Origin of the sequence: Pseudomonas sp. EggHat1 (genome assembly GCF_014892995.1) — a bacterium.
Lineage (GTDB): Bacteria > Pseudomonadota > Gammaproteobacteria > Pseudomonadales > Pseudomonadaceae > Aquipseudomonas > Aquipseudomonas chaetocerotis.
Genome location: NZ_JACKQK010000001.1, coordinates 854,494 through 911,217, shown reverse-complemented (window position 1 = coordinate 911,217; position 56,724 = coordinate 854,494). Strand labels below are relative to the sequence as shown.

The 56,724-nt window shown below is 64.4% G+C and carries 50 protein-coding genes (1 of these 50 only partly in view); 25 read left to right on the top strand and 25 right to left on the bottom strand.

What is annotated here, in order from left to right:
• On the top strand, positions 1–208 hold the 3' end of the coding sequence (locus INS93_RS04110) for an ABC transporter permease subunit (protein ID WP_192980401.1). Its footprint begins 680 nt before the window's first position; only the last 208 of its 888 coding nucleotides appear in the window; the start codon falls outside the window, past its left edge; its stop codon occupies positions 206–208.
• 173 nt (positions 209–381) lie between these two features.
• On the opposite strand, the gene INS93_RS04105 is transcribed toward INS93_RS04110, so the two are convergent.
• The gene (locus tag INS93_RS04105; protein WP_192980400.1) at positions 382–1,746 is read right to left on the bottom strand and encodes an inorganic triphosphatase; all 1,365 of its coding nucleotides are present in this window, start codon (positions 1,744–1,746) and stop codon (positions 382–384) included.
• A 112-nt stretch (positions 1,747–1,858) separates the two neighbouring features.
• Between INS93_RS04105 and INS93_RS04100 the strand changes: the two genes are divergently transcribed.
• The 4 genes from INS93_RS04100 to argA all read left to right on the top strand — a co-directional run bounded on the left by INS93_RS04100 (position 1,859) and on the right by argA (position 6,549).
• Positions 1,859–2,536 carry a TIGR00153 family protein gene (locus INS93_RS04100; RefSeq protein WP_192980399.1) on the top strand — a complete coding sequence of 226 codons (678 nt, stop codon included), beginning with the start codon at positions 1,859–1,861 and terminating at the stop codon, positions 2,534–2,536.
• A 39-nt stretch (positions 2,537–2,575) separates the two neighbouring features.
• Positions 2,576–3,847 (top strand): inorganic phosphate transporter, encoded by a 1,272-nt coding sequence (locus INS93_RS04095; protein WP_160018946.1) that lies wholly within the window; start codon positions 2,576–2,578, stop codon positions 3,845–3,847.
• A gap of 68 nt (positions 3,848–3,915) precedes the next feature.
• Positions 3,916–5,082: an acetylornithine deacetylase gene (gene argE / locus INS93_RS04090; RefSeq protein ID WP_192980398.1), complete on the top strand. Its 1,167-nt coding sequence runs from the start codon at positions 3,916–3,918 to the stop codon at positions 5,080–5,082.
• Between the two features lie 168 nt (positions 5,083–5,250).
• Complete coding sequence (gene argA / locus INS93_RS04085) at positions 5,251–6,549, top strand: amino-acid N-acetyltransferase (RefSeq protein WP_192980397.1); 1,299 nt, start codon at positions 5,251–5,253, stop codon at positions 6,547–6,549.
• A 177-nt stretch (positions 6,550–6,726) separates the two neighbouring features.
• Here the strand turns inward: argA and rmf are convergent, their stop codons facing one another.
• From rmf to INS93_RS04065, 4 genes are all read right to left on the bottom strand, one after another.
• A complete protein-coding gene (rmf, locus tag INS93_RS04080; RefSeq protein WP_090335979.1) occupies positions 6,727–6,918 on the bottom strand; it encodes a ribosome modulation factor in 192 nt (63 codons plus the stop codon).
• Positions 6,919–7,163: 245 nt separating this feature from the next.
• Positions 7,164–8,744, bottom strand: a complete 1,581-nt coding sequence (gshA, locus tag INS93_RS04075) for a glutamate--cysteine ligase (protein WP_192980396.1) — start codon at positions 8,742–8,744, stop codon at positions 7,164–7,166.
• A 160-nt stretch (positions 8,745–8,904) separates the two neighbouring features.
• Entirely contained in the window at positions 8,905–9,291 is a 387-nt protein-coding gene (locus INS93_RS04070; protein ID WP_192980395.1) for a PaaI family thioesterase, read from the bottom strand.
• On the bottom strand, positions 9,288–11,615 hold the full coding sequence (locus INS93_RS04065) for a Tex family protein (RefSeq protein ID WP_192980394.1): 2,328 nt from the start codon (positions 11,613–11,615) through the stop codon (positions 9,288–9,290). Before INS93_RS04065 ends, INS93_RS04070 begins: the two co-directional genes overlap by 4 nt.
• A gap of 201 nt (positions 11,616–11,816) precedes the next feature.
• On the opposite strand from INS93_RS04065, the gene ompR reads away from it, so the two are divergent.
• The 3 genes from ompR (at position 11,817) to INS93_RS04050 (ending at position 17,814) form a co-directional block, all read left to right on the top strand.
• Positions 11,817–12,554, top strand: coding sequence for a two-component system response regulator OmpR (ompR, locus tag INS93_RS04060; protein WP_106733612.1), 738 nt, complete (start codon positions 11,817–11,819; stop codon positions 12,552–12,554).
• 76 nt (positions 12,555–12,630) lie between these two features.
• A complete protein-coding gene (locus tag INS93_RS04055) occupies positions 12,631–13,947 on the top strand; it encodes an ATP-binding protein (RefSeq protein ID WP_192980393.1) in 1,317 nt (438 codons plus the stop codon).
• Positions 13,948–14,049: 102 nt separating this feature from the next.
• Entirely contained in the window at positions 14,050–17,814 is a 3,765-nt protein-coding gene (locus INS93_RS04050) for an EAL domain-containing protein (protein WP_192980392.1), read from the top strand.
• A 6-nt stretch (positions 17,815–17,820) separates the two neighbouring features.
• On the opposite strand, the gene INS93_RS04045 is transcribed toward INS93_RS04050, so the two are convergent.
• From INS93_RS04045 to INS93_RS04035, 3 genes are read right to left on the bottom strand one after another with little or no spacing between them, the layout of a single operon-like run.
• Positions 17,821–18,717, bottom strand: a complete 897-nt coding sequence (locus INS93_RS04045) for a S66 peptidase family protein (protein WP_192980391.1) — start codon at positions 18,715–18,717, stop codon at positions 17,821–17,823.
• The gene (gene rimK, locus INS93_RS04040) at positions 18,714–19,619 is read right to left on the bottom strand and encodes a 30S ribosomal protein S6--L-glutamate ligase (RefSeq protein WP_192980390.1); all 906 of its coding nucleotides are present in this window, start codon (positions 19,617–19,619) and stop codon (positions 18,714–18,716) included. Before rimK ends, INS93_RS04045 begins: the two co-directional genes overlap by 4 nt.
• A complete protein-coding gene (locus tag INS93_RS04035; protein ID WP_162237611.1) occupies positions 19,616–20,053 on the bottom strand; it encodes an ATP-dependent zinc protease in 438 nt (145 codons plus the stop codon). Before INS93_RS04035 ends, rimK begins: the two co-directional genes overlap by 4 nt.
• 146 nt (positions 20,054–20,199) lie before the next feature.
• Between INS93_RS04035 and INS93_RS04030 the strand changes: the two genes are divergently transcribed.
• Positions 20,200–20,631: an RNA-binding S4 domain-containing protein gene (locus INS93_RS04030; RefSeq protein WP_192980389.1), complete on the top strand. Its 432-nt coding sequence runs from the start codon at positions 20,200–20,202 to the stop codon at positions 20,629–20,631.
• Between the two features lie 150 nt (positions 20,632–20,781).
• Here INS93_RS04030 and INS93_RS04025 read toward each other — a convergent pair whose 3' ends face one another.
• Positions 20,782–21,576 carry a phosphatase PAP2 family protein gene (locus INS93_RS04025; RefSeq protein ID WP_192980388.1) on the bottom strand — a complete coding sequence of 265 codons (795 nt, stop codon included), beginning with the start codon at positions 21,574–21,576 and terminating at the stop codon, positions 20,782–20,784.
• Between the two features lie 216 nt (positions 21,577–21,792).
• Between INS93_RS04025 and hslO the strand changes: the two genes are divergently transcribed.
• The 3 genes from hslO (at position 21,793) to INS93_RS04010 (ending at position 26,635) form a co-directional block, all read left to right on the top strand.
• Positions 21,793–22,680: an Hsp33 family molecular chaperone HslO gene (gene hslO / locus INS93_RS04020; protein ID WP_192980387.1), complete on the top strand. Its 888-nt coding sequence runs from the start codon at positions 21,793–21,795 to the stop codon at positions 22,678–22,680.
• 157 nt (positions 22,681–22,837) lie between these two features.
• Positions 22,838–24,379, top strand: coding sequence for a phosphoenolpyruvate carboxykinase (locus INS93_RS04015; protein ID WP_192980386.1), 1,542 nt, complete (start codon positions 22,838–22,840; stop codon positions 24,377–24,379).
• Positions 24,380–24,712: 333 nt separating this feature from the next.
• Positions 24,713–26,635 carry a RecQ family ATP-dependent DNA helicase gene (locus tag INS93_RS04010; RefSeq protein WP_192980385.1) on the top strand — a complete coding sequence of 641 codons (1,923 nt, stop codon included), beginning with the start codon at positions 24,713–24,715 and terminating at the stop codon, positions 26,633–26,635.
• A 93-nt stretch (positions 26,636–26,728) separates the two neighbouring features.
• Here the strand turns inward: INS93_RS04010 and INS93_RS04005 are convergent, their stop codons facing one another.
• Genes INS93_RS04005 through INS93_RS03990 form a run of 4 tightly spaced genes read right to left on the bottom strand, consistent with a single transcriptional unit; the run spans position 26,729 to position 30,161 of the window.
• Complete coding sequence (locus tag INS93_RS04005) at positions 26,729–27,325, bottom strand: ABC-type transport auxiliary lipoprotein family protein (protein WP_192980384.1); 597 nt, start codon at positions 27,323–27,325, stop codon at positions 26,729–26,731.
• Positions 27,322–28,239 carry an MlaD family protein gene (locus INS93_RS04000; protein ID WP_192980383.1) on the bottom strand — a complete coding sequence of 306 codons (918 nt, stop codon included), beginning with the start codon at positions 28,237–28,239 and terminating at the stop codon, positions 27,322–27,324. Before INS93_RS04000 ends, INS93_RS04005 begins: the two co-directional genes overlap by 4 nt.
• The gene (locus INS93_RS03995) at positions 28,240–29,025 is read right to left on the bottom strand and encodes an ABC transporter ATP-binding protein (protein WP_160018963.1); all 786 of its coding nucleotides are present in this window, start codon (positions 29,023–29,025) and stop codon (positions 28,240–28,242) included.
• Positions 29,022–30,161: an MlaE family ABC transporter permease gene (locus INS93_RS03990; protein WP_192980382.1), complete on the bottom strand. Its 1,140-nt coding sequence runs from the start codon at positions 30,159–30,161 to the stop codon at positions 29,022–29,024. Before INS93_RS03990 ends, INS93_RS03995 begins: the two co-directional genes overlap by 4 nt.
• A gap of 157 nt (positions 30,162–30,318) precedes the next feature.
• Between INS93_RS03990 and INS93_RS03985 the strand changes: the two genes are divergently transcribed.
• From INS93_RS03985 to INS93_RS03970, 4 genes are all read left to right on the top strand, one after another.
• Positions 30,319–31,806 (top strand): flavin-containing monooxygenase, encoded by a 1,488-nt coding sequence (locus INS93_RS03985; RefSeq protein WP_192980381.1) that lies wholly within the window; start codon positions 30,319–30,321, stop codon positions 31,804–31,806.
• 145 nt (positions 31,807–31,951) lie between these two features.
• On the top strand, positions 31,952–32,119 hold the full coding sequence (locus INS93_RS03980) for a hypothetical protein (RefSeq protein ID WP_017678407.1): 168 nt from the start codon (positions 31,952–31,954) through the stop codon (positions 32,117–32,119).
• 236 nt (positions 32,120–32,355) lie between these two features.
• Positions 32,356–33,276, top strand: a complete 921-nt coding sequence (locus INS93_RS03975; RefSeq protein ID WP_192980380.1) for an aldo/keto reductase — start codon at positions 32,356–32,358, stop codon at positions 33,274–33,276.
• A 1-nt stretch (position 33,277) separates the two neighbouring features.
• Positions 33,278–34,561, top strand: a complete 1,284-nt coding sequence (locus tag INS93_RS03970; protein WP_192980379.1) for an NTP/NDP exchange transporter — start codon at positions 33,278–33,280, stop codon at positions 34,559–34,561.
• 83 nt (positions 34,562–34,644) lie between these two features.
• Here INS93_RS03970 and INS93_RS03965 read toward each other — a convergent pair whose 3' ends face one another.
• A complete protein-coding gene (locus INS93_RS03965) occupies positions 34,645–35,547 on the bottom strand; it encodes a LysR family transcriptional regulator (RefSeq protein WP_192980378.1) in 903 nt (300 codons plus the stop codon).
• Between the two features lie 98 nt (positions 35,548–35,645).
• Here INS93_RS03965 and INS93_RS03960 point away from each other — a divergent pair, with 98 nt between their 5' ends.
• The 6 genes from INS93_RS03960 (at position 35,646) to INS93_RS03935 (ending at position 42,490) form a co-directional block, all read left to right on the top strand.
• Positions 35,646–36,887: a 3-hydroxyacyl-CoA dehydrogenase gene (locus tag INS93_RS03960; RefSeq protein ID WP_192980377.1), complete on the top strand. Its 1,242-nt coding sequence runs from the start codon at positions 35,646–35,648 to the stop codon at positions 36,885–36,887.
• On the top strand, positions 36,884–38,674 hold the full coding sequence (locus INS93_RS03955; protein WP_192980376.1) for an acyl-CoA dehydrogenase C-terminal domain-containing protein: 1,791 nt from the start codon (positions 36,884–36,886) through the stop codon (positions 38,672–38,674). Before INS93_RS03960 ends, INS93_RS03955 begins: the two co-directional genes overlap by 4 nt.
• Before the next feature lie 156 nt (positions 38,675–38,830).
• On the top strand, positions 38,831–39,994 hold the full coding sequence (locus tag INS93_RS03950) for an iron-containing alcohol dehydrogenase (protein ID WP_192980375.1): 1,164 nt from the start codon (positions 38,831–38,833) through the stop codon (positions 39,992–39,994).
• An 85-nt stretch (positions 39,995–40,079) separates the two neighbouring features.
• On the top strand, positions 40,080–40,514 hold the full coding sequence (locus INS93_RS03945) for an acyl-CoA thioesterase (protein WP_192980374.1): 435 nt from the start codon (positions 40,080–40,082) through the stop codon (positions 40,512–40,514).
• Positions 40,515–40,631: 117 nt separating this feature from the next.
• Positions 40,632–41,696 carry a DUF2157 domain-containing protein gene (locus INS93_RS03940; RefSeq protein ID WP_192980373.1) on the top strand — a complete coding sequence of 355 codons (1,065 nt, stop codon included), beginning with the start codon at positions 40,632–40,634 and terminating at the stop codon, positions 41,694–41,696.
• The gene (locus tag INS93_RS03935; RefSeq protein WP_192980372.1) at positions 41,693–42,490 is read left to right on the top strand and encodes a DUF4824 family protein; all 798 of its coding nucleotides are present in this window, start codon (positions 41,693–41,695) and stop codon (positions 42,488–42,490) included. Before INS93_RS03940 ends, INS93_RS03935 begins: the two co-directional genes overlap by 4 nt.
• A gap of 229 nt (positions 42,491–42,719) precedes the next feature.
• On the opposite strand, the gene INS93_RS03930 is transcribed toward INS93_RS03935, so the two are convergent.
• The 4 genes from INS93_RS03930 to INS93_RS03915 form a co-directional block, all read right to left on the bottom strand.
• A complete protein-coding gene (locus tag INS93_RS03930; RefSeq protein WP_160018975.1) occupies positions 42,720–43,166 on the bottom strand; it encodes a glycine zipper domain-containing protein in 447 nt (148 codons plus the stop codon).
• An 86-nt stretch (positions 43,167–43,252) separates the two neighbouring features.
• Positions 43,253–45,592: an FdhF/YdeP family oxidoreductase gene (locus tag INS93_RS03925; protein WP_192980371.1), complete on the bottom strand. Its 2,340-nt coding sequence runs from the start codon at positions 45,590–45,592 to the stop codon at positions 43,253–43,255.
• A complete protein-coding gene (fdhD, locus tag INS93_RS03920) occupies positions 45,589–46,404 on the bottom strand; it encodes a formate dehydrogenase accessory sulfurtransferase FdhD (RefSeq protein ID WP_192980370.1) in 816 nt (271 codons plus the stop codon). Before fdhD ends, INS93_RS03925 begins: the two co-directional genes overlap by 4 nt.
• 97 nt (positions 46,405–46,501) lie before the next feature.
• The gene (locus INS93_RS03915; protein ID WP_045733798.1) at positions 46,502–47,389 is read right to left on the bottom strand and encodes a LysR family transcriptional regulator; all 888 of its coding nucleotides are present in this window, start codon (positions 47,387–47,389) and stop codon (positions 46,502–46,504) included.
• Positions 47,390–47,508: 119 nt separating this feature from the next.
• Between INS93_RS03915 and lysM the strand changes: the two genes are divergently transcribed.
• A complete protein-coding gene (gene lysM / locus INS93_RS03910) occupies positions 47,509–47,943 on the top strand; it encodes a peptidoglycan-binding protein LysM (protein ID WP_192980369.1) in 435 nt (144 codons plus the stop codon).
• A 76-nt stretch (positions 47,944–48,019) separates the two neighbouring features.
• Here lysM and yrfG read toward each other — a convergent pair whose 3' ends face one another.
• Entirely contained in the window at positions 48,020–48,682 is a 663-nt protein-coding gene (yrfG, locus tag INS93_RS03905) for a GMP/IMP nucleotidase (protein ID WP_192980368.1), read from the bottom strand.
• 326 nt (positions 48,683–49,008) lie between these two features.
• Between yrfG and nudE the strand changes: the two genes are divergently transcribed.
• Both nudE and cysQ read left to right on the top strand, forming a co-directional pair.
• Positions 49,009–49,575 carry an ADP compounds hydrolase NudE gene (nudE, locus tag INS93_RS03900; protein ID WP_160018981.1) on the top strand — a complete coding sequence of 189 codons (567 nt, stop codon included), beginning with the start codon at positions 49,009–49,011 and terminating at the stop codon, positions 49,573–49,575.
• Positions 49,572–50,396, top strand: a complete 825-nt coding sequence (gene cysQ / locus INS93_RS03895; RefSeq protein WP_192980367.1) for a 3'(2'),5'-bisphosphate nucleotidase CysQ — start codon at positions 49,572–49,574, stop codon at positions 50,394–50,396. Before nudE ends, cysQ begins: the two co-directional genes overlap by 4 nt.
• A 58-nt stretch (positions 50,397–50,454) precedes the next feature.
• Here cysQ and INS93_RS03890 read toward each other — a convergent pair whose 3' ends face one another.
• From INS93_RS03890 to INS93_RS03865, 6 genes are all read right to left on the bottom strand, one after another.
• Positions 50,455–52,362, bottom strand: coding sequence for a beta-ketoacyl synthase (locus INS93_RS03890; RefSeq protein WP_192980366.1), 1,908 nt, complete (start codon positions 52,360–52,362; stop codon positions 50,455–50,457).
• Positions 52,363–52,727: 365 nt separating this feature from the next.
• Positions 52,728–53,999 (bottom strand): dihydroorotase, encoded by a 1,272-nt coding sequence (locus INS93_RS03885; protein WP_192980365.1) that lies wholly within the window; start codon positions 53,997–53,999, stop codon positions 52,728–52,730.
• The gene (locus INS93_RS03880) at positions 53,999–55,006 is read right to left on the bottom strand and encodes an aspartate carbamoyltransferase catalytic subunit (protein ID WP_192980364.1); all 1,008 of its coding nucleotides are present in this window, start codon (positions 55,004–55,006) and stop codon (positions 53,999–54,001) included. Before INS93_RS03880 ends, INS93_RS03885 begins: the two co-directional genes overlap by 1 nt.
• 11 nt (positions 55,007–55,017) lie before the next feature.
• A complete protein-coding gene (pyrR, locus tag INS93_RS03875; protein WP_192980363.1) occupies positions 55,018–55,521 on the bottom strand; it encodes a bifunctional pyr operon transcriptional regulator/uracil phosphoribosyltransferase PyrR in 504 nt (167 codons plus the stop codon).
• A gap of 30 nt (positions 55,522–55,551) precedes the next feature.
• Entirely contained in the window at positions 55,552–55,989 is a 438-nt protein-coding gene (ruvX, locus tag INS93_RS03870; protein ID WP_192980428.1) for a Holliday junction resolvase RuvX, read from the bottom strand.
• Positions 55,986–56,555, bottom strand: coding sequence for a YqgE/AlgH family protein (locus INS93_RS03865; protein WP_192980362.1), 570 nt, complete (start codon positions 56,553–56,555; stop codon positions 55,986–55,988). Before INS93_RS03865 ends, ruvX begins: the two co-directional genes overlap by 4 nt.
• Positions 56,556–56,724: the final 169 nt, after the last annotated feature.

The window sequence follows — 56,724 nt, the reverse complement described above, 5'->3', positions numbered from 1 at the left end:
CGCCGTGCGTCTGGGGGTTAAGCCGGAGATCAATGCGGTGGCCAGCCTGATCCTGCTGGCGGTGTCGTTCGCCACTTTCCTGGCCTGGTTCTTCGCCCATCGTGCCGAAGAAAAGCGCAAGAAGGCCATGCAACAAGCCATGGACGAGACCGCCAATCCGTCCTGGCAGCAGGTCGTCGACAGTCGTCGCAACCCCAGCAGCAACTGAGCTGCACGCTGAAATGAAAAACGGGCCCTTCGGGGCCCGTTTTTCATGGTGTGTGGGAGGGGCTGTAGCCGCGACGTCCAAGCTCGCCGCTGAAGCGCCTCTCACAGTGTGTAGGCGATTATTTCACCAACACCTTCCAGCGGTAGGGTGCACTGTGCGCACCGAGTCTTGCACTATTTGACCAACGCCTTCCAGGCCTTGAGGCTGCTCACTATCTGCGTCTGAGTCGCACGCAACTGGCGCTGCTCTTCGTCAAGATCTTGTTGAGCCAGGCCGTACAGCTTGTTCAGCTCGCCATACAGACGGTCGACCTCGGGGACTTCCAGTACGCCTCGCGCCAGGCGCAGCCAGACCAGCAGGCGCTCCAGGCGCGGCATCTGCTCGGCCAGATCTTCCGGCTGCTGCTGGTAGCGGCGCAGTTGCAGGGCATTACCTTCTTCGTTCAGCAGGGTCGGTAACCAGTTGCCCAGGGCTGCATTGCCCTGGCGATTACCGCGATTGTTGCGCTCCGCCGTCCAGCTGCGTAGCAGCAGCCAGTGCGACAGCTTCAGCGACACCAGGCCCCAGCGGCAACCATCCAGTTCGGCAGCGAACAGCGCCGGCGCATTGCGCCGCATGCTGTCGTCGCCTTGGCCGGCTGCCAGGCGCGGACGCCAGTCATCGAGCAGGGCATCGAGCGCTTCGCGCAATTCACGTGAGCTGCTGCGGGGCGCTGCCTGACCGAGGCTGGCGAGCAGGGCGCGCAGGTCGATCAGTTGCTCCAGCCATTGTTGCAACAGACTCCAATGGCCGTTCCAGCGATATTGTTCGGCCAGTCGCTGGCTGGCGCCGAGCAGATGCCAGGCAAGCGCGGCGAAGGCATCGTCCAGGCTCATCTCGGCGTCAAGTTCGGGAGCCGGCAGGCTCAGGTTGTAGCTGCCGGCATCGAACAGACGATAGCCGCGCTCGGCCTTGCTGATGTCGCAGGGCATCAGCGGCAGTTCGGCGGCCAGCTCGCAGGCCAGTTCCAGCAGCGCGGCGGGTTCGCCCTGGCGCAACTCCAGCTCCAGCTCGCAAATCTCTTCTTCGCCCTCTCCGGCGATTACCTTGCCCAGGTCCAGCGCGGCTTCGATGATCACCTTGGCCTTGCCACGGCCCCAGGCGATCTCGGCTTTTTCGCGAACGAAGTCGGTGGTGAACAGCGGCTGCAGGGTTTTCTTGTCCAGCTCGGCCAGGCTGGCTGGCCAGCAGCTGTCATCGAGCTTTTTCAGGTCGAGCTTGGCCTTGCTCAGGTACCAGTCCCACTCGTTGCGCTCGGACAGGCCGGCGACGCTCTGGCCACGGCTCTTCAGGGTCTGGATGAACTGCTCGCCATCACGGCGCAGACGCAGGGCGACCTTGGCCCCGGCCAGCTCACGGTCCGGCGTGTCGTAGTACTGGTTGAACAGCTCGCCGCGCTGCCAGCCACTCTTGTTGCGTTTTTTCAGCAACGGATGTTCACGCAGGGCGGCCAGGGTAGCGCGGCTGGCGCGCAGTTTGATTTCGGTTTCTTTGACCATGGTGGAGAGCTAGATAGCCTTTTATGAAAATGTGACAGAGCGATGACACGCGCTGGCGAATGACGAAGCCGGTCCCTATACTTGCGACCTTCTCAAAACGGGGGCTTACCCTATGCCTATCAATCCCTTTGTCAGCCTGTTCGGCCGTTCACCCATCGGCCCCATGCAACAGCATATCGCCAAGGCTCACGAGTGCGCGGCGAACCTGGTGCCTTTCTTCGAAGCCATAATGGTCGAGGACTGGGCCAAGGTGGAACAGGTACAACAGGAGATGTCCCGGCTGGAGCACGAGGCCGACAAGCTGAAGAAAAGCGTGCGCCTGCACCTGCCCAAGAGCCTGTTCCTGCCAGTGCCGCGTTCGGACCTGCTCGAGCTGCTCAGTGTACAGGACAAAGTCGCCAACCGTGCCAAGGACATCGCTGGCCTGATGCTCGGCCGGCAGATGGCTATTCCACAGCCGTTGCAGCCGCTGATGCGCATCTATGTGCAGCGCAGCGTGGATGCCAGCGCTCAGGCGCTGAAGGCAATGAACGAATTGGACGAGCTGCTCGAGACCGGTTTCGCCGGCCGTGAAGCTGTACTTGTGGAAACCCTGATCGAGGAACTCGGTTCGATCGAAAACGATACCGATCGTCTGCAGATCGAGGTACGCCGCAACCTGTTCAAGCTGGAGAAGGACCTTCCCCCGGTCGATGTGATGTTCCTCTATCAGATCATCGACTGGGTCGGCGATGTCGCCGACCGTGCCCAACGAGTGGGCAACCGACTGGAACAACTGCTGGCGCGCTAAGCGCCAGTGTCCTTTCTGGGATCTACGGAAAACTAATTTATGTCTCTTATTGCGGACTACGGGCTCGTTCTGCTCGTTCTTGCCTGCCTTTTCGGTTTTTTCATGGCCTGGGGTGTTGGAGCCAACGATGTAGCCAATGCTATGGGTACATCCGTTGGCTCGCGTGCACTTACTATCAAGCAGGCGATCATCATCGCCATGGTCTTCGAGTTTGCCGGTGCCTACCTGGCTGGCGGCGAGGTGACCGAAACCATCAAGAACGGTATCGTCGATGCCAACATGATCAGCCCCAACCTGATGGTGCTGGGGATGATGTCGGCTTTGCTGGCGGCAGGTACCTGGCTGCTGGTGGCTTCGACGCGCGGCTGGCCGGTTTCGACCACGCACACCATCGTCGGTGCCGTGATCGGTTTCGCTGCGGTCGGCGTGTCGATGGATGCTGTGCACTGGGGCGGCGTTGGTCCCATCGTTGCCAGTTGGGTGGTCACGCCAATGCTGGCCGGTATCATCTCCTTCTGTCTGTTCGTCAGTGTGCAGAAGTTGATCATCGACACTGACAACCCCTTCCTGAATGCCAAGCGCTACGTGCCGCTTTACATGTTCATCACAGGCTTCATGATCTCGCTGATGACCATGACCAAGGGTCTCAAGCACGTCGGTCTGAACCTCTCCAGCACCGAAGGCTTCATGCTCTCGCTCGGTATCGGTGTGCTGGTCATGCTGATCGGTATCGCCCTGCTCAGCCGCATTCATGTCGATGCTGAAGCGGACAAGGCCTTCCATTTCTCCAGCGTGGAGAAAGTGTTCGCCATTCTGATGATCTTCACCGCTTGTGCCATGGCGTTCGCCCACGGTTCCAACGATGTGGCCAATGCCGTTGGTCCGCTGGCCGCCATCGTCGGTGTCATCCAGAGCGGCGGTGAGCTGGCTGCAGGTGAGAAGTCCATCGTTCCGGGCTGGATCCTGCTGCTGGGTGCACTGGGTATCGTGGTCGGCCTGGCCACTTATGGTTACAAGGTCATCGCCACCATCGGCAAGGAAATCACCGAGCTGACGCCAAGCCGTGGTTTTGCCGCTGAACTGGCCGCAGCCACCACCGTGGTCAGCGCCTCGGGCCTGGGTCTGCCGGTTTCCACCACCCACACCCTGGTCGGCGCGATTCTCGGTGTCGGTCTGGCTCGTGGTATCGGTGCGCTGAACCTGGGCATGATCGGCAAGATCTTCCTGTCCTGGATCATCACCCTGCCGGCCGGTGCGATTCTGTCGATCGTCTTCTTCTTCATTCTGCGCGCGCTGTTCGGCGGGGTCTGATCCCGTCCTGACGGTTTCCCCTGCGGTTGGATGCTCCTATGATGGAGCTCCGACCCAGGAGAGTGCTGATGCCCTTGCCGTCCTTTCAAGAGCAGTTCGCCGCGCTGATCGCCGCGCCTTCAGTGAGCTGTACCCAGCCGAACTGGGATCAGAGCAACGCGCCTGTGATCGATCTGCTCGCCGCCTGGCTCGGTGATCTGGGGTTTACCTGCGAAACCCAGCAGATCGCCCCCGGCAAATTCAACCTGCTCGCCAGCTACGGCTCCGGCCCCGGTGGTCTGGTGCTGGCCGGGCACAGTGATACCGTGCCGTTCGATGCCGCGCTGTGGCAGACCGACCCGCTCAAGCTGACCGAAGTCGGTGACCGCTGGGTGGGCCTTGGCAGTTGCGACATGAAGGGTTTCTTCGCCCTGGCCATCGAAGCCGTGCGACCGCTACTCGATCAGCCGTTCCGGCAACCTCTGCTGATTCTCGCCACCTGTGATGAAGAAAGCTCGATGGCAGGCGCTCGTGCCCTGGCCGATGCCGGCCGGCCGCTTGGCCGTGCGGCAGTGATCGGAGAGCCGACCGGGCTCAAACCCATCCGCCTGCACAAGGGCGTGATGATGGAGCGTATCGATATCCTCGGCCAGAGTGGCCATTCCTCCGACCCGGCGCTCGGCCGCAGCGCATTGGAGGCCATGCAGGACGTGATGGGCGAGCTGCGCGGCCTGCGCGCGCAGTGGCAGCGCGAATTCAACAACCCGCAATTCGGCGTGCCGCAACCGACGCTGAATCTTGGCTGCATCCATGGCGGCGACAACCCCAACCGTATCTGTGGCCAGTGCGCGCTGGAGTTCGACCTGCGCCCGTTGCCGGGCATGGACCCGGAGCAGCTGCGTGAGGCGATTCGCGGCAAGTTGCAGCCGATGGCGCTCAAGCACCAGGTGCGCATCGACTACGGCCCGCTGTTCCCGGCCGTGCCGCCCTTCGAGCAGGCTGCCGATGCCGAGCTGGTGCGCCTGGCCGAGCGTCTGACCGGGCACCGCGCGCAAGCGGTGGCATTTGGCACCGAGGCGCCTTATCTTCAGCAACTTGGCTGCGAGACACTGGTGCTTGGCCCCGGCGACATCGACTGCGCACACCAGCCCGGGGAACACCTGGAGCTGGCTCGCATCGAACCTACCGTGGTGCTGCTGCGCCAACTGATCCAACACTATTGCCTGACGCGGAGTGAAGACGTGCAACGACGATGAGAGCCAGCCCCGAGCCCGCCCTATCGCTCATGGCGGGTTGTACCCGCCCTATGTCTGGACACTGACGGGCATGTCCTCCTTCATCTGGCGCTTTGCGCCATCTTCTCCCGGAAGGGGAAGGGTATAAGAGGGCGTCGCTGCGCGACTTTCACGCTAACGGATCTCTACATGCACGACTACGTCACCTGGTTACGCCACGCTTCGCCCTACATCAACGCCCATCGCGACTGCACCTTCGTGGTCATGCTGCCGGGCGAGGGCGTTGCCCATCCGAACTTCGCCAACATCGTCCACGATCTGGTGCTGCTGCACAGTCTTGGCGTGCGCCTGGTACTGGTTCACGGCTCGCGCCCGCAGATCGAGGCGCGCCTCGCTGCCCGTGGCCTGATCCCGCATTACCATCGCGACTTGCGCATCACCGACGCACCGACCCTGGAATGCGTGATCGACGCCGTCGGCCAACTGCGCATCGCCATCGAGGCGCGCTTGTCGATGGATATGGCCGCCTCGCCGATGCAGGGCTCACGCCTGCGTCTGACCAGCGGTAATTTCGTCACTGCCAGGCCGATCGGCGTGCTCGATGGCGTCGACTATCACCACACCGGCGAGGTGCGGCGTATCGATCGCAAGGGCATCAATCGCCAGCTCGACGAGCGCAGCATCGTGCTGCTCTCTCCGCTGGGCTATTCGCCCACCGGGGAGATCTTCAACCTGGCCTGCGAGGACGTCGCCACCCGCGCGGCCATCGATCTGGGTGCGGACAAGCTGCTGCTGTTCGGCGCCGAAGACGGTCTGCTCGACGAGCAGGGCAGGCTGGTGCGTGAGCTGCGCCCGCAGCAGGTGCCGGCGCATCTGACGCGCCTGGGCAGCAACTACCAGGGTGAATTGCTCGATGCCGCGGCCGAGGCCTGCCGGGGCGGCGTGGGGCGCAGCCACATCGTCAGCTACGCCACCGATGGCGCGCTGCTCAGCGAGCTGTTCACCCGCACCGGTAACGGTACTCTGGTGGCGCAGGAGCAGTTCGAATCCCTGCGTGAGGCGACCATCGAAGATGTCGGCGGCCTGATCGAGTTGATCAGCCCGCTGGAGGAACAGGGCATCCTGGTGCGGCGCTCGCGCGAGGTGCTGGAACGCGAGATCGAGCAGTTCAGCATCGTCGAACGCGAAGGGCTGATCATCGCCTGTGCGGCGCTCTATCCCATTGCCGATTCCGACTGCGGCGAGCTGGCCTGTCTGGCCGTCAATCCCGATTATCGCCACGGCGGTCGCGGCGACGAGCTGCTGGAGCGGATCGAGGCCAGGGCGCGGGCGCAGGGGATCAAGACCCTGTTCGTACTCACCACCCGCACCGCCCACTGGTTCCGCGAGCGCGGCTTCGAGCCGAGCAGCGTCGAGCGCATGCCCACCGCACGGGCGTCGCTGTACAACTACCAGCGCAATTCCAAGGTGTTCGAAAAGACGTTGTAGGGGGGGCGTTAGGCGGGAACTGCCCCCACGGCACGCGATTCCGTGGGAGGAGCGTAGGGCGTACTCGCGAAGCAGTACGCCGTAAGATTTGTGCCGCGCCAAAGAGTGGCGGACTGTTCGCTGGTGCTCCTGAGTCCGCCCTACGCCCTAAGCCCCTCCCACGATGCGGTCAGAACGTCAGGCGCTGTGCTGCTGCAGGCGCATCTGCTCGAAGCCGTCGTCCCAGCCGGCTTCCCAGGCGGCAGCAGGGATTTCCTCGGGGTAGGGCTGGCGGGTTCTGGGCTGGCCGGTAAGACCGGCCATATAACCTTGCTGGTAGGCCTTGGTCAGGCTTTCCAGGCTCCATTGCGGCGTGGCGTCGTCGGCCATGGGCGCTGCTCGTCTATCGTCCTTTACCCGGCAATGCTAGCTGGCCGGGCGGCCAAGGGAGTGGCCGCCCATCCTGGCTTTTGCTCCGCTGGTTGGCTTTGTGACGCAGTCGACTAATCCGATTTGGCCATTGGCAAGCACCTGATGTTGCCGGGTGTCGCGTAGGGTGCGCCGTGCGCACCGCCTGTATCCTGAGTCGCTTGGCGCGCACGGCACACCCTACGGCGCAGCTCGACCGGCTTGAGCTACACGGCCAACGCCAGAATGCTCGCCTGGTAGGCCGCGACGAACGCATCGAAATCACCCTGGGGTTGGGCCTCCAGTTCTGCCTGCGCGGCCAGTGAATCGTGGGCGGCCTGTTCGAAGGTCTGCTGCTGCTGCGTGCTGAGCGGTTGAGCGCGGAAGTATTCGGCGTGACGCTGGCTCTGCTGCAGGGCGAACTCGGTAAAGCTCGTGCCTTGACGTAGAATCGCCAGGACCTGCGCCGATGGCGTCATCGCCACATCCGCGACCTTGGCTTGCTGTTGCGCCAACGCCTCGATATGCACGCTGCTGCCCTGGCTGCGGTCGAGCAGTTCGGCCAGCGGCAGGATGCGTTCGAGCAGTTCGCTGGCCCACACCTTGAGTTCCACCTGCTGGTTGCCTCTGTGCAGATGCAGGCCGGGACGACGACCTTCCTTGACCACCTTGAGGAAGTTGCTGGTGCAACTGCTGCACTCGCCGTTCTCCAGCAGCGGACTGTCTTCCAGTGCACAGAACAGCAGGAAGGCGTCGATGAAGCGCGCCTGCGCCAGATCGATGCCCAGCGGCAGTAAGGGGTTGATGTCCAGGCAGCGCACTTCCACGTATTGCACGCCGCGGCTCATCAGCGCCTGGATCGGCCGCTCGCCGCTATAGGTGACGCGTTTCGGGCGGATGCTCGAGTAGTACTCGTTCTCGATCTGCAGGATGTTGGTGTTCAACTGCAGCCACTCGTCGCCGCGCTTGATGCCGGCCTCGACATAGGCCGGGTAGGGCGTGCCGACCGCCAGGCGCAGGCTGTCGGTGTAGCTGGTCAGGTCGTTGTAGCAGGGGGTCAGTCCGGACTGCGCGCTGCTCTGGTAGCCCAGGTCGCTCATGCGCAGGCTGGTGGCGTAGGGCAGGTAGAGGGTGCTGGCGTCCAGCTCCTGAAGGTGGTGCGGACGGCCACGCATGAAGCCCTTGTCCAGCGCCGGTGAGGCACCGAACAGGTACATCAATAGCCAGCTGTAGCGACGGAAGTTACGGATCAGCGCGATATAGCGCGCCGACTGATAGTCACGTGCACTCTGCTCGCTGCCTTCGCTCTGCTGTTGCAGCTGCCACAGCCCCTCGGGCAGGGAGAAGTTGTAGTGGATGCCGGCGATGCACTGCATGGTCTTGCCATAACGCAGCGCCAGACCCTTGCGATATACGTACTTGAGGCGGCCAATGTTGGAGCTGCCATAGCGGGCGATGGGAATGGTCTCCTCGTCCGGCAGGGCACAAGGCATCGACGGGCTCCACAGCAGTTCGCCATCGAGCTTGTCGTAGGCGAAGCGGTGGATGCTTTCCAGTTCGGCGAGGGTGGCGGCTGGATCATTGGCAGTGCCGGTGATGAACTCCAGCAGCGACTCGGAGTAGTCGGTGGTGATCTGCGCATGGGTCAGTGCCGAGCCCAGCGCCTGCGGGTGCGGGGTCAGGGCCAGTTGGCCGTCGCGATCGACGCGCAGGCATTCGCGTTCGATGCCGTGCAGACACTCACCCAGCAGGGACAGGTTGGCCGGCTCGCCGAGCTGGGCCAGGCGGCGGGAAAGAATATCGCTCAAGATGCAATTCCTAACTGGGCAGTCGCCACAATATGAGGACTGCAGCGGCAAGCTTCAAGCTGCAAGCCGCAAGTAAGCGCGCACAGCCAGGAACTGCTTGCTCCCGGTCGCGCGCATTGGGTCTTTCTCTTGCAGCTTATGGCTTGCAGCTTGCCGTTTTTTACACGCAGGCGAAGGTGCCTTGTGCCTTGGCGACCAGCTTGTCGCCCTGCAGCACTTCGGCTTCTACCACCTGGGTGCGGCGACCGGCGTGCAGCACCTTGGCATGGCACAGCACGCTGCCCTCGGACACCGGGCGGATGTAGTTGATCTTGCACTCCAGGGTGACGCTGCTCGGGCCGCCATCGCCGAGGCTATGGCTGGCCTGACCCATGGCTGTGTCGATCAGAGAGAACAGGGCGCCGCCGTGCAGCTTGCCGTGCAGGTTGCGTAGGTCGTCGGTGAGGGGCAGGCGCACGCGCGCCTCGCCGCCGCCGACCTGGAGAATCTCCAGGCCGAGCAGGCGTGAAAAGGCGCTGCTGGCACCCACGTTGTCGGTCGTGCTCATTTTTTCAACTGCTTGGCGTTGGCGAACAGGGCGGCCATGCCGCCGGTGGCAGGTGTCGGTTTATCCTGGCTGGAGTGGCGCTCGCTGCGCGGCGTGTTGCCGCCACGGTTGCCAGCGCGCGATTGGCCACCGCGTGCCCCCTCGACCTTCTCGCCGGGGGTATCGCCCATGCGCATGGACAGGGCGATGCGGTTACGCGGGATGTCCACCTCCATCACCTTGACCTTGACCACGTCGCCGGCCTTGACCGCCTCGTGCGGGTCCTTGATGAACTTCTCCGACAGCGCGCTTATGTGCACCAGGCCGTCCTGGTGCACGCCGATATCGACGAACGCGCCGAAGTTGGTGACGTTGGTCACCACACCTTCGAGCACCATGCCCAGCTTGAGGTCCTTGAGGGTTTCCACGCCTTCTTGGAATTCGGCGGTCTTGAATTCCGGGCGCGGGTCGCGGCCAGGCTTGTCCAGTTCCTTGAGGATGTCGCCGACGGTGACCAGGCCGAAGCGTTCATCGGTGAACTTGGCCGGGTCGAGGCGCTTGAGAAAGGCCGAGTCGCCAATCAGCGAACGGATATCGCGTGAGGTATCGGCGGCGATGCGCTCGACCAGCGGGTAGGTTTCCGGGTGCACGGCGGAGGCGTCCAGCGGGTTGTCGCCGTTCATCACACGCAGGAAGCCGGCGGCCTGCTCGAAGGTTTTCTCGCCCAGGCGTGGCACCTGCTTGAGTGCAGCGCGGCTGGCGAAGGCGCCGTGGGCGTCGCGGTACTGCACGATGTTCTGCGCCAGGGTGGCGTTGAGGCCGGAGATGCGCGCCAGCAGGGCGGCGGAGGCGGTGTTCACATCCACGCCGACGGCGTTCACACAGTCCTCGACCACGGCGTCCAGCGAGCGCGCCAGCTTGAGCTGCGACACGTCGTGCTGGTACTGGCCCACGCCTATGGATTTCGGGTCGATCTTCACCAGTTCGGCCAGCGGGTCCTGCAGGCGACGGGCGATGGAGACTGCGCCGCGCAGGGAGACGTCGAGATCGGGGAATTCGCGGGCGGCCAGTTCCGAGGCCGAGTACACCGAGGCGCCGGCCTCGGAGACCATCACCTTGGTCAGCTTCAGGCCCGGCACCTTCTTGATCAGCTCGGCGGCCAGCTTGTCGGTCTCGCGGCTGGCGGTGCCGTTGCCGATGGAGATCAGGTCGACGCCATGCTTGGCACATAGCTTGGCGAGGATGGCCAGAGTGCCGTCCCAGTCGTTGCGCGGGGCGTGCGGGTAGACGGTGGCGGTTTCCAGCACCTTGCCGGTGGCGTCGACCACCGCCACCTTGCAGCCGGTACGCAGGCCCGGGTCGAGTGCCAGGGTGGCGCGCGGGCCGGCTGGAGCGGCCAGCAGAAGGTCATGCAGGTTGCGGGCGAAGACGGCAATCGCCTCGTCCTCGGCCTTCTCGCGCAGCTCGCCGAGCAGGTCGGTTTCCAGGTGGTTGTAGAGCTTGACCTTCCAGGTCCAGCGCACCACCTCGGCCAGCCACTTGTCGGCGGCACGGCCTTGCGCGCTGATGCCGAAGCGCTCGGCGATCATCAGCTCGCACGGATGCATGGCGCCGGGCAGCTCCTCGCCGACCTTCAGGCTGGAACTGAGAATGCCTTCGTTGCGGCCGCGGAAAATCGCCAGCGCACGGTGCGATGGAACGCCCTTGAGCGCTTCGTCGTGCTCGAAGTAGTCGCTGAATTTGGCGCCTTCGTTCTCCTTGCCCGGCACCAGGCGAGCGCTGAGGGTGGCGTTGTCCTTGAGGAAGCTGCGCAGCTTGTCGAGCAACGCGGCGTCTTCGGCGAAGCGCTCCATGAGGATGTACTTGGCGCCTTCGAGCACGGCTTTTACATCCGCGAAGCCCTTTTCGGCGTCGATGAAGCGCTCGGCTTCCTGCTCGGGCGCGAGATTCGGGTCGTTGAACAGCGCATCGGCCAGTTCGCCGAGGCCTGCTTCCAGGGCGATCTGGCCCTTGGTGCGGCGCTTCTGCTTGTACGGCAGGTACAAGTCTTCGAGACGGGTCTTGGTGTCGGCGAGGTCGATCTCGCGCTTGAGTTCGGGGGTCAGCTTGCCCTGCTCCTCGATGCTGGCGAGGATCGCCACACGACGCTCGTCCAGCTCGCGCAGGTAGCGCAGGCGCTCTTCCAGGTGGCGCAGTTGGGTATCGTCGAGACTGCCGGTCACTTCTTTACGATAACGGGCGATGAAGGGCACGGTTGAGCCTTCGTCGAGCAGGGCCACGGCTGCGGCAACCTGTTGCGGGCGCACGCCCAGTTCATCGGCGATGCGGTTGTTGATGCTGTCCATATAGAAACTACCCACTGAAGCGACAGGGCGGCCGCAAAGATGCTGGCCAGACACGAAAGCGGCGCATTATAAACACCGCATTCGCGAGAGCTGCGAACCGTTGGGGAAAAATCTGCTAACAATGGCTAAAGCGCCCACCCATGCGCCTGAGCGATAATGCCGCCACTTGCCGTCCTCAGTACGGCTGTCCAAGGAGACGCCATGACCCAGTCCGCTGCCCCTGTCGCCGAAGGCGAGAAGATTCTCATCGTCGATGACGACGCCCGTCTGCGCCGCTTGCTCGAGCGCTTCTTCGATGAGCAGGGCTACCGGGTTCGCGCAGTGGAAAACGTCGAGCAGATGGATCGTCTGCTGGCGCGCGAACTGTTCAATCTGGTGGTGCTGGATCTGATGTTGCCGGGCGAAGACGGCCTCTCTGCTTGCCGCCGCTTGCGTGAAGCCGGCAACCAGATGCCGATCATCATGCTCACCGCCAAGGGCGATGAGTCCAGCCGTATCCAGGGTCTGGAACTGGGTGCTGACGATTACCTGGCCAAACCCTTCAACCCGCGTGAGTTGCTGGCGCGTATCAAGGCGGTGCTGCGCCGTCAGGCGCCGGTGGTGCCGGGTGCGCCGGGTAGCGAAGACGAAAGCGTCAGTTTCGGCGAATATGAATTGTCCCTGGCCACCCGCGAGCTGAAGAAGGGTGAGGAAGTACACATGCTCACCACTGGCGAGTTCGCCGTGCTCAAGGCGCTGGTGCAACATGCGCGCGAACCGCTGACCCGCGACAAGCTGATGAACCTGGCCCGCGGCCGCGAGTGGGATGCGCTCGAACGTTCCATCGATGTGCAGATCAGCCGCCTGCGTCGCCTGATCGAGCCGGACCCGTCCAAGCCGCGCTATATCCAGACCGTCTGGGGTGTGGGCTACGTGTTCGTTCCCGACGGCAACAAGTGACCTGTAGGAGCGAGCGCTGCTCGCGAATCGACACCACGTTTTCGCGAGCAGCGCTCGCTCCTACGGTTCTGTATTGATGAAAGCCCCCTACTGGTTCCCGCAAAGCTTCTTCGCCCGCACCCTCTGGCTGGTGCTCGTGGTCGTGCTGTTCTCCAAGGCACTGACGCTGGTGTACCTGATGATGAACGAGGATGTGCTGGTCGACCGCCAGTACAGCCACGGTGCGGCGCTAACCCTGCGGGCCTACTGGGCGGCCAATCCCGATGATCGCGACCATATCGCCCAGGCTGCCGGGCTCAAGCGCATCCCGCGGGACAAGGTACCGGCCAGTGAGCAGCACTGGCCCTACAGCGAAATCTTCCAGCGGCAGATGCAAACCGAGCTCGGCCCCGATACCGAAACCCGCGTGCGCGCGACCACGCCACCCGCGCTGTGGGTGCGGGCGCCGAGTCTCGGCGATGGCTGGGTGAGGGTGCCGATGTATCCGCACCCTCTGCGTGGTCAGCGTATCTGGAGCGTGCTCGGTTGGTTCCTGGGTATCGGCCTGCTGTCCACGGCCGCCGCCTGGATCTTCGTGCGCCAACTCAATGCGCCGCTCAAGCGCCTGGTCTATGCCGCGCGCCAGCTTGGTCAGGGGCGCAGTGTGCGCCTGCCGGTGGGCGATACGCCAAGCGAGATGACCGAGGTGTACCGCGCCTTCAACCAGATGGCCGAAGACGTCGAACAGGCCGGACGCGAACGCGAGCTGATGCTGGCAGGCGTTTCTCATGATCTGCGTACGCCCCTTACCCGTCTGCGCCTGGCCCTGGAATTCATGGACAACGATTCCGAGCTGACCGAGGACATGGTGCGCGATATCGAGGACATGGACGCCATCCTCGATCAATTCCTCGCCTTTATCCGCGACGGGCGTGACGAGCCGGTGGAGGCGCTGGACTTCTCCGAACTGGTGCGCGAAACCCTGGCGCCCTACAACCAGAACGGCGAGCGCGTGCGTCTGTGCCTTGAGCCGATCCCACCTTTCCCGCTGCGCCGCGTCTCGACCAAGCGTCTGCTGACCAATCTGGTGGAGAACGCCCTCAATCACGGCGGTGGTGATGCCGTCGAGGTGGTCGCCAGTCTGGCCGGCGACCACAACGCACCTTATGTAGTGCTGAGCGTGCTGGACCGTGGCAACGGGATCGATCCGGCCGAGCTGGATAGCATCTTCAACCCTTTCATTCGCGGTGATCGGGCGCGTGGTGGGCGCGGTACCGGCCTTGGTCTTGCCATCGTCAAGCGCATCGCGGCACTGCATGGTGGCAGCGTCGAGCTGCGCAACCGCTCCGGCGGCGGCCTCGAGGCACGGGTGCGCCTGCCGCTGGGGCTGCTGTTGCCGCGCGACGCGGTCTAGCTGACGACCGACCGTCCCGGCGAGGGGCTGGGTGCTGGCAATCTGCTGCCAAGCGCTCTGGCGCTGGGCTATGCTGTGCCAGCGCATCAAGTCGAGGCCTGCATGCCCGCCGCCTTTCCCGACCGCTTGCCCTACTGGACCTGGTGGCTGCCGCTGCCGATTTTCCATCTGGCAACCTGGATTTCCCTGGCGACCCGCCTGAATGACGGGGTGGCGCTGTGTTATCTGCCCTTGGTGCTCGGCCTTGCCTTGTGCCTTTGGTGGGGGCCGCGCGTGCTGCCGGCGTTGTACCTCAACGCCTTGTTCAGCGCGCCGCTATGGGGCCTGCCCTGGCAGTGGGCGCCGCTCTATGCCCTGCCGGAAACTGCCGCCGTTGCCCTGGGCTGGTGGCTGTTGCGGCGTCAGCCTTTCGATCCCGCCCTGGGGCGTTTGAGCGATCTGCTGAGGTTTCTCGCCTTCGCCGTGTTGATGCCGAGCGCGTTGGTGGCGCTCGGCTTGCAGAGCAACCTCTGGCTGAGCGGCTTTCAGGCCGGCGAGCGGTGGGCGCAGGACAGCCTGGCGATCTGGTTGAGCGACACCATCAACGTGCTCGCCCTGACGGCGCCCTTGCTCGCGTACGGTACCCCGCTGCTACGTGCGCGCGGCTGGATCAGCGAGCCGGTTGCAGATAGCGCGCCGACGCTGAGCATCAGCCGCTCGCCAGGTGATTGGCTGTTGGCGACTGGCGTATTTCTGGTGCTGATGCTGCTCAGTGCCAGCCTGCCGGCTCAGCTCGCCCTGCCTCTGCTCGGTCTGAGCATGCTGGTACTGGCGCTACGTCACGCCTTTGCCGGTGCTTTGTATGGCGTGCTGCTGGTGTACGCCGCGACCCTGCCGCTACCGCTGTTGCGCGGCAGTCCGAGCTTCGGCGAGCTGGATCTGCAGCGTAGCCAGTTGCACTTCGCCGTCGTGCTGCTGATGGGCGCTACCTTGCTGGTGGGCCGTGCGCTTGGCGATCTGCGTCAGGCGCTGTCGCGCAGCGCGCAGATGCAGCAGCAACTGGCCCGTGCCAACCTGGCGATGGAGGCCAGCCCGCTGGGCGTGACCATTGCCGATGCGCGCCAGGTCGACATGCCATTGGTGTACTGCAATTCCGCATTCAGCCAGATAACCGGCTACAGCGCCGAGGAGGCGCTGGGGCGCAACTGCCGTTTTCTGCACGGCCAGGATCGCGCCCAGCTGGGTCTGCAACCGTTGCGCCGAGCCCTGCGAGAGGGGCGCAGCGGTCATGCGGTGGTGCGCAACTATCGCAAGGACGGCAAGCCGTTCTGGAACGAGGTGGTGCTGGCGCCGATGCGCGACGATCAGGGCATCAGTCATTTCGTCGGGCTGCAGCATGATGTCACCGAGCGCGTCGAGCTGGCGGCCAAGGTCGAGCTGCAGCGCTCGCAATTACTGCGCCAAAGCCATCTGTTCAGCCAGACCGAAGATATCGCCAACCTGGGTGGCTGGGTGCTGGAGATCAGCGACTACGGCATGTTCTGGAGCGATGGCTGCTACCGCATCGTCGACCGCGACATTCATCTTGGGCCGCCGAATCTAGAGCAGGCGCTGCATTACTTCGACACGCCGAGCCAGACGCTGATCATGCAGACATTGCAGGCCGCGCTCAGTGGAAGAGACGACCTGGATATCGAGGTCTATCTGGCAGCGCGCCTGGGGGGACGTTTGGCCCGTCTGCGTGGCATGGTCGAGCGCAATCAGGACGGCAGCCTGGTGCGCATCTATGGCGTGGTGCAGGACATCAGCGAGCGCAAACGCACGGAATCGCAACTGCGCGAGCGAGACGAACGCCTGCGCCTGTTCTTCGAGGCGCCGCTGATCGGCATGGCGCTGACCACCCAGAGCTTTGGCTGGGAAGAGGTCAACCAGAAGCTGTGCAGCATCCTCGGTCGTAGCCGCGACGAACTGCTCGCCAGCAGCTGGCAGCAGCTGTCGCACGCGGACGATCTGCCAGCCGAGCAGGCCCACGTGGAGCAGGTGCTGCTGGGCAGCAGCGATGGCTTCGAGATGGACAAGCGCTTTCTGCGTGCCGATGGCTTGGTGGTCTTCACTCGTGTCAGCCTGCGCGCCGTGCGCGGCGGTGGTGGTCGGCAGACGCTGTTCCTGCTGCTGGTCGAGGATATCAGTGCCAGGCGCGAGGCCGAGGCGCGCTATCGAACGCTGGTCGAGCACGCGCCCGAGGCGATCTTGCTGTTCGACCCGGAGGGCGGCATCGTCGAGTGCAACGCAAACGCCCTGAGCCTGTTCCGCTATCGCCGCGACGAGCTGCTCGGCAAGTCGATTCAGAGCATCAGCCCGGTGCGTCAGGCCGATGGTCGGCTGTCTTCTCGTGCTGGCAAGGCATTCCTGCGCCGCGCCATTGCCGGTGATGCGCCGGTGTTCGAATGGAACCATCGCGACAGCGCCGGTCGCCAACTGCCCTGCGAGGTGCGCCTGGTGCGCATGCCGGGAGAGAACCTGCTGATTCGCGCCAGCGTCATCGACATCTCCGAGCGCCAACGCTACCAGCGTGAGATCGAGCGCCTGGCCTACAGCGATGAACTCACCGGCCTGCCCAATCGCCGCCTGCTGCTCGATCGCCTGCAGCATGCCATGGATCGCGAGGGTCGTGAGGGCAGCCTGGGCGCGTTGCTGTTCATCGATCTGGATCACTTCAAGACGGTCAACGACAGCCTGGGTCATCTGGTTGGCGACGCCCTGCTGGTCGAAGTGACCACACGTCTGGCCCGTGAGTTGCGCACTGAAGACACCCTGGCGCGCCTCGGTGGTGACGAATTCGTGGTGCTGCTCGAGGCTCTGGACCATGAGCCGCAAGCGGTTGCCGAGCAGGCTGCAGCAGTGGGCGAGAAATTGTTGCGCGGCCTGCACGGCAGTTGCCTGATCGACGGCCATGAACTGGCGATCAGCGCCAGTATCGGCATCGCCCTGCATCCGCTGGGCCTGCAGCAGGCCTCGGACATTCTCAAGCAGGCCGATACCGCCATGTACCGGGCCAAGCATGCCGGGCGCAACGCCCTGCATTTCTTCGCCCCGGAGATGCAGATTGCCATCGACCACCGTCACCAGTTGCAGAGCGAGCTGCGTCAGGCCATTGCTCGTCAGCAACTGCAACTGGTGTTCCAGCCGCAGCTGATGCTCGCTGACAACAGGGTGGCGGGCGCCGAGGTGCTGCTGCGCTGGATGCACCCCGAGCGCGGTGAGATCGGTCCGGATCAGTTCATTCCCCTGGCCGAGGAGACCGGGTTGATCCAGGGCATCGGCCAGTGGGTGCTGGAGCAGGCCTGCGCGGCGTTGGCACGCTGGCAAGCGCAGTGGCCGCAACTGGTGCTGGCGGTCAATCTCAGCCCGCGTGAGCTGCGTCAGGCAGGCTGCGTGGAACGTGTCGAGCAGTGCCTGCGCCAGCACGGTGTGCCGGCCCAGTCACTGGAGCTGGAAATCACCGAAGGCGTGCTACTCGAAGATGTCGAGTGCTGCATCGGCAATATGCAGCAGCTCAAGGCGCAGGGCGTGCGCTTCGCCATCGACGACTTCGGTACCGGCTACTCGTCGCTGACCTACCTCAAGCGCCTGCCGCTGGACCGGCTGAAGATCGACCGCAGCTTTGTCGCCGACCTGGACGACGAAGCGAGTGGGCGCATGCTGGTGCAGACCATCCTGATGATCGCGCGCAACCTGGGCCTGGAATGCGTGGCAGAAGGTATCGAATATGACAGCCAGCTGGTGCTGCTGCGCGAGCAGGGCTGCGCCTTGGGCCAGGGCTACCTGTTCGGCCGGCCGATGACCGAAGCAGAGTTTCTCGCCTGGATGCAGGCGTGTCAGCGCTGAACCGGGTTACCAGCTCAGGCTGCCGCCGCCCACGCGTGTCCGCTGGCCATAAGGCCAGGGATAATTGCTGTCGCCATGGCCGCTGGGCAGTTCGCTGTAAAGCGCGATGCCCAGCGGCGCGAGGTATTCACCGATGATCTGTTCCAGGCTGTGGTGCACGCCGCGTCGTGGACAGTCGGTGAAACTGCCCAGGCACACCGCGCGCGGCCGCTTCCCGGTGAAGCTGTGCAGCAGTTGCCAGAAGCTTCGCTCCAGGCGGTAGTAGGGCTCGCCGACGTCTTCCAGAATCAGGATCGAATCTTCCGCCAGGCGCAGCTCGGCATGGGTGCCGCAAACGCTGGCCAGGGCCGTCAGGTTGCCGCCCTGCAAGGTGCCCTCGATGACATGCTGCGGGCCGCTGATATGGCGCAGGGGAAGCCGCCGGTGCTGGCCCTTGAGCAGGCTCCATAGCGCCTGCATCGAGGCCAGGCGTTCACGCTGGCCGCCGGGCGCTGACAGAACCTGATGGCCGAGCGCCGTGGCCACCGGCCCATGAATGGCTGGTAGTCCCCGTTGCGCAAAGGCCTCGAGCAGAATCGACAGGTCGGAGAAACCGATCAGCGGGCGCGGGCTGGCCTGGCGCAGCAGCGTCCAGTCGATATCCGCCACTAGCTGCGCGCAGCCGTAGCCGCCGCGCAGGCACCAGACGGCGCTGATATCCGGCAGGGCGAAGGCCTGGTGCAGATCTTCCAGGCGTTGCTCCGGCGTACCGGCAAGGTAGCGATGCCGGGCGCGCACGTGCTGACCCAGGTGGTAGCGGATGCCCAGCACGTCGAGCTGCGCCAGGGTCGCCTCGAGCACGTCTTCGGCGATGGCAGAGGCTGGCGCGATCAGCGCCAGGCGACCGTCGAACACTGGGCTCATCCGCGGCCCTTGGTGCGGGTCTGGCCGGGTTCGGCGTTCTTTTCCAGGTACTGGATGATCATGCGGGCGACGTCCTTGCCGGTGGTGGTCTCGATGCCCTCCAGGCCGGGCGAGGAATTCACCTCCATCACCAGCGGGCCGTGGTTGGAGCGCAGAATGTCCACCCCGGCGACGTTCAGGCCCATCACGCGGGCCGCGCGCACGGCGGTCATGCGCTCTTCCGGGGTGATCTTGATCAGGCTGGCGCTGCCGCCGCGATGCAGGTTGGAGCGGAATTCGCCGGACTTGGCCTGGCGCTTCATCGCCGCGATCACCTTGTCACCAACCACGAAGCAGCGAATGTCGGCACCGCCGGCTTCCTGGATGTACTCCTGGACCATGATGTCCTGCTTGAGGCCGAGGAAGGCCTCGATCACCGACTCGGCCGCCTTGTGCGTTTCGGCCAGTACCACACCTATACCCTGAGTGCCTTCCAGCACCTTGATCACCAGCGGCGCGCCACCGACCATCTGGATCAGGTCGGGAATGTCGTCGGGGGAGTGGGCGAAACCGGTCACTGGCAGGCCGATGCCCTTGCGCGACAAGAGTTGCAGGGCACGCAGCTTGTCGCGCGAGCGGCTGATGGCCACCGACTCGTTGAGCGGGTAGACACCCATCATCTCGAACTGGCGCAACACTGCGCAGCCATAGAACGTCACCGAAGCACCGATGCGCGGAATCACCGCATCGAAACCCTCCAGCGCCTGGCCGCGATAATGGATCTGCGGTTTGTGGCTGGCGATGTTCATGTAGGCGCGCAGGGTGTCGATCACCTGCATCTCATGGCCCTGCTGCTGGCCGGCCTCCACCAGACGGCGAGTGGAATACAGACGCGGGTTACGCGACAGCACGGCGATCTTCATTGGGCACCTGGAAGGGACGAGGAGAGTGAGGGTTTGTCCTGCACATAGCTGAGTGCCGGATTGACCACCAGTTGGCCGGTGATCAGCGCCTTGGAACCGAGTAGTACGCGATAACGCATGGTCTTGCGGCAGGCCAGGGTAAACTCGACCGGCCACAGGCGATCACCAAGGGCCAGATGCGTGCGGATCACGTAGCGGCTCTGCGCCTGGCCATTGGAGCTCTTGATGCGTTTCACCGAGACCATCTGCGCCTCGCAGCGATGGCGGCGTTGCACCTGGGTACCGAGGTAGGCGGTGAAACGCACCCAGTCCTCGCCGTCCTTCTGGAACGGCTGGATATCGCTGGCGTGCAGGCTCGAGGTGCTGGCGCCGGTGTCGATCTTGGCGCGCAAACCGATGATGCCGAGCTCGGGCAGATTGATCCACTCACGCAGGCCGATCACGCTGAGCTGGTCGAAAGTCTTCAAGGTGAGAGTGTCCCCTGCGGCTTACAAGGCCTATGATTTCGCGCATTCTAGTTGTGTCGTGTGACAACTGCATCTGCCGTGCGTGCGAATACCAGAACCCTTCAGAGAGTGAGATGAGCGAAAAAGACGACGACAAGATCCGCCTGGACAAATGGCTGTGGGCGGCACGCTTCTTCAAGACGCGCGCCCTGTGCAAGGCCGCTATAGAGGGTGGCAAGGTTCATCATCGTGGCGAGCGCTGCAAGCCGGGCAAGGAACCGAAGATCGGCGACGAATACGTGCTGCGCACCGGCTTCGACGAACGCACCGTGGTCGTGCTGGCATTATCCAGCGTCCGCCGTGGTGCGCCCGAGGCGCAATTGCTGTATCGCGAAACGGAAGAAAGTATTGCTCGCCGCGAGCAAGCTGCGGCGATGCGTAAGGCTGGCGCCGTGGGGATGCAGACCGACGGCCGGCCGAGCAAGAAGCAGCGGCGGCAGATCCATCAGTTCAATGAACAGCAGGAAGGTGGCCTGCGCCACCCCTGGGCGGATGAGGACGAATAGCGTTACCTCGCCGTAGGCTGTGCTGTGCGTACCGAAACTTCACTGACCTCTGTTGGTGCCCACGGCGCACCCTACGGTTGGCGGCTGTAGCCCGGATGAAATCCGGGAAATCACACCGACCATTCCCGGATAGCATCCGGGCGACCTCGTTCAGCGTCCGCTGACGATGCTCAGGCGGCCCAGCAGTGGCACCTTGGCTAGGCGCGAGGTGATTGGCAGGGTGATCTTCTCTAGCCATTCGCTGGCGTGATGGCCCAGTGGGGTGTAGCAACCCCAGGCCAGAGCCAGCAGGCTGAGGAACACGCCGCCGACGAAGGCATCCGCCCCCCAGTGGGCGCCGGCCACCAGGCGCGGCAGTATGCCGATCAAGGTAATTGCCCAGACCAGCAGCAGGCGCCAGCCACGGGCAAAGAAACTCATGAAATAGGCCCAGACCAGCAGCACCGAGGCGTGATCACCGGGAAAGCTGCGACTGGCGCTGTCCTTGAGGTCCCAGCGTTCTTCCCAGGCGGGGAACATTTCGGTCAGGCGGGCGCTGCCTTCTACCACCAGCGACGGGCTGGCGTGCTGCCAGCCCATGTATTCGATCAGGTCGGAAAACAGCACACGCATCAGTAGCATCACCGTCAGGGCGACCAGAAAGGCGAACAAGGCCCGGCGCACCTGAGGCCCTGTGAACACCAGATCGGCCTTGAGCATGACCGCAAGCATCACCACGCCAACGCCGGCGTCGACCGGGCGCATGCTGCCGATTGCCCAGATATGTGCCCACAGACCTCCAGCGTGTACCGGGTCGTTGAGCAGCTTGAACAACCACAGGTCGAAGGCGTCCCACAACTCACGTGTGGGTTGCCACAGCCAACTGACTAGCAGCACGATGGCCACGACATGACAGACCAGCATGGCACGTAGGTGCCAGTGGCGATTGATGAACGTGCTCGACATGGGAAATCCCTTTGCAGTTTTATGACAGGCCAACCCCTGGCGCGCGGATGATAGGCAGTGTTGGCGGCAGTACAAGGGCAGCCGCGCGGTCGTTCAGTCGAGGTTCAGGGCCTGCCTTCTGCCGTGTGAGGAGGCGCACATGACGGTCGGGCCTTGGTTGTGATGGCGTTTGTGCATAAAATCGCCAGCCTTTTTACAGACCCTGGGCCAGCCGCCATGAACGACTTCAGTCAACGCTTTCTCTTCGACGACACCGACGTGCGGGGCGAAATGGTCGCGTTGCGCGAAAGTTACGCTCATGTGCTTGCCAAGCACGCCTACCCGCAGCCAGTGGCGCAGTTGCTCGGCGAGATGATGGCCGCCGCCGCCCTGCTGGTCGGCACCCTCAAGTTCGATGGCTTGCTGGTACTGCAGGCTCGCTCCGAAGGCCCGCTGTCGCTGCTGATGGTGGAATGCTCCAGCGCGCGTGAACTGCGCGGTATCGCCCGCTATGAAGCCGAGCAGATCGGCGCCGATGCCGACCTGCAAAGCCTGATGCCCACTGGCGTGCTGGCGATCACCATCGATCCGGCTCGGGGCCAGCGCTACCAGGGCATCGTCGACCTGGATGGCGTCGACCTGGCCGAGTGCCTGTCCAACTACTTCGCCAGCTCCGAGCAACTGCCGACGCGCTTCTGGCTCAAAGCCGATGGCCAGCGTGCGCGCGGATTGCTGCTGCAACAGCTGCCGCCGCATCACCAGACCGAGCCCGAGGCGCGCGCCGAGAGCTGGAACCACGTGCTGACTCTGGCCGACACCCTGACAGCCGAAGAGCTGCTCGGTCTGGACAACCCGACCCTGCTGCATCGCCTCTACCACGAAGACAACGTGCGCCTGTTCGACGAGCAGCCGCTGGAGTTTCGCTGCAGCTGCTCGCGTGAGCGTTCTGCCAGCGCCCTGGCCAGCCTCGGTCAGGCCGATGCCGAACTGCTGCTGGCCGAGCAGGGTGGCAGCGTGGTGATCGATTGCCAGTTCTGCAACGAGCGTTATGCATTCGACGCTGCCGATATCGCCCAGCTGTTCGCCGGCGCTGGCAGCGAGGCACCGTCGCATACACGACATTGATGAACTTTTCTGAACGATAGCCGTTCTCTATCAGATCGGAGGATGCCAAGCAGTTCGCTTTTCTGGCATACTCCCGCGACTTTTTTACCGTGTAGTGCAGTTGCCCCTGCACTACACAACGTTCGGAAGACTCGGCCAGTGGCCGACGGGGACCCTCATGACGCAAGCCAACAACGCCGTGTACACCGACATCAGCGCCGCGCAACTGGTCGAAGAAGCCATTCGCCGTGGTGAAGGGGAACTGGCCGCCAATGGCGCGCTGGTCGTACGTACTGGTCATCGCACTGGCCGCTCGCCGGCTGATCGCTTCATCGTTCAGGAGCCGAGCACCGAGTCGCAGATCGCCTGGGGCGCCATCAACCGTCCGTTCCCGGCCGACAAGTTCGACGCCCTGTGGGATCGCGTCGCCGCGTTCAACGACGCTCAGGAGCACTTCGTCTCCCACGTTCACGTAGGTTCTGCCGAAGAGCATTACCTGCCGGTCAAGATGACCACCGCGACCGCCTGGCAGAACCTGTTCGGCCGTCAGCTGTTCATCAACCCGACCACTTACAACCAGGCTGGCAAGGTCGAGTGGCAGATCCTCAACGTTGCCAACTTCGAGTGCGTGCCTGAGCGTGACGGCACCAACTCCGACGGCTGCGTGATCATCAATTTTGCCGCCAAGAAAGTACTGATCGCCGGCATGCGCTACGCCGGTGAAATGAAGAAAGCCATGTTCTCCGTGCAGAACTTCCTGCTGCCGGAAAAAGACGTGCTGCCGATGCACTGCGCCGCCAACATCGGCGAAGAGGGCGATGTCACCCTGTTCTTTGGCCTGTCCGGTACCGGCAAGACCACCCTGTCCGCCGACGAGTCGCGTTACCTGATCGGTGACGACGAGCACGGCTGGGGCGAAGGTGTGGTGTTCAACGTCGAAGGCGGTTGCTACGCCAAGTGCATCGACCTGTCCGAGAAGAACGAGCCGGTGATCTGGAAAGCCATCCAGTTCGGTACCGTTCTGGAAAACGTCGTGCTCGACGAGCAGCGTGTTCCCGATTACGCCGATGACAGTCTGACCCAGAACAGCCGCGCCGCCTACCCGCTGGAGTACGTCGAGAAGCGCAGCGAGAAGAACCTGGGCGGCGAGCCGAACGCCGTGATTTTCCTGACCTGCGACCTGACCGGCGTACTGCCGCCGGTGTCGATCCTCAACAACGAGCAGGCGGCCTACCACTTCCTGTCCGGCTACACCGCGCTGGTCGGTTCCACTGAAATGGGTTCGGGCGGCGGCATCAAGTCGACCTTCTCCACCTGCTTCGGTGCACCGTTCTTCCCGCGTCCGGCCGGCGTATACGCCGAGCTGCTGATCAAGCGCATCAATGCCTTCGGCTCCAAGGTCTACCTGGTCAATACCGGCTGGACCGGTGGTGGCTACGGCGTTGGCAAGCGTTTCAACATCCCCACCACCCGTGGCGTGATCGCCGCCATCCAGAGCGGCGCGCTGATCGGTGCCGAGACCGAGCACCTGCCGATCATCAACCTGGATGTGCCCAAGTCGGTTCCGGGCGTCGAGACCAACCTGCTCAACCCGCGCAACACCTGGGCTGACAAGAATGCCTACGACGAAGCCGCCAAGGGCCTGGCCAAGCTGTTCATCGACAACTTCCAGAAGTTCGATGTCAGCGACGCCATCAAGAACGCCGGGCCGCAGCTGTAAGCTGACCTGCGCTCTCTGACAAAGCCGCCTGCGGGCGGCTTTGTCATTTGTGGGCGTGGTGGCCGCGTAGCCCGGATGCAATCCGGGATGGCCGGTGACCCTTCCCGGATTGCATCCGGGCTACGTACAGCGGAGTAGGGCGTACTCGCCGAAGGCAGTACGCCATTGGTGCGCCAGGTGCAGGTTGCGATGCCGAACCTGGCAGGGCCGGCGGGCTGTTCGCTGGCGCTCCTGAGCCCGCCCTACGCACTGCAATACGTTGGTGCACATGGCGCACCCTACTTAACCGCGTTATGGTCATGGGCCATTCAGCGGTCAATGGAGTGACAGCGCATGTCCACCCTCAAACGTGTCTTCGGTTTCGATCACCTGCGTCCCGGTCAGGAAGCGGTGATCAGCGCCGTACTCGCCGGCCGTTCAGCGGCGGCGATCTTTCCCACCGGCTCCGGCAAGTCGCTGTGCTATCAGTTGCCGGCTTTGCACCTGCCACACCTGACAGTGGTCATTTCGCCGCTGCTGGCACTGATGCAAGACCAGCTGGCCTTCCTGCATGCCCATGGCATCGCGGCGGCGAGCATCGATTCGGCGCAGAGCCGCGAGCAGGCTGCCGAGGTGATGAATCGCGCGCGCAGTGGCGAACTGAAGATCCTGATGATCTCGGTGGAGCGCCTGAAGAACGAGCGCTTTCGCAATTTCATCGCTCAGGTGCCGATCTCGCTGTTGGTGGTCGACGAGGCGCACTGCATTTCCGAGTGGGGCCACAACTTTCGCCCGGACTACCTCAAGCTGCCCGACTATCAGCGTCAGTTCGGCATCGGCCAGGTGCTGCTGCTGACTGCCACGGCGACGCCCAAGGTGATTGCCGACATGCGCGAAAAATTCGCCATTGCCGAAGCAGACGTGGTCACCACTGGCTTCTATCGGCCCAACCTCAATCTGCTGGTCGAGCCGGTGCCTGGCGGCGCCAAGGCGCAGCGCCTGCAGCAATGGCTGGCGCCGCGCCGTGGCCAGGCGAGCATCGTCTACGTCACCCAGCAGAAGACCTCCGAGCAGGTCGCCGAGCGCCTGGCGCGAGACGGTCTGGCGGTCAGCGCCTACCACGCCGGCATGGCGCATGAGGCACGCGAGTCGATCCAGCGGCGCTTCATGGCTGGCGAGCTGGAATGCATCGTCGCCACGATCGCCTTCGGCATGGGCATCGACAAACGCGATATCCGCAACGTGGTGCACTTCGACCTGCCCAAGTCGGTGGAAAACTACAGCCAGGAGATCGGTCGTGCCGGCCGTGACGGCGAGGCTTCGGACTGCCTGGTGCTGGCCAGCCGCGATGGGCTCAGCGTGCTGGAAAACTTCGTCTATGGCGATACACCGGAGCTCGATGGGATTCGTGCCGTGCTCACCGACCTGCGTGCGGTCGGCACGGGCGGGCAATGGGAGCTGATGCTCGGGCAACTGTCGGAGCTGAGCAATATCCGCGCGCTGCCGCTCAAGACCCTGCTGGTGCAGCTTGAACTGCGCGGCATCATCGCGCCGCGCTACGCCTACTTCGCCGAATACCGCTTCAAGCTGTTGCTGGACGACGCGGCGTTGCTGGCGCAGTTCGAGGGCGAGCGACGTCAGTTCGTCGAGGCCATCCTGGCCAGCTCGCGCCGCGCGCGGACCTGGAACACCCTGGATTTCGATGTGCTGTATCGCGACCATGGCGCCGAACGCGCGCGGGTGGTCAAGGCACTGGACTACTTCCAGGAAAAGGGCTGGCTGGAGCTGGAAAGCAAGCAGATGACCGAGGTCTACGCCGTGATCGATGGCGGCTTCGAGATCGAAGCCCTGGCCAATGATCTGCACGCACACTTCCGCGCCCATGAAGCCAGCGAGATCGCCCGTATCCAGGCCATGCTCGCGCTGTTCGAGAGCCGCGAATGCCTGAGTCGGCGCCTGGCGCTGTATTTCGGCGATGAGCAGGCACCCGAGCGCTGTGGGCACTGTTCGGTGTGTCGGGAACAGGTCGCCACTTTGCCACAACCGCCCGAATTGCCCTCTCTGCAAGGCCGCGATGCACAGGCGCTGTGCGCCGCCTTCGTCGAGAAGCACCAGCAGCACGCGGGCAGCAGGCCGAGCCGCGAGTGCCTGACGCGCTTTCTCTGCGGCGTGCCCACGCCGCTGTTCACCAAGCTCAAGGCGCGTCAGCTGGCTGGCTTCGCTGCGTTGGAAGAGCACCCCTACTCCGAGGTGCGCGATTGGTTGCAGGGCGCTTAGCCAGAGAGCGCAATCCTGTGGGAGGGGCCCCGTCGCCGCTGAAGCGCCTCCCACGGCGTAGGGTGATAGGACGCAGCCTTGTCCACCCGTTAATCAGCGGCCCCGCTGCCCTTCGGTCAGCGTCCAGTCCACCAGCTCGCGGGACAATCGATCCCCCGCCTGGCCGAACGCAGCCACCACGGAAGCAACCGACGTATCACTCGCCGGCTGGCTGACACTGAAGCGGCGGCTGGCGAGGATGCGTTGGTCGCGTGCGTCGACCAGACGTGCGTCGAGCTGGATCAGTGCCTCGGGAATGCCGTCGCGATACTGGCTATGGAAGCTGCGCAGGTCGCTGACCAGTTCCAGATCGGCCTGCAGGCGCTGCTCCTCGTTGCTCAGCGCCTGAATCCGCCCGTCGTCGTGAAAGGCATCGAGCAGGCGGCCGCGCAGCAGCTGCGGCGTGCGCTCGCTCCAGCGCACCCCCTGATAGGTGTTGACCCGACCCGGCTCGGGCAGCACGACGATGCGCGTACCGTCGAGCAGCTGGTTGCTGACCGGGCTGTTCACCCGCAGCGACCAGCCGACGCGCTGGGTTTGCGCCGGCAGGGCGGCGCCCGGCAGCAGGTAGATATCCAATGGTTCGCTCTGCGGCAGGATCGAGCAGGCGCCGAGCAGGCCGGCGGCCAGCAGCAGGGACAGGCGCTTCATGGTTGGAACTCCTTGATGCTGTCGTTACGCAGCAGGTAGCCGGTGGGGTCCTGCTCCAGGCGCCGGGAGAAGCCGCGCAGGGCGCCGAGGGTGTCGCGCAGTTCGCTGATGGCGGGACCGAGCTCGCCGATGCCCTGCATGCCATTGTCCAGCGCGCTGCGGTTGCTCTGCAGCAATTGCTCGATGGTGCGACTGCTGCGCTCCAGGGAGACCATCAGGCGTTCGGCGCTTTCCAGCACCTGGCTACCCTGGTTGTCGAGCAGTTGATTGGCGTTTTGCATCAACGCGGCTGCTTCACGCGTGGCGGCACTGGTCTGGCGCAGTGCTTCGCCCAGTTCGTCACGTTGGTCGGCGATACCGGCGGTGGCCTGCTCCAGATTCTCCAGGGTGCGTGATACGCGCTCGGCGTTCTCGCGCGAGAGCATGCGGTTTGCGCGGTGGAGCAGGCGAGTGATGTTGAGCACCAGATCTTCGCCGTTGGCCATTAGCCGCGAGAGTGGCGAGCGGTCGGCGATGATGATCCCCGGCTCGCCATCCTTGCCCTTGAGCGGCGGGCTTTCCGGACTGCCGCTGTACAGCTGGATCACTGCCAGGCCGGTGATGCCGGTGATTGCCAGGCGGGCGCGGGTGTCCTGCTTGATGGGTGTGTTGCCGACGATGCGGATGCGCGCCCGCACGGTACGCGGATCGTCGGGATCCAGGCCAAGGCTGATCACGTCACCGACCTTGATGCCGCTGTACTGAACGGCGCTGCCCTGCGACAGCCCGGTGACCGCTTCGTTGAAGATCACTTCGTAGTCGGTGACGGCACGATCGGCCCCGGTCTTGTTCAGCCAGAGGCCGAACAGCAGCGCAGCGCTCACCGTGAGTACGGTGAATAAGCCGATGAGCACGTGATGGGCTCTGGGTTCCATTCATTGACTCCCTGCCGCCGCAGCGGTCTGTGCGGCCGCGCGTCCACGCGGGCCGTGAAAATATTCCTGAATCCAGGCATCGTCGGTGGCGGCCACCACGTCCAGGCGGTCGGCTACCAGCACCTTCTTCTGGGCCAGCACCGCGACCCGGTCGCAGATGCTGTAGAGCGTATCCAGGTCATGAGTGACCAGAAATACACTCAGGCCCAGGCTGTCGCTGAGGGTGCGGATCAACTGGTCGAAGGCCGCCGCGCCAATCGGGTCGAGGCCGGCGGTGGGTTCGTCGAGAAACAGGATGTCCGGGTCCAGTGCCAGGGCGCGGGCCAGTGCCGCGCGCTTGACCATGCCGCCGGACAGCGAGCTGGGGTATTTGTCGGCGGCATCCTGCGGCAGGCCGGCGAGGGCGATCTTGACCCTGGCCAGGCGTTCGGCTGCTGCACGCGTCAGACCGGCGTGCTCGATCAGTGGCAGAGCGATGTTCTCACTGACGGTCAGCGAGGAGAACAGTGCGCCGCGCTGGTACAGCACGCCGAAGCGCCGCTCCAGCTGCGAGCGCCGCTCGGCTGGCAGGCTCAGCAGCTCTTCGCCGAACACCCGCACGGTGCCGGCATTGGGTTGGCGCAGGCCTACGATGCTGCGCAGCAGCACGGACTTGCCGGTGCCCGAGCCGCCGACCACGCCGAGGATTTCGCCGCGATAGAGGTCGAAGTCCAGATGCTGATGCACCACCTGCGTGCCGAACTGGTTGCACAGGTCGCGTACCTCGATGACGGTTGCCTGACTCACCAGCCCATCTCCATCAGGAACAATGCCGCCAGGGCGTCGAGCAGGATGACGACGAAGATCGACTGCACCACCGCCGAGGTGGTGTGCTCGCCCACCGATTGTGCGCTGCCGCTGACCTTGAAGCCTTCCAGGCAGCCGATCAGGGCGATCAGGAAAGCGAAGATCGGTGCCTTGAGCAGGCCAACGAGGAAGTGCTGTGGCAAGTCACTGTCCTGCAGGATCGACAGGTACATGGTCGGCGAGATGTCCAGGCTCAGCGCACAGACCAGCGCGCCGCCGAGCATGCCGCTGAGCATGGCGATGAAGGTCAGGATCGGTAGGGCGATGAGCATGGCGAACACCCGCGGCAGCACCAGCAGTTCGATCGGGCTCAGGCCCAGGGTGCGGATGGCATCGATTTCCTCGTTGGCCTTCATCGAGCCGATCTGTGCGGTGAAGGCGCTGGCTGTGCGCCCGGCCATGAGAATGGCGGTGAGCAGCACGCCGAATTCGCGCAGGAAGGAGAAAGCGACCAGATTCACCGTGTAGATGCTGGCACCGAAGTCGGCGAGGATGGTGGCGCCGAGAAAGGCCACCACAGCGCCGACCAGGAAGGTCAGCAGCGCGACGATGGGCACGGCGTTGAGCCCGCATTGTTCCAGATGGACCGCCAGCGAGGTCAGGCGCCAACGCGCCGGACGTACCAGTATCGCCAGCATGCTGGTCAGGGTCAGCCCCATGAAGCCGAGCAGCGCACGGCCCTGGCACCACAGGCTTTCGACCACTTCGCCGATATGCCCGAGCACTTCGCGCAGTGCCGAAGGCGTGGCGTGTGCTTGCCCCTGCGCAGAGCCCACCATGGCATCTGCCACAGCCAGCAACAGGGCACGGCGCTCGGTGCTCAGGGTGTCCTGTTGCGCCAGTTGGCGCAGGCGTTCGCTGCCCAGCAGTTCCACCAGCAGCGCAGCGCCTGCAGTATCCAGCGCGGCCAGCTCGTCGAGGTCGATGCTTTCCTGGCCGTGCAGGCGGTCACGCAGGGCCAGGACCTGGGGTTCGAGTCGGCTGTAATGGGTCAGCGTCCAGTCGCCACCGATGCGCAGGCCGCTGGCGGCATCCGTGCTGCTGGTCTGGAGCGGGGTCAGGTATGGCGTGGTCATGGCGACAGCTTAGCGCTGACCGGACCCGCCAGGCCAGTCGCGGTGCTCAGTCTGTGTCGACGGCACGGTGTACAAGCCGTTCGGTCACCCTGAAGATCGGATGACGAGCGCATGAACTAAGGTGATGCTCATTGTCCGAGTTTCGTGAGCGTACGCCATGTCCGTGGAACATCTTGATGTCCTGATCATCGGTGCCGGCCTATCTGGTGTCGGCGCCGCCTGCCATCTCAAGCGCCTTTGCCCCGGCAAAGATTTCGCCATTCTCGAAGGACGCGAGGCCATGGGTGGCACCTGGGATCTGTTTCGTTATCCGGGTATTCGCTCCGACTCGGACATGTACACCCTCGGCTACAACTTCAAACCCTGGAGCGACCCGCAGGCCATTGCCGATGGCCCGTCGATCCGCCGCTATATCGAGGAAACCGCACGTGAGCATGGCGTCGATGGGCTGATTCGCTATCGGCACAAGGTGCTCAACGCGGATTGGTGCAGTGCCAGCGCCACCTGGCAGTTGCTGGTGCAGCGCGGTGATGAGGCCGAGCCGCTGCGCCTGAGCTGCCAGTACCTGATGATGTGCACCGGCTACTACCGCTACGAGGCTGGCTACACCCCCGATTTCGTTGGGCGTGAGGATTACCGCGGCACCTTCATTCATCCGCAGCTGTGGCCCGAGGGGTTCGACTACAGCGACAAGCGCGTGCTGGTGATCGGCAGTGGCGCCACGGCGGTGACCCTGGTGCCGGCACTGGCCGAGCGCGCGGCGCAGGTCACCCTGTTGCAGCGTTCGCCCAGCTACGTGATCAACCTGCCACAGGGCGATGCGCTGTCCCACGCGTTGCGGCGAGTGTTGCCGGAGAAATGGGTGTACCGCCTGGCGCGCGGGCGCAACGTCACCCTGCAACTGGTCTTCTACAAACTGGCCAAGCGCTTTCCTAACCTGGTGCGGCGCGTGCTGCTGGGGCTGGTGCGGCGTCAACTGGGCGAACGGGTCGATCTGCGCCATTTCAGCCCCCGCTATAAACCCTGGGATCAGCGCGTCTGTGCGGTGCCCGACGGCGACCTGTTCCGCGTGCTGCGCCAGGGCAAGGCGCAGGTAGTGACCGACGAGATCGAGCGCTTCACCGCGCAGGGCATCCGCCTGAAAAGCGGCGAGGAGCTGGCTGCTGATGTGATCGTCAGCGCCACGGGTCTGCAGTTGCAGTTGTTCGGTGGCATCGCCGTGAGTGTCGATGGTGTGCCCTTCGAAGCACCGAAGAGCATGGGCTATCGCGGCATCATGCTACGTGACCTGCCCAATCTGGCGGTGGTGATGGGCTACACCAATGCCAGCTGGACGCTCAAGGCTGATCTCTCCAGCGAGTACTTCTGCCGCCTGATCCGCCACATGGATGCCATCGGCATGCGGCAGGTAACCCCGCGTGACACCGACGGTCGGGCACGGCCGGAACCGTTTCTCGATCTGCAGTCGGGCTATATCGAGCGGGCTTCACACCTGTTGCCGGCGCAGGGTGATCGGGTGCCCTGGAAGCTGTATCAGAACTATCTCTTCGATCTGGCGCAACTGCGTTACGGCAATCTCGAGGATGATTATCTGGTGTTTTCCGCCCCTCAGGGCGAGCAGCAAAGCGTGTTGGCGCAGTCCTGATCCAGTGTTGGCTATAGCGAATGTCCTACAAAAAGTTGCACAATCGCGCCGCTTTATTTCCTGGCATTGCGCCACTACCATTTTGAGATCTGAGTCACGGATGAACCAGTGGGTGCAACGTCATCCATCACATGAGGAGTCGGCCATGAAGGAACAGCGCCACCTGCCAGCACTGCGGGAGCACATCGAGCAGTTGTTGAGCAAAGGCTGGGTGATCGCCAGTCGCAGCCCCATGACGCTGCGCAATGGCAGCCGCTGCTATCTGGTGTCCCACGGCATGCTGATCAGCGAGTCCGCCACGCGCGCGGCCTGATAACTCTTTCCCGACCGCTGCGTCGTTATCCCGCCTGGCGCAGCGGCGTTTTTGGTTACCGGATATTGCGTCCGTCGCCTGCCGTATTTCCCCTCTTTCCCCCGTCATAGCCGGGCTGCAGGCATTTCACCGGCATGCTTTCTTTCCCCGATACCTGATCGGCAACGGATGTAACGTCTTGGTCTGAGCGTGGTCAGTGCCTATAACCAACCGGTCACTGTCAGAGGAGCCACGTCATGCCCAGTCGTCGTCGATTCCTGCACGGTAGCGCCAGCCTGGCGGCGTTAGCTGCCCTGATGCCCTGGTTGCCGTCATCCGCCCTCGCTTCCGGCACTTTGCTGAGTCGGGCGATTCCCAGTAGTGGTGAACTGCTGCCGGTGATCGGTTTGGGTACGTCGCGCACCCATGATGTGGCGATGACCGATGAGGCCCTACAGCCCTTGCGCGAGGTGCTGCAGGCGCTGGTCAATGGTGGCGCCAGTCTGGTGGATACCGCGCCCAGCTACGGACGAGCAGAGGCCGTGTGTGGTGCATTGGCCGCAGAAGACGACATGCGCAAGAAACTGTTCCTGGCCAGCAAGGTGTCCTCCTCCGGGCGCGCAGCAGGTGAGCGGCAGATCGAGGCCAGCTTCGCCGCGCTCAAGACCGACACCATCGACCTGATGCAGGTGCACAACCTGCAGGACACCAGCACTCAACTGGGTCTGTTGCGCGAGCTGAAGGAGCAGGGCCGGATACGCTACGTCGGCGTGACGCATTATCTGGATTCTGCCCATGAACGCCTGCTCGAGGTGTTGCGCCGGGAGCCGGTGGATTTCGTCCAGTTCAACTACTCCATCGGCGAGCGCAACGCCGAGCGCGAGCTGTTGCCCCTCTGCGCCGACAAAGGCATCGCGGTACTGATCAATCGGCCCTTCCAGCGCGCGGCACTGTTCGATCGGGTCAAGGGAAAGAACCTTCCCGACTGGGCTGCGGTGGAGCTGGATGTCACCTCCTGGGCCCAACTGATGCTCAAGTTCATTCTCGCCAATCCGGCAGTGACGGCGGTGATTCCAGCCACCTCCAACCCGCGTTACATGGCCGACAACATCCTCGCCGGTCAGGGCCGCCTGCCTGACGCGGCTCAGCGCCAGCGCATCATCGAGTTGTTCGCCTGAGATGCAGGCGCTGACCCGGCGCCTGGCGCGGGCGATCAATGCCGAAGGTGAGGAGCTGGCGGCGGTGCTGGCCGGCTTCGCCCTGTTCTTCTGCCTGTTCGCCGGCTACTTCATGCTGCGGCCCATCCGCGAGGCGATGGGCATCACCGGCGGGGTGAACAACCTGCAGTGGCTGTTCACCGCCACCTTCGCCGTGATGCTGCTGGCGGTGCCGCTGTTCGCCTGGCTCAATTCGAAAGTTCCGCGAATTCACTTCATCGATTGGGTATACGGCTTTTTCTGCCTCAATCTACTGGTCTTCGTCCTGCTGTTTCGCGTCGATCACGATAGCGTGTGGCTGGCGCGGGTGTTCTACGTATGGATCTCGGTCTACAACCTGTTCGTCGTCTCGGTGGCCTGGAGCCTGATGGCCGATGTGTTCGACGGCGCCCAGGCGCGCCGGCTGTTCGCCTTCATCGCCGCAGGCGCCAGCGTTGGCGGGCTGTGCGGGCCGCTGCTGAGCGCCTTGTTGATCGGCGCTATCGGCGAGTCCGGGCTGATGCTGATGGCCGCGGTGCTGCTCGGCGCGGCCATGGTGCTCAAGCGCTATCTGATGGACTGGCGCGAGCGCCAGGGCGCCGGACGGTCTGGGGCGGTACCCAGCGAGAGCCCGCGCAAGCCGGTGCCGGGTAATCCGTTCAGCGGGCTGACGCGTATGCTCGGTTCGCGTTACCTGCTGGGTATCGGCGCATTCATTTTGCTACTCACTTCGGTGAGCACCTTTCTCTACTTCGAGCAGGCGCGCCTGGTGGCCGAACTGTTCCCTGATCGCGCCGCGCAGGTGCGGGTGTTCGGCGTGATAGATTTCGTCGTGCAGGCCGGTGCCCTGGCAACTCAGGTATTCATCACCGGCAGGGTGGCGCAGAAGCTCGGCGTGCGCGTGCTGCTGTCGCTGGTGCCGGCGCTGGTCTGCCTGGGCTTTATTGGTCTGGCGCTGGCGCCGACCTTCGCCATGCTGGCGGGGCTGATGATCGTGCGGCGCATCGGTGAATACGCCTTCGTCCGGCCGGGGCGGGAAATGCTCTTCGCGCCACTGGACGCCGAGAGCAAGTACAAGGTGAAGAACTTCATCGACACCGTGGTCTATCGCGGCGGCGATGCCCTCAGTGGCTGGGCCAAGGCGGGGCTGGACATGCTCGGCCACGGAGCCTGGCTGGTGGCCATGGTCGGTGCGCTCTGCGCCGCGCTATGGGGCGTGCTCGGCTGGTACCTGGGTGGCCGCGCCGATCGCCAAGTCGACAGGTAGGCTGTGCTGTGCGCACCGACATTGCACCACCCGTAGCTTGAAGAATGGCCGGTGCGCACGGCCTGTGGCGGCCCCGCGATACCCTACGGGTTGGCTGCTGCGACGATCTCCTCGATTAACCATTGCAGCGCGGCATCGCGCTGGCGCTGCGCCAGGCTGACCACTTCGAGGTGGAAGGGCCCGAGGGTGAAGGGCAGATCGAACAACTGCAGCGGCAGCAGCGTGGCGAAATGCCGGGCCAGGGCGGTGGGCAGCACCGCCGCCAGCTCGCTGCCGGCGACGATATGCGCGGCCTGCAGGTAGTTCGGCGTGGTGTAGAGGATCTGCCGCGACAGCCCCTGTTCCCCCAGCCATTGATCGACCATGCCGCGGGTCTGCCCGCCGTGTACCCACAGGTGACGCAGGCGCAGGAACGTCTCCAGATCCAGATTGCCCTGGCGCAGCAGAGGGTGCTCGCGGCGAACCGCCAGTTTGAGCGTCTCGCTCATCCAGTGACGGCGGGCGAAACGCGCTGGCATCTCGTCGAAACGGCCCAGCACCAGGTCAAGCTCGCCCTTGTCCAGCGCCTCCATCGGCAGGCTGGGGCTGAGGTGGCGAATATCGATGCCGATGCCCGGTGCCTTCTGGCTCAGACGATCGAGCAGGCGTGGCATGCACACCAGCTCGACGTAGTCGGTAACGGCAATGCGAAAGCGCTGGCGGCTGTTGCCCGGCTCGAAGGCCTCGCCGGCGCTCAGGCTCTGCTCCAGCTGACGCAGCGCGCTGCGGATCGGCGCCTCCAGTGCCAGTGCCCGCGGCGTTGGCTGCATGCGCCGGCCGACGCGCACCAACAGCGGGTCGTCGAGCAGTACGCGCAGGCGACCCAGCGCATTGCTTACCGCCGGCTGGCTCAGCGCCAGGTGTTCGGCGGCGCGCGAGACGTTCTGCTCGCGCAGCAGGGCGTCGAGTACGCGCAGCAGGTTGAGGTCGAAGTTAGTGAAATTCATCTACTGAATACGTCGTATCACAAGACTAAATTTCAAAAATAGTAACGGCTTGCTTATCGTGACCCAAGCTTTTCCCTGCGTATTCGAGAGGAACAACAATGACTCAAGTCGTCTCGCCGCTTCGCTGTGCCGCCGTGATCGGCGCCGGCACCATGGGCCGCGGTATCGTCATCAGCCTGGCCAATGCCGGCCTGCAGGTGCTGTGGTTGGATAACAACCCGCAGATGGTCGAGCAGGGCCTGGCGATGGCTGAGGAAACCTGGGCGCACAATGTCGCCAAGGGCCGTATCGATGCGCCCGAGGCCGCCGCGCGGCGCGCACGTATCGAGGCGGTGGACGGCTATGCGGCGCTGGCCGACGCCGACCTGGTGATCGAGGCGGTGTACGAGAATCTCGAGCTCAAACAAAGCATCTTCCGCGAGCTGGACGCGGTGCTGAAGCCGGATGCCATCCTCGCCAGCAATACCTCGGCGCTGGATGTCGACGCTATCGCTGCGGTCACCACGCGACCGGAATCGGTTCTGGGTCTGCACTTCTTCAGCCCGGCGCACATCATGAAACTGCTGGAAATCGTCCGTGGCGGCAGGACTGCGCCCGCCGTGTTACAGGCCGCCCGGGAGTTGGGCGAGCGCATGGGCAAGGTGGCAGTGGTGGCCGGTAACTGCCACGGCTTCATCGGCAACCGCATGCTGCACACCTACGTGCGCGAGGCGCGCATGCTGCTGCTCGAAGGCGCCTGGCCGCATCAGGTGGACGCGGCGCTACAGGGCTTCGGCTTCGCCATGGGGCCGTTTCGCATGTACGACGTGGTCGGCATCGACCTCGAATGGCGCGCCCGTGAACTGTCCGGCCAGGGCCAGGATGATCCGGCGGTGCAGGTGGATAACCGTCTGTGTGAGTTGGGGCGCTTTGGCCAGAAGAGCGGCAGGGGCTATTACCGCTATGCGCCCGGCAGTCGCCAGGCCGAGCATGATCCGGTCGTCGACGGGCTGGTGCAGATGCAATCGGAACGCCTGGGCTTCACCCGCCGCGATATCGGCAACGAGGAAATTCTCGAGCGCTGCCTGCTGGCACTGGTCAACGAAGGGGCGAAGATTCTCGAGGAGAACATCGCCGCTACTAGCCACGACATCGATCTGGTCTATCTCAACGGTTACGGCTTTCCCGCCGAGTGTGGCGGCCCGATGAGCTGGGCCGACGGCGAAGGTGTCGCTGCGATTCACCAGCGTCTGCTGCAACTCACCGAGCGCTTCGGCGCGCATTGGCAACCGGCGGCGCTGATCGAGCGGCTGGCTGCCGAGAACAAGTATTTCAGCGACGTACAGGAGGGTCGGGTATGAGCTATCAGGCGCCATTGCGCGATATGCGCTTCGTCCTGCACGAACTGTTCGACGCTGCCGGCCACTGCGAGCGTCTGGGTAACGGCCTGGATCGCGAGCTGATCGACGGCGTGCTGGAGGAGGCTGCAGCCTTCGCTGCAGGCGAGGTCGCGCCGCTCAATCGCAACAGCGATGAGGAGGGCTGCCACCTGGAAAATGGCCAAGTCATTACGCCCAAGGGCTTTGCCGAGGCCTACCGGCAATACGTGGACAACGGCTGGGCGAGCATGACCGGGCCGGTGGAATATGGCGGCCAGGGCTTCCCGCAACTGGTGGCCTTTGCCTTCCACGAAATGCTGATGGGAGCCTCGCTATCCTTCCGCGTCTACTCCGGGCTGACCGAGGGCGCCGTGCTGGCGCTGCACAAGCACGGCAGCGAAACGCTGAAGCAGCAGTACCTGGGCAAGCTGGTCAGCGGTCAGTGGACCGGCACCATGTGTCTGACCGAGCCGCAGGCCGGCACCGACCTGGCGTTGCTGCGTACCCGCGCCGAGCCGCAGGCCGACGGTAGCTACCGCGTCAGCGGCAGCAAGATCTTTATCAGCGGCGGCGAGCAGGACATCTCCGAAAACATCATCCATCTGGTGCTGGCGCGCCTGCCGGATGCGCCTGCTGGCGTGAAGGGCATTTCATTGCTGCTGGTGCCGAAATTTATCGCTGCCGCCGACGGCACACCGGGTGAACGCAACACGCTGTCGTGTGGCGCTATCGAGCACAAGATGGGCATCAAGGGTGCCTCCACCTGCGTGATGAACTTCGACGGCGCCACCGGCTGGTTGGTAGGCGAGGCCAACCAGGGCCTGGCCTGCATGTTCACCATGATGAACGACGCGCGCTTTCAGGTCGGCCTGCAGGGCTTGGGGATAGGCGAGGCGGCCTTCCAGGGCGCGCTGCGTTATGCCCGCGAGCGCCTGCAGTCACGTGGTCTGGCGGGCGTGCAGGCGCCGGACAAGGCAGCTGATCCGATCATCAATCATCCCGACGTGCGACGCATGCTGTTGACCCAGAAGACCCTGGTCGAGGGCAGCCGCATGCTCGCCGCCTACACCGCGCGCCTGCTCGACCTGGAGCATGGTGCCGACTCGGCCGAGGCACGCAAGGCGGCCGGCAAGCGCGCGGCGCTGCTGATCCCTATCGTCAAGGCGTTCTTCACCGACATGGGCCAGGAAGTGGCCAGCCATGGCGTGCAGGTCTACGGCGGGCATGGCTTCATCCGCGAGTGGGGCATGGAGCAACTGATGCGCGACAGCCGCATCACCCAGCTTTACGAAGGCACCAACGGCATCCAGGCGCTGGACTATATCCGTCGTAAATTGCTGGGCGACGGTGCTGCGGAGTTGTCCGCACTGCAGGCCGAGTTCAGCCAGCTGTGCGATGCCGAGGCGGATCGACCGGCCCTGGCTCAGATGGCCAGCGTGGTGCAGGCCCGCTTGGGCGAATGGCGCGAGCTAAGCACAGAAGTGATTGCCGCCTGTCAGCGCGACCCGCAGGAGATCGGCGCCACTTCGGTGGATTTTCTCCAGTACTCGGCTTATATGCTGCTCGCCGGTTTCTGGCTGCAAGCCGCGGCGCGGGCGCAGGATGCGCTGGAGTCAGGCAGCGGTGAGGCGGCGTTCTACCAGGCCAAGCTGCACAGCGCCGATTTCTATCTGCGCCGTGTGCTGCCGCGCGCTAGCGCGCACCGCGAAGCCCTGCTGGGCGGCGCGCAGTGCCTGATGGCCATGGATGAGGGCAGTTTCGCCTTTTAGCGCAGATGTCTGTAGGAGCCGGCTTGCCGGCGATGCCGGTTGTGATCGCCGGCAAGCCGGCTCCTACGGACGCAGCGGCGTAGCCCGGATGCAATCCGGGGACATTTGCATGACCGGTCCCGGATTGCATCCGGGCTACAACAAGAGGAGCACCCCATGCACCCCTTCAGCTTCGCCACCACCGCGCAGATTATCTGCGAATCCGGCGCCAGCCTGCGTCTGGCCGAACTCTGCCATGAGCGCGGCGCCCGGCGCGTGCTGATCGTCACTGACCCGGGCATAACCCGCCTGGGTCTGCTCGAACCGCTGCTGCCGGGCTTCGCTGGTGCCGGCATGAGTGTGCAGGTGTTCGACCAGGTGCTGGCCGACCCGCCCGAGGTCGTGGTGCTGGCTGCCGTGGCTCAGGCTCGTGAGTTGCAAGCTGAGCTGGTGGTCGGCTTCGGTGGTGGTAGCTCGATGGACGTGGCCAAGCTGGTGGCTCTGCTGGCGCATCCAGACTGCGCCCAGGCGCTGAGCGAGATCTACGGTGTGGGTAACGCGCGCGGTCGGCGCCTGCCGCTGATCCAGGTGCCGACCACGGCCGGCACTGGCTCCGAGGTGACGCCCATCGCCATCGTTACCACTGGCGAGACCACCAAGATGGGTGTGGTTTCGCCGCTGCTGCTGCCGGATCTGGCCCTGCTCGACGCCGATCTGACCCTTGGCCTGCCGGCAGCGGTCACCGCGGCCACCGGGATCGATGCCATGGTGCACGCCATCGAGGCCTACACCAGCGCGCTGAAGAAAAATCCGCTTTCCGACCTGCTGGCACGTGAAGCGCTGCGCCTGCTGGCAGCCAACCTCGACGAGGTGGTGAACAACGGCAGCAACCGCGACGCCCGCCAGGCCATGTTGCTCGGCGCCTGTCTGGCCGGGCAGGCCTTCGCCAATGCGCCAGTGGCGGCGGTGCATGCCCTGGCCTACCCGCTGGGCGGGCATTTCCATATTCCCCATGGGCTGTCCAACGCCCTGGTGCTGCCGCAGGTGCTGGCCTTCAATGCACCGGCAGCGTCGTCACTGTACGCCGAGCTGGCGCCGTTGGTGCTGGGTGAGCGTCTGCGGGCGGGCAGCGCGGCGGCGCAGACCGAACAATTGATCGAAGCGCTGGCCGGCTTCAGCCAGCGCAGCGGCCTGCCCACACGGCTTCGCGATACCGGAGTGAGCGAGACGATGTTGCCCACGCTGGCGGCGGACGCCATGCTGCAGCAGCGCCTGCTGGTGAACAATCCGCGCGAGATGAACGAGCAACAGGCCCTGGCCATTTATCAGGCTGCTTACTGATTCAGGTCGCGGCTAAAGCCCCTCCCACAGATCCGCAAGCTTTGTGGGAGGGGCTTTAGCCGCGATTCCAACCCAAGGATCATCGATGACCCAACCCCAGCACCTGCGTGGCGATTACCGCCACTTCCAGCCGATCACCACGCGCTGGCACGACAATGACCTCTACGGCCACGTCAACAACGTGACCTACTACAGCTACTTCGACAGCGCGGTGAACGCCTACCTGATCGCCGAGGGTGGTCTGGATATCCACGACGGCGCGGTGGTCGGCTTCGTGGTCAGCTCCAGCTGCGACTACTTCGCCTCCATCGCTTTCCCTGATGCCATTGAAGTGGGGCTGCGCGTCGGCAAGTTGGGCAACAGTTCGGTGCAGTACGAGCTGGCGATCTTCAAGAGCGGCGAGGAGCAGGCCTGCGCCGCCGGGCGGTTCGTCCATGTATTCGTCGACCGTGCGAGCAACCGTCCCGTCGCGATACCTGAAACCTTGCGTGCGGCGATGGCAGCATTGCAGGTGGACTGAACGCTCCGCACACAGCGCACTCCACTTTGGGTGTAATCATCACTGGGTAGGGGGCGCCATGCGCACCTCCTGCCGCGGCCTGCTAGGCTGTGGGCAATTATCCGCCAGGGAGTGCCCATGTCCGATCTTGAACGTGAGCAGGCGCAGCGACGCGCCGCTCGCATCGCCGCCTTCCGCGAGGAGCTGGCCGAGCTGCGCCAGGAGCAAGTGCTGCAGCTGAGCGAGGCACAGGAACAGGCCGTCACCGACCATCATCGCCAGTTGCTGGCTCACTTTCGCCAGGCGCTGGATATCGACGCCGATGCGCGCGCGCGCCAGCTGTCGCTGGGCATGCGCCTGGCCTCGCTGTTCGGTGCGCTGGCGCTGTCGGCCGGGCTGTTTTTCCTGTTCTACCAGTTCTGGGGGCTGTTCGACGCCATTGCGCAAGTCGCCATCCTCCTCGGCAGCACCCTGGGCAGCCTGCTGCTGTGCTTCTGGTTGCAGGCGCGCGATACCTCGGGCTACTACGCCAAGCTGGCGGCCGTGCTGGCGTTCGTCTGCTTCGTACTGAACCTGTCGATGCTCGGGCAGATCTTCAATATCACCCCGTCGGACAGGGCTCTTTTGCCCTGGGGAGCGTTAGCGCTGCTGCTGGCCTACCAGTGCCGCCAGCGCCTGCTGCTGGTGGTGGCGTTGCTCTGCTTCGGTCTGTTCGTCGCTGCGCGCCTTGGCGACTGGCTGGGCTGGCACTGGTGGTCGTTGGGCGAACGGCCGGAGCTGTTCCTGTCGCTGGCGGCGCTGCTGCTGGTACCGCAATGGCTCGATCAGCGGCGCTATCCGGGCTTTGCCGCCTGCTACCGAGTGGTCGGCCTGCTCTATCTGCTGGGCCCGGTGCTGGTGCTGTCCTATTGGGGCGGCGGCAGCTACCTCGCCTGGTCGACGGGTTGGATCGAGGCCTTCTACCAGGCGCTCGGCTTCGTCCTCGCCGGGCTGACCATATGGCTTGGTATTCGTCGCGGCTGGGGAGAGGTGGTCAATACCGGCCTGGTCTTCGCGCTGATCATGCTTTTCGCCAAGCTGTTCGACTGGTGGTGGCAGTTGCTGCCGCGCTACCTGTTCTTCCTCTTGCTCGGGCTGATCGCCGTGCTGCTGCTGGTGGTGTTGCAGCGCTGGCGGCGCAGCGCGCCGGGAGGTGCGCAATGAAGCGGTCAGCGTGGCTTGCTCTCGGCGTGGTGCTGTTGAGCAATGCCGTTGCCCTGGGCGGCGTCTGGTACAACCGCAGCGGCGAGCCCGAGGCGCAACTGCTGCTCAGCGAGCGCGAGCTACAACGCGTCTACGGTGGCTGGTTGCGCGATGAGGACGATGGCGTACTGCGCCTGCAACTGAGCTGGCAGCGCCCCGGTGATGGTTGGCAGTTGCCCTGGCTGGATCAGACCAAGCTGCGTGAGCTGGGGTTCTCTGCTACCGATGAGCAAACCTTGAACAGACAGCCGGCACGCCAGGTCTGGTTGGTGCTGGAGCTGGATGGACCGTTGTACCGAGGTCAGGTCCAGCAGGCTCGCCAGGCACTGGACGCTGCAGAAGCTGAATTAGGTGGTAAGCCCGAGAGCGAGGTGTTGCGGCAAGAGCGTGATGATCGCCAGCGCCGTCTGCAATTCATCGAGCAGCAAGCCAGCCGTCTGATGCTGGTGGATGCGGGGGTGGATGCGCAGGTGCTGCGTCAGCGCTGGCCGGATAGACAGCGCCAGGTGTTACTGGCCGGAAGTATCGAGCCTTATCACCACGGTGCAGAGGCCGGCTATGGCGCGACCATTCGCCTGGAGAGCGACCGCCTTAGCGTTCCCCATGCCTATCGCGAGCTGGCGCGTGGCTGGGAGCGCGGACATGAACAAACAGGGTTCAAGGCACAGATCGAAGTCGCCTTCGGTCGTCGCCATGAGCCCTGGGTGCTAGGGTTTGTTGGCGTTTCGACGCGACCGCGCCGGAGCCAGTTTTAGCGCGGAGCTAGGCACGAGACGCGAAGTTTGGTTGCCCAAATGAGCCGTCGAGTAACGACGCGCCACGCTAAAACTGGCCCGGCCCTTCGGGTTGCGCGGGAAATGACTCCCGCTGTTGTTGCAGGACTTGGCAAGGGAATGACCATTGCCTGCGTCCTGCGCCTAACCGGGAGCCATTTCTCGCGGCAACGCGGCTTGCGTCGAAATGCCAACAGACCCTAGGCATCCGTCAGTGACGGCGCCAGTGCTTGTGGTGCTTCTTGTGTTTCTTACCATGGTAGTGGCGGTGATGCTTGCCACGACGATCATCGTCGTAGCTGGCATTGCCCATGTAGTTGCCCAGCGCGCCACCGGCGCCGCCACCGACTGCCGCACCGACCACGCCGCCGGTGTTGCCACCGACCTGCTGACCAACGACGTTGCCGCCGGCTGCGCCCAGTGCGCCGCCAATGGCGGCTTCGGTACGGCTGCGCCGGTCGGCACCGACCATGCTGCCGGCTGCGCCGCCGAGACCGGCGCCGACCGCCGCGCCGGTGTTGCCACCGACCTGCTGGCCAACCATCGCCCCCACTGCGCCACCCAGGGCACCACCCAAACCGGCTTCGGTACTGCCGGCAAAGGCAAAGCCGCCGCTGCTCAGGCCAAGGGAAAGAAAGAAGAATTGCAGAGACTTCATGGACACCTCGATCACAGGATTCGCCGGTCAATGGCGAGCGTTACGCCATTGACCGGTGATCTGCGCAGGAGGTTCCTGGCCGCCTGTCAGCTCGCTGCGCTACTACCCAGCAGATTGCCGCCGCTGGCCGCCTGCAGACGAATGGCGACGAACTTGCTGGTCGGTGTGCTGCTGCCGATACCGGCGCTTTCCAGCGGCACCAGCGGGTTGGCCTCGGGGAAGTAGGCAGCGGCCTGGCCGGCCGGGATGTCGAAGGCGAGCAGGGTGAAGCCGCTGACGCGACGTTCGATGCCATCGTTCCACAGCGAGCGGATGTCCACCTTCTGCCCGGGCTTGAAGCCGAGGCGGAGGATGTCCGCCTCGTTGGCGAAGAGCACGTCACGCTGCCCGCGCACGCCCCGGTAGCGGTCGTCGAGGCCATACACCGTGGTGTTGTACTGGTCGTGCGAGCGCAGGGTCTGCAGGATCAGATCCGGCGTTTCACCGCTCTCGCGCACCTGCGATGGCAGCAGGTCGGCAAGCAGCGCATTGGCCTTGAAGTTGGCCTTGCCGGATGCGGTTTTCCATTGCCGCGCGCCGGCCGAGTTGCCGAGGTAAAAACCACCGGGGTGAGCGACACGCTGGTTGAAGTCGTGGAAGCCGGGAATGGTATCGGCGATCAGTTCGCGGATGCGGTCGTAGTCGGCGATCAGCGCGTCCCAGTCCACCGGATGGTTGCCCAGTGCGGCCTTGGCGATCCCGGCGACGATGGCCGGCTCCGAGCGCATCTCGCTGCCGGCAAGCGGTTCGAGCTGGCCGTAGGAAGCGTGGATCATGCTGAACGAGTCTTCCACCGTCACCGCCTGCGGGCCGCCGGCCTGGTGGTCGATGTCGGTACGCCCGAGGCACGGCAGGATCAGCGCATCACGACCGACGGTGAGGTGGCTGCGGTTGAGCTTGGTGCTGATCTGCACCGTGAGGTCGCAGCTCTGCAGTGCCTTGTGCGTACGCGGGCTGTCCGGCGTGGCCTGGGCGAAGTTGCCGCCGAGGCCGATGAACACCTTGGCCTGGCCGTCGATCATGGCGTTGATCGCCTCGACGGTGTTGTGGCCGTTCTCGCGCGGCACCTTGAACTGGAAGCGTTTTTCCAGGGCATCGAGCAGCGTCACCGGCGGGCGGTCATTGATGCCCATGGTGCGGTCGCCCTGCACGTTGCTGTGGCCGCGCACCGGGCACAGGCCGGCGCCGGGGCGGCCGAGGTTGCCGCGCAGCAATTGCAGGTTGACGATTTCCTGGATGGTGGCCACCGAATGGTGGTGCTGGGTGATGCCCATGGCCCAGCAGATGATCACTCGCTCGGCGCGGCGGTACATGCGCGCGGCCTGTTCGATGTCCTGCAGGCTGAGGCCGGACTGAGCCTCCAGCGCCTCCCAACTGCAATCGTCGAGCAACTGCAGATAAGCCTCGACGCCGTCGGTGTGCTCGGCGATGAAGGCATGGTCGAACACTGCCGGTTCGCCCTTGGCCTGCGCCTCGCGCTCCCACTGCAGGAGGAACTTGGCGATGCCGCGCAGGGCAGCCATGTCGCCGCCCAGCGCCGGACGGAAGAAAGCCGTATTCAGCGGCTCGGAACCGTTGGTGAGCATCTCCAGCGCGTGTTGCGGATGCTGGAAGCGCTCCAGGCCACGTTCCTTGAGCGGGTTGAAGCAGACCACCTGGGCGCCGCGTTTGACCGCTTCACGCAGCGGCTCGAGCATGCGCGGGTGATTGGTGCCAGGGTTCTGACCCAGCACGAAAATGGCGTCGGCATGCTCGAAATCGTTGAAGGTCACGCTGCCCTTGCCGATTCCCACGCTTTGGCCCAGGGCGACACCGCTGGCCTCGTGGCACATGTTCGAGCAGTCGGGGAAGTTGTTGGTGCCATAGGCGCGCACGAACAACTGGTAGAGGAAGGCGGCCTCGTTGCTGGCCCGGCCGGAGGTATAGAACTCGGCATGGTCCGGGCTCGGCAGAGCCTTGAGGTGCCGGGCAATCAGGGCGAAGGCGTCATCCCAGCTGGTCTGCACGTAGCGATCGGTACTGGCGTCGTAGCGCATCGGATGGGTCAGGCGGCCCTGGTACTCGAGCCAGTAGTCGCTCTGCTCGCGCAGTTGGCTGACCGTGTAGCGGGCGAAGAAGGACGCATCCACGCGGCGCTTGGTAGCTTCCCAGTTGACCGCCTTGGCACCGTTCTCGCAGAACTTGATGTGACCGTCTTCGGGCGAATCGCCCCAGGCGCAGCCGGGGCAGTCGAAGCCGCCGTTCTGGTTGGTCTTGAGCAGCGCGCGCAGGTTCTTGAACGGTTGTTTGCTGTCCAGCCAGAAACGGGTGACGGCGTTCAGCGCGCCCCAACCGGCAGCAGGGCCGCTGTAGGGCTTGTAACGGGGATTGACGGGTTGCAGGCTCATGGTCGTTCTTCTTCGTCAGGCGCGGGGCTGTAGACCCGCGGCGTGCTGTGATGGGGCAGGTGGATCAGGTTGAGGCGGTGGCGCCGCGCCCAGTCCACGGTCAGGGCGGTGGGCGCGGACAGGCTCACCAGCGTGTCGATGCCGGCGCGTACCGCCTTGTGCAGCAGCTCCAGGCTGCAGCGACTGGTGACCAGGGCGAAGCCGCCATGGGTGTCTAGGCGCTCGCGGGCGATGGCGCCGATCAGCTTGTCCAGGGCGTTGTGGCGACCGATGTCTTCGCGGCACAGACGAATCTCGCCGCTGGCGTCGATGAACAGGGCGGCATGCAACGCGCCGCTGTGGCGTGCCAGTTGTTGCTTGTCACCGATGCGTTCGCGCAGGCCGGTCAGGTGTTCGAGCGGCGGCAACGCAGCGCCGTGCAGGGCGGTCAGGGCCGGCAGCGCCTGTTCCAGGGCATCTACGCCGCACAGGCCGCAGCCACTGGTGCCGGCCATTTGCCGGCGTTGCTGCTTGAGCGCCCAGAAGGCTCTGCTGCTAACCTGCAGGCGCGCTTCGCGGCTGTCACCGAGGCCGCGTAACTGGATGTCATAGATGTCGTCGATGGACTTGATCAGGTCGTTACCGAGACTGAAACCGACGGCAAAGTCTTCCAGATGATGGGGGGAAACCATCATCACGGCCTGATTCAGGTCGTTGTAGCTGATCGCCAGGGCACATTCTTCGGCCAGTGCAGCGTGCTGCGCACGACCGTCACCGAGTTCGGCGTAGGTGTAGGCACTGGCGATGTGCGACTGGGCGGCTGGCTTGGCCATCGAGGCGCGCTCTGTGACAGATTGACACAGCTAAGCCTAGGCCCATGGGCGGGGAGCGTCTAATCGTTGGCTTTGATGTGTTGATCGAGCAAATCTATCAAGCGTCTGCCAGCCACTCACGTGCCTCTTCGAAGCAGGCTTGCGCGAGCGGTGAGGCAGGGGCGCTACGACGCATGATCAGGCCCTGAGGTGCCAGGGTATGAGCCTCCTCGATGGGCAGAAGGCGCAGGTGACCGTCGGTCGGAGCACCGTCGGCCGGCAACGGCATGACGCTGCAGCACAGACCGGCGCTGACCGCTTGAGTCAGGTGGTGCACGGCGTCGGCTTCCAGGCGCACCTGTGGGCTGAGGCCGCGAGCACGGAAACTGTGATCGATGGACTGGCGAAAGTGCATGCCGGTGGAGAGCAGGCCCAGGGGCAGGTTGGCCAACTGCTCCCAGCGCAGGCTGCTGCTGACGAAGTGGAAGTGACGCTGATCATAGAGCAGGCCCATGCGTGCTTCCGCCAACTCCAGGCTGGCGAAGTGCTCGCGGTCGAGTCGGTCGAGATAGGACAGGCCAAGGTCGAGCTGATTACGTACCAGTCCCTCGAGAATCTGATCGCTGCTCAGCGCATGCAGCTGAAAGCGCAGCCCGGGGTGACGCTCGGCGAACAGACTGATCAGGCGCATCGGGTCGAAACTGGCCAACGGCACCACGCCCAGGCGCAGGGTACCCACCAGATGTCCACGGCAGGCGGCAGCCTCGGCGAGCAGGCCATCCTGCGCCGCCAGCAAACTGCGCGCCCAGGCCAGGATGCGCTCGCCTTCGGCGCTGAAACCCTCGAAACGCTGTCCGCGGCGCACCAGCTCCAGACCCAGCTCGTCTTCCAACTGGCGCAGGCGCATGGACAGCGTCGGCTGGGTCACGTGGCAGCGTGCAGCGGCCTGACCGAAGTGGCGGGTCTCGTCGAGGGCGACGAGAAATTTCAGCTGCTTGATATCCATGGGGGCTCCTGGTTTGCCCGGATTCTAATGCGCGAACGCTAATCAGGGGTGTTTCCTGAACTAGACTTTGGTCTTCGGGCGGTTTGCCCGCTCATTCACAAGGAACGAGAGGAATCGCCATGAGTCTGTTTGCCTTTGTCAAAGACGCCGGGGTCAAGCTCTGGGAATCGCTGGTGGGTCAGGAGGCGCAGGCCGCCGAATCACTCAAGGAACACGTTACCAAGGTCGGTCTGGGTAACCCGAACATCGAAGTCAGTGTCGAGGGTGACAAGGTCATCGCCCGTGGCGAAGCGGCCAGCCAGGAAGAGAAGGAAAAGATCCTCCTGGCGCTGGGCAACGTTGCCGGTGTCGGTGAAGTCGATGACCAGATCAGCGTGACCACGCCCGCCCCCGCAGCGCGCTTCGTCACGGTGAAGAAGGGCGACACACTGAGCGCCATCGCCAAGGCCGAATACGGCAATGCCAATGCCTACATGAAGATATTCGAGGCCAACAAGCCGATGCTCAGTCACCCGGACAAGATCTATCCGGGGCAGGTATTGCGGATTCCGTAGGCTGCATATTGCTTTTTACATCCGCCAGAACGGCATTGGGCAGCCACAGGTGGAAAACGCTTCGCGGTTTTCCACCCTACAGCCCCTGCAGCAACTCCCGGTAATCCTCCACCGCGGCGAATTCCTCGGTGTCTTTCGGTCCTGCCTGGCTGTCCGGCTGGCTCACGGCAAGCAGGTGGGCGACACCGAACCGGCCGGCGCTGCGCAGGATCGGTAGGCTGTCGTCGATGAACAGGCTGCGTGCGGGGTCGAAGTCGACCTCCTGGCGCAGGGCGAACCAGAACTGTTGATCTTCCTTGGGGAAGCCGTAGTCATGGGAGCTGATCAGGCGCTCGAACCAGGGCGCCAGCTCGACGCGCTCCATCTTCAGCGACAGTGAGTCGCGGTGCGCGTTGGTGATCAGCACCACGCGCTTGCCTGCTGTGCGTAGAGCGTTCAGAAACAGCTCGGCATCCGCGCGCAGGGCGATCAGGTGAGCGACCTCGCGCTTGAGATCGCGGATCGACAACTTCAGCTCGCGGCTCCAGAAGTCTGTGCAGTACCAGTTCAGCGTACCGGCATGCTGGCGAAACAGCGGCAGCAGTTCGGCCTGGGCCAACGCCAGGCTGACGCCGTGATGTTCGGCATAGCGTTGCGGCAGGTGGGTGAGCCAGAAGTGGTTGTCAAAATGCAGATCGAGCAGGGTGCCGTCCATGTCCAGCAGGACGGTGTCGATCTGGTGCCAGGGTAGTGCGGACATGCGCGCGTCTCTGATAGGACACCTTTAAAAACTACCTGCGTCGTCATCGCTGCGTTGAAAACACGCTCGAAATGCTCATGTACAAAAGTACAGTCGAGCGCGACCCCGGCCGTTTCTCGCCTGTTTGATTCGCTGGCGCTCACCCTTCGGGCCAGCCTTCGGCTGTTACTCCCGTTGGTCGTTGCGCCTTGCGCTGACTGCCTCGCCTACGTTTTTAGAGGGTCCTGTGAATCTGTAGGTTGTTTTGCCTTGATGCAATCTCGGTCAGGGATAATGTGAAAAGCCGCTGTATGATAACCCGCTCGGTCCCGCCAAGGAGTTGCCTCATGCGCCAAAAACCCACGGTCCTCGCCCGCGAAATCGTCGCCAGCAGCCGTCTGTTTCGTGTCGAGGAAGTGCAGTTGCGCTTCTCCAATGGCACGGAGCGCACCTATGAGCGACTGGTTGGCAGCGGCTCCGGCTACGGCGCGGTGATGGTGGTGGCGATGCTCGATGCCGAGCACGCGGTGCTGATCGAGGAGTATTGCGGAGGCACCGACGACTATCAGCTGTCGTTGCCGAAGGGGCTGATCGAGCCGGGTGAAGACGTGCTGGTGGCGGCCAATCGTGAGCTCAAGGAAGAAGCCGGTTTTGGCGCGCACGAGCTGGAGTACATCACCGAGCTGAGCCTGTCGCCCGGTTACATGAGCCAGAAGATTCAGGTGGTGCTGGCGCGCAATCTGTACGAGGAACGCTTGCCCGGTGATGAACCCGAGCCGATGCGGGTCGACCGCATCAGCCTGCGCGAGTTGTCCAGCCTGGTCCAGCACGAGCAGTTCAGTGAAGGGCGTGCCCTGGCGGCGCTGTACCTGGTGCGCGACCTGCTGACCGAGCGCGGGGAGTTCTGCCCGTGAGTCATCCTTTTATTCCTCAGGTGATCGAGCTGGTACGCGCGGCTGGCGCAGCGACCCTGCCTTACTGGCGCAGCGGTGTGGCGGTGACGGAGAAGGCCGATGCCTCGCCGGTGACCGCTGCCGACCTGGCCGCGCACCATATCCTGCTCGATGGCCTGCAGGCGCTGGCTCTGGAGGTGCCGGTGCTGTCGGAAGAGGCCGCCAATATCCCGCTGGCCGAGCGCGCCGGCTGGACGCACTGGTGGCTGGTAGATCCGCTCGATGGCACCAAGGAATTCATCGCCGGTTCCGAAGAGTTCACGGTCAACGTCGCCTTGATCGAGCGTGGCCGCGTGGTCTTCGGCGTGGTCGGCATTCCGGCCAATGGGCGCTGCTATTACGGCGGCGCGGGGCTAGGAGCCTGGCGCAGCGAAGTACCAGGCGATGAGCAGTCGATCAGCGTACGTCTGGTGCCCGCGCAGGGCTTCACCCTGGTGGCCAGCAAGCGTCATTCAAGCCCGGCGCAGGAAACCTTGATAGCGGGTTTGGCCGCCCGTTTTGGTGAGCCGGCGCTGGCCAATATCGGCAGTTCGCTGAAGTTCTGCCTGTTGGCCGAAGGCAATGCCGACTGCTATCCGCGTCTGGCGCCCACCTCGCAGTGGGATACCGCCGCAGCGCAGGGTGTGCTGGAAGGCGCTAGGGGCGAGGTGCTGGATCTGGCCGGCGCAGCGCTCACCTACGAGGCGCGCGAATCCTTCCTCAACCCCTCTTTCCTGGCCTTGCCGGCTGCAGCCGAATGGCGTGGCGAGCTGATCGAGCTGGCGCGGGCGCTTCAATCGTAGGGCGGGTGAAACCCGCCGCGACATTGGCGGGTTGCACCCGCCCTACAACGCAACAGGCTCAATCGAGCATATCGCTGTAGCGCGAGTCCTTCTTGAACACCAGTGGCTGGTCGAAACCCGGCACCTTCACTTCTTCGGTGGTGATGGAGATCGCCTGGTCGTCGATCATGTCGTTGCCGAAGTTGTAGATGATGTCCAGCTTGCCCTGCAGCGCCTGCTGGTCGTAGGCAGCAGCGGCGACACGGGTGCCTTCACGGCGCGCCAGGTAGGCGTCGAAGGCGGCCTGGCCATGACGCTTGCGCAGCATGCGCTCGGTGACGTGCGGGGCCAACACCAGAGCGCTGGCGTTGTTGCCGCCAAAACCCTTGGAGTTGATGAAGGCCACGTCCAGCGCCTGCTCACCCACTTTACGGTCTTCGGTGGACAGGCTCAGGTGATCCTGGTGTACGTCGCCGGCGACTGCGTCGATGGTCTTCAGGCCCGGCACGATGCCGTACTTGAAGGCGCCGAGGGCAGCAATCACCTGGTCGCCACTGGCAGTGGCCAGGGAATGGCCGACGAAGGCCTTCACCGCCGTGATCGGCCATTGTTCGATGCCGAAGGCCGCCGCGACTCGGTCTAGAATCTCCGACTCTGTGACGCGGTTGGCCGGCGTGCTGGAACCGTGGGCATGGACGAAACTGCGGTTGCGTACGGCGTCCAGGCCGAGCAGCTGTACGGCGCTGGCCACGGCCTTGGCCACGGTCAGGTAGTTGCCCGGGCCGGGAGCGGAAATGGATTTCTTGAAACCATCGGCGTTGATGAACACGTCCGGCACTGCGCCATGGATATCGGCACCCAGCTCCAGGGCCAGTTCGTCGTCCATCAGCACCACGAACTGGCAGGCCTCGGCCAGGGTGAAACCGCAGTTGTCACCGAACGGGCGGCTGGCGCGGCGGAAGTCCACCTCGCTCTTGCCTTCGATCTGGCGCAGGCCTTCTTCGGTGGCCAGCGCGCCCATGGCGCCGTAACCCTCGATGCACTCCTGGTTGATCGGCGCCTCGCTGCTGCCGACGATCACCACACGCGCCTTGCCCGAGGTGATCTGCTCGATGCCCTTCTGCAGGTTGTAGAGGAAGGTGGCGCAGGCGCCGGTGATGCTGCCGGTGGTGCCGACGCTGCCGAGCACGTAGGCGTTGATGAAGTCGGCCGGCATGGTGTTCAGGCCCAGAGCCAGTTGCTTGGCGGTGACGCGGCCGCCCTTCAGGCGCGACTGCATCATGCCACCGAAGCCGTTCTCGTCGAGCTGGCTCATGATGCAGCTGGCGAACACGGCAATCTCGTCTGGTGCGACATGTTGAACGATGCGCTGCCAGTCGATGCCCACCGAACGCAGGGCGTCGGTGACGCCGACCACGGTCATGGCCAGGCCGCGCGGGTGGAAGCGTGCGTTGTACAGCTCGCTCGGCTCGAAGCCGGTGGGCAACTGACCGGCGGATTTCACCGCCAGCGGGCGGTAGCTGTCGACCTTGAATTCGCAGCTATCGTGCAGGGTGACGCGCACTTCATTGCCTTCGAGTTCTTCCAGCGACCAGTTCGCCGGCAGCGGCTCGGGCAGTTGTTTGCGCTGGGTGATGAAGCTCAGGTTGGCGCCATCGGCGGGGGCGACGCTGATGTTCTTCTGCCAGTGGGCAGCGTCCGGGTCGAGATGCTGCTTCTCGAGACGGCGCACCAGGGTGCCAGCCAGGATTTCCTTGGCGTAGCGGCTTTCGATGTCGGCGAGGCTCAGCGGCTGGCCGTCCTGATCCTGGTACTGGCCATCGGCCACGCGCACCAGCTTCATCATCTGCGCCAGCCCGGCCAGGGTTTCCTGGCGAGCCTGGGGGGCCAGCGATTCCTGCACGGTGCGACGGAAGCCGTGGTGGAAGGAGCTGCGCCCGGCTGCGTTGTAACCCCCAAAACCCACGATCACAGGTAAGCGCGACATAAATCAAAAGCTCCTGAACAAGGCCAGCGCGACGCCAGGCCGGCGCCTCAGGGCGCGAGCAGGGTCATAGGGCGGTGGCATTTGGAAAATTTCGGCTGCCTAACCTGACGTGGATCATGACCGTCGAGTCACTACTTCGTCCAATGTCGTGGTGAGTGCAAGGCGTGTCGCGGATGGGAGGGGGAGAGTAGGGCGGACTCAGGAGCGAAGCGAACAGTCCGCCGACTCACGTCAGGCTCGGCATCACAAAGCGGCGTACTGCTTCGCGACGACGGCATGGATGCAGGAGTTAGAGCGACGCAGGAAGCCAAAACCGAGTACGCCCTACTAAAAGCGAGCCCGCCGGCTGGCGGGCTTGTGTCGGCTCAGCCCTGGTAGCTGATATGACCGTCGACCAGCGTGTAGCGCACCGCACCGGGCAGACAATGGCCTAGGAAGGGACAGTTGCTGCCCTTGGAGTACCACTGCTCACCGGCGACGGTCGAGGCCCCTGCATCGAACAGCACGATATCGGCAGCGCCGCCGACGCGCAGCGAGCCAGCCGGCAGGCGCAGTGCGGCGGCCGGGCCATTGGTCAGGCGCGCCAGCAGCGTCGGCAGATCGAGCAGGCCGTCCTGCACCAGGCTAAGTGCCAGCGGCAGCAGCAACTGCACGCTGCTGATGCCTGGCTCGGTCGCAGCGAAAGGCGCCAGCTTGGCATCGCGCTCGTGCGGCTGGTGGTGGCTGGCGATGGCGCTGATGACTCCGGCTTTCACCGCTTCGCGCAGGCCATCACGGTCGGCCTGCGAGCGCAGCGGCGGTTGTACGTGATAGAGGCTGGAGAAGTCGATCAGCGCCTCGTCGGTCAGGATCAGCTGGTACAGCGCCACATCGGCGGTCACCGGCAGGCCACGGGCCTGGGCGTTGGCGATCAGCTCGGCGCCACGAGCGCTGGTGATCTGGCTGAAGTGCGCGCGCACGCCGCTCTGTTCCACCAGCAGCAGGTCGCGGGCCAGGGCCACGGTTTCGGCGGTTTCCGGGATGCCGGCCAGGCCGAGGAAGCTGGCTGTCGGGCCTTCGTGGGCCAGGCCGCCTTCTGCGAGGTCGGCGTCCTGCGAGTGGAAGATTACCTGCAGGTCGAAGGTGGCTGCGTATTCCAGAGCGCGGCGCAGGGTGCGACTGCTGCGGAAGTTGTCCAGGCCGTTGCCGAAGGCCACGCAACCGGCGTCGCGCAGGGCGACCAGTTCGGCGAGCTGCTCGCCGGCCAGCCCCTTGCTAAGCGCGCCAATGGGGAAGACCTTGGTGTGCCCGGCTTCACGAGCACGGTCGAGGATCAGCTCGGCCACGGCCGAGGTATCCAGTACTGGCTTGGTGAACGGCGGGCAGCACAGGCTGGTGACACCTCCGGCCGCTGCGGCCAGGGTTTCCGTGGCGATGCTGCCTTTGCGGCTATAGCCGGGCTCGCGCAGGGCCACCGACAGGTCGACCAGGCCGGGCGCAGCGATCAGGCCTTGAGCGTCGAGGCTCTTTTCGCTGACGTAGCCAGTGGGCGCCTGACCAGTGGCGACCAGCTTGCCGCCATCTATATAGAGGTCGGTGACCTGATCCAGACCGCTGGCCGGGTCGATCACCCGGGCGCCGAGGATTGCAGTACGCATCAGTTGGCCTCCTCGACGTTGAGTTGACGTTGGGCGTTCTGCCCGCTCATGGCCATCGAGAGCACGGCCATGCGGATGGCGATGCCGTAGGTGACCTGGTTGAGGATTACCGACTGCGGGCCATCGGCCACCGCCGACTCGATCTCCACGCCACGGTTGATCGGGCCCGGGTGCATCACCAGGGCATCCGGCTTGGCCAGCTTGAGGCGTTGCTCGGTGAGGCCGAACAGGCGGTAGAACTCGCCCTCGCTGGGCAGCAGGCCGCCCTGCATGCGCTCGCGTTGCAGGCGCAGCATGATAACCACGTCGACGTCCCTGAGGCCTTCGTTGGCGTCGCTGAACACGCGTACGCCGTAGCTTTGTTCCAGGCCGATGGGCAGCAGGGTCTTGGGTGCGATCACACGGATATCCGGGCAGCCCAGGGTCTTCAGCGCCAGCATGTTCGAGCGCGCCACCCGCGAGTGCAGGATGTCGCCGACGATGGCCACCGACAGATTCTCGAAGTCGCCCTTGTGCCGGCGAATGGTGAGCATGTCGAGCATGCCCTGGGTCGGGTGCGCGTGGCGGCCGTCGCCGCCGTTGATGATCGCCAGGTTCGGGCACACGTGCTCGGCGATGAAGTGCGCGGCGCCGGAGTCGGCATGGCGCACGACGAAGATATCGGCGGCCATGGCCTCGAGGTTGCGCAGGGTGTCGAACAGCGTCTCGCCCTTGCTGGTGGAGCTGGTCGAGACGTTGAGGCTGATGACGTCGGCCGACAGGCGCTGGGCGGCCAGCTCGAAGGTGGTACGGGTGCGCGTGGAGTTCTCGAAGAACACGTTGCACACGGTCTTGCCGCGCAGCAGCGGGACTTTCTTCACCGCGCGCGCGCCGACTTCGAGGAAGGAGTCGGCGGTGTCGAGGATTTCGGTCAACAGCTCGCGGGGCAAGCCGTCGAGTGAGAGGAAGTGGCGCAACTGACCTTGGTCGTTCAGTTGCAGCGGGCGCTTGGCGGCGAGTGGCGTCATCGCGGAGGGTCTCAGTTGGCGAGCGTCTGGAGTTCGAGGGTCAGCGGCGTGGGGCCTGACAATTTTACCCGCTCGTTGGTCGCCAGTGACAGGGTGGTGCCGACCACGTCGGGGCGGATCGGCAGTTCGCGGGCGCCCAGGTCGAGCAGGCTGACCAGGGTCACACTGGCCGGGCGGCCGTAATCGAACAGTTCGTTCAGCGCGGCGCGAATGGTGCGCCCGCTCATCAGCACGTCGTCGATCAGCACCAGGTGCTGGCCTTCGATCTCGAACGGCAGTTCGGAGGGTTGCACTTGAGGGTGCAGGCCGTTCTGCGTGAAATCGTCGCGGTAGAAAGACACGTCGAGGATGCCCAGTGCGTCATCGCGCCCCAGGGCTTGCAGCAGGGCTTGGGCAACCCAGACGCCGCCGGTACGGATGCCGATGAAGCGCGGCTCGCTGATCTGGCGTTGGTTCAGATGCTGGGTCAGGGCGCTGGCCATGGCCGGTAGCAGGTCGTTGGGGTTGGGTAGCATGGCGAAACTCCTTGATGCGGGCTGAGTCGCTCAGCCCGGACAGTTTTCCTCTAGCCAGCCCTGAAGGAGCAGAGCTGCGGCAATGGCATCGACCGGGCGCTCGCGATAGCCGGCACTCTGGCCTTCGCGCAGGCGTTGGCCTTTGGCCTCGAAGGTGGTCAGGCGTTCGTCGTGGGTGTAGGCCGGCACGTTGAAGCGGCCGTTGAGGCGGCGGGCGAATTTCTCGGCGCGGGCGCTCATTTCGCTGGGCGTGCCGTCCATGTTCAGCGGCAGGCCGACCACCACGGCGTCCGGCTGCCACTCCTTGATCAGCGCTTCGACGCGGTTCCAATCCGGTACGCCGTTCTGCGCCTTGAGCACGCACAGCTCTCGGGCCTGGCCTGTGATCACCTGGCCGACGGCGACGCCGATCTGCTTGGTGCCATAGTCGAAACCCAGTAGCAGGCGCAGTGGCTTGTCGCTCATCAGGCATGCCCGACCTGCGAGGTCAGCAGACTGAGGTTGACACCGAGGCGTGCGGCTGCGGCGTTTAGCCGCTGGTCGAACGGCAGGTCGAACAGAATGCTGCTGTCGGCAGGGCAGGTCAGCCAGGCGTTGTCGGTCAGTTCGGCCTCCAGTTGCCCGGCATCCCAGCCGGCGTAGCCGAGGGTGATCAGGTAGCGATCCGGGCCGCTGCCGTCGGCAATGGCGAACAATACGTCCTGCGAGGTGGAAAGGCCCAGCTCACCCAGCTCCAGGGTTGCCTGGAACTGCGGGCCAGCGGGGTGCAGGACGAAGCCGCGATCAGTCTGTACCGGGCCGCCGGCGAAGATCGGCAGGCTGTGGCACAGCGCCGCAGGTTCTTCGTCGGGGCGCAGTTGTTCGAGCACGTCAGCCAGATTCAGGCCATTGGGCTTGTTGATCACCAGGCCCATCGCACCTTGCTCGTTGTGTTCGACCAGGTAGGTGACGGTCTGTGCAAAGTGCGGATCAGCCATGTGCGGCATGGCAATCAGGAAGTGATGCTTGAGCGAAGTGGGGGCTGATTTCTTCATGACGCCTAGTTTGGAGCCACAAGCTTCAGGCTACAAGCCGCAAGGCGTGGGTGGATGACTGCTGGTGGTGCGTCATCCCGTAGGGTGCGCCGTGCGCACCGCCCAGTCCGTAGCCCGGATGAAATCCGCGAGCGGTGGTGAAACGCCCGGATTTCATCCGGGCTACGGT

Excerpts from the sequence above, each read along its gene's own strand:
- INS93_RS04105 (WP_192980400.1), bottom strand. The coding sequence starts at position 1,746 with ATGGTCAAAGAAACCGAAATCAAACTGCGCGCCAGCCGCGCTACCCTG.
- INS93_RS04100 (WP_192980399.1), top strand. The coding sequence starts at position 1,859 with ATGCCTATCAATCCCTTTGTCAGCCTGTTCGGCCGTTCACCCATCGGC.
- INS93_RS04095 (WP_160018946.1), top strand. The coding sequence starts at position 2,576 with ATGTCTCTTATTGCGGACTACGGGCTCGTTCTGCTCGTTCTTGCCTGC.
- argE (WP_192980398.1), top strand. The coding sequence starts at position 3,916 with ATGCCCTTGCCGTCCTTTCAAGAGCAGTTCGCCGCGCTGATCGCCGCG.
- argA (WP_192980397.1), top strand. The coding sequence starts at position 5,251 with ATGCACGACTACGTCACCTGGTTACGCCACGCTTCGCCCTACATCAAC.
- rmf (WP_090335979.1), bottom strand. The coding sequence starts at position 6,918 with ATGGCCGACGACGCCACGCCGCAATGGAGCCTGGAAAGCCTGACCAAG.
- INS93_RS04070 (WP_192980395.1), bottom strand. The coding sequence starts at position 9,291 with ATGAGCACGACCGACAACGTGGGTGCCAGCAGCGCCTTTTCACGCCTG.
- INS93_RS04065 (WP_192980394.1), bottom strand. The coding sequence starts at position 11,615 with ATGGACAGCATCAACAACCGCATCGCCGATGAACTGGGCGTGCGCCCG.
- ompR (WP_106733612.1), top strand. The coding sequence starts at position 11,817 with ATGACCCAGTCCGCTGCCCCTGTCGCCGAAGGCGAGAAGATTCTCATC.
- INS93_RS04055 (WP_192980393.1), top strand. The coding sequence starts at position 12,631 with ATGAAAGCCCCCTACTGGTTCCCGCAAAGCTTCTTCGCCCGCACCCTC.
- INS93_RS04050 (WP_192980392.1), top strand. The coding sequence starts at position 14,050 with ATGCCCGCCGCCTTTCCCGACCGCTTGCCCTACTGGACCTGGTGGCTG.
- INS93_RS04045 (WP_192980391.1), bottom strand. The coding sequence starts at position 18,717 with ATGAGCCCAGTGTTCGACGGTCGCCTGGCGCTGATCGCGCCAGCCTCT.
- rimK (WP_192980390.1), bottom strand. The coding sequence starts at position 19,619 with ATGAAGATCGCCGTGCTGTCGCGTAACCCGCGTCTGTATTCCACTCGC.
- INS93_RS04030 (WP_192980389.1), top strand. The coding sequence starts at position 20,200 with ATGAGCGAAAAAGACGACGACAAGATCCGCCTGGACAAATGGCTGTGG.
- INS93_RS04025 (WP_192980388.1), bottom strand. The coding sequence starts at position 21,576 with ATGTCGAGCACGTTCATCAATCGCCACTGGCACCTACGTGCCATGCTG.
- hslO (WP_192980387.1), top strand. The coding sequence starts at position 21,793 with ATGAACGACTTCAGTCAACGCTTTCTCTTCGACGACACCGACGTGCGG.
- INS93_RS04015 (WP_192980386.1), top strand. The coding sequence starts at position 22,838 with ATGACGCAAGCCAACAACGCCGTGTACACCGACATCAGCGCCGCGCAA.
- INS93_RS04010 (WP_192980385.1), top strand. The coding sequence starts at position 24,713 with ATGTCCACCCTCAAACGTGTCTTCGGTTTCGATCACCTGCGTCCCGGT.
- INS93_RS04005 (WP_192980384.1), bottom strand. The coding sequence starts at position 27,325 with ATGAAGCGCCTGTCCCTGCTGCTGGCCGCCGGCCTGCTCGGCGCCTGC.
- INS93_RS04000 (WP_192980383.1), bottom strand. The coding sequence starts at position 28,239 with ATGGAACCCAGAGCCCATCACGTGCTCATCGGCTTATTCACCGTACTC.
- INS93_RS03990 (WP_192980382.1), bottom strand. The coding sequence starts at position 30,161 with ATGACCACGCCATACCTGACCCCGCTCCAGACCAGCAGCACGGATGCC.
- INS93_RS03985 (WP_192980381.1), top strand. The coding sequence starts at position 30,319 with ATGTCCGTGGAACATCTTGATGTCCTGATCATCGGTGCCGGCCTATCT.
- INS93_RS03980 (WP_017678407.1), top strand. The coding sequence starts at position 31,952 with ATGAAGGAACAGCGCCACCTGCCAGCACTGCGGGAGCACATCGAGCAG.
- INS93_RS03975 (WP_192980380.1), top strand. The coding sequence starts at position 32,356 with ATGCCCAGTCGTCGTCGATTCCTGCACGGTAGCGCCAGCCTGGCGGCG.
- INS93_RS03970 (WP_192980379.1), top strand. The coding sequence starts at position 33,278 with ATGCAGGCGCTGACCCGGCGCCTGGCGCGGGCGATCAATGCCGAAGGT.
- INS93_RS03965 (WP_192980378.1), bottom strand. The coding sequence starts at position 35,547 with ATGAATTTCACTAACTTCGACCTCAACCTGCTGCGCGTACTCGACGCC.
- INS93_RS03960 (WP_192980377.1), top strand. The coding sequence starts at position 35,646 with ATGACTCAAGTCGTCTCGCCGCTTCGCTGTGCCGCCGTGATCGGCGCC.
- INS93_RS03955 (WP_192980376.1), top strand. The coding sequence starts at position 36,884 with ATGAGCTATCAGGCGCCATTGCGCGATATGCGCTTCGTCCTGCACGAA.
- INS93_RS03950 (WP_192980375.1), top strand. The coding sequence starts at position 38,831 with ATGCACCCCTTCAGCTTCGCCACCACCGCGCAGATTATCTGCGAATCC.
- INS93_RS03945 (WP_192980374.1), top strand. The coding sequence starts at position 40,080 with ATGACCCAACCCCAGCACCTGCGTGGCGATTACCGCCACTTCCAGCCG.
- INS93_RS03940 (WP_192980373.1), top strand. The coding sequence starts at position 40,632 with ATGTCCGATCTTGAACGTGAGCAGGCGCAGCGACGCGCCGCTCGCATC.
- INS93_RS03935 (WP_192980372.1), top strand. The coding sequence starts at position 41,693 with ATGAAGCGGTCAGCGTGGCTTGCTCTCGGCGTGGTGCTGTTGAGCAAT.
- INS93_RS03930 (WP_160018975.1), bottom strand. The coding sequence starts at position 43,166 with ATGAAGTCTCTGCAATTCTTCTTTCTTTCCCTTGGCCTGAGCAGCGGC.
- INS93_RS03925 (WP_192980371.1), bottom strand. The coding sequence starts at position 45,592 with ATGAGCCTGCAACCCGTCAATCCCCGTTACAAGCCCTACAGCGGCCCT.
- fdhD (WP_192980370.1), bottom strand. The coding sequence starts at position 46,404 with ATGGCCAAGCCAGCCGCCCAGTCGCACATCGCCAGTGCCTACACCTAC.
- INS93_RS03915 (WP_045733798.1), bottom strand. The coding sequence starts at position 47,389 with ATGGATATCAAGCAGCTGAAATTTCTCGTCGCCCTCGACGAGACCCGC.
- lysM (WP_192980369.1), top strand. The coding sequence starts at position 47,509 with ATGAGTCTGTTTGCCTTTGTCAAAGACGCCGGGGTCAAGCTCTGGGAA.
- yrfG (WP_192980368.1), bottom strand. The coding sequence starts at position 48,682 with ATGTCCGCACTACCCTGGCACCAGATCGACACCGTCCTGCTGGACATG.
- nudE (WP_160018981.1), top strand. The coding sequence starts at position 49,009 with ATGCGCCAAAAACCCACGGTCCTCGCCCGCGAAATCGTCGCCAGCAGC.
- INS93_RS03890 (WP_192980366.1), bottom strand. The coding sequence starts at position 52,362 with ATGTCGCGCTTACCTGTGATCGTGGGTTTTGGGGGTTACAACGCAGCC.
- INS93_RS03885 (WP_192980365.1), bottom strand. The coding sequence starts at position 53,999 with ATGCGTACTGCAATCCTCGGCGCCCGGGTGATCGACCCGGCCAGCGGT.
- INS93_RS03880 (WP_192980364.1), bottom strand. The coding sequence starts at position 55,006 with ATGACGCCACTCGCCGCCAAGCGCCCGCTGCAACTGAACGACCAAGGT.
- pyrR (WP_192980363.1), bottom strand. The coding sequence starts at position 55,521 with ATGCTACCCAACCCCAACGACCTGCTACCGGCCATGGCCAGCGCCCTG.
- INS93_RS03865 (WP_192980362.1), bottom strand. The coding sequence starts at position 56,555 with ATGAAGAAATCAGCCCCCACTTCGCTCAAGCATCACTTCCTGATTGCC.